We start from the raw sequence: 57,671 nt of genomic DNA, 5'->3' as shown, positions 1-57,671 counted from the left end.
AATTTACCAACGCTGATGTTGAATATCTCATGCTGGGTGTCAGTGTGTCAGCCGGGGCCTATCCAGAGGCGCCAGAACTCCCGAAATCCCATGGTGTAGCCGTTCGCCGCAGTGAAGATAAACGCTGTTGGGAAATTGTGCCTGACTACCGTGGAAAAATGGCTTATGACACGCAAACCCGTCAAAAATGTGAAATCACTGAACTGGGTGAATTGCCAGAAACATTGACTTTCAAGCGACCAGCCACTGATTTTGATATATGGGATGGTGAAAAATGGGTAACTGATATTAAAACCCAAAAAGCCAGTCAAATGGAACAGGCAGAACAACAACGTACCGCGTTGAGTCAGAATGCGAATGAAACGGTTGCATTACTGCAAGACACCGTTGACTTAGACATTGCCACCGAAGCTGAAAAAGCCACTCTGCTGGAATGGAAGAAATACAGAGTGATGTTGAGCCGGGTTGACATTTCACAAGCTCCCAATATTGAATGGCCGGAGCAGCCGAAATAAGAACAGGGCCATATATGAACTGCACCCCGAAAGCGGAATATCCAACTGATAAAGGTGCAGTTCTTATGACAAAATTACAATGATGAATTCACAGAGTAAATAGAATGTTCAAGAGTGGAGAACTTTATTCTTGCCTTTACAGGGGATGATATTAGTACTAAACTGTAAACAAATATTATCATTTACAATAATACAGTAGTAATCTCCCTTTTTCACCATAAACTATACAGCATGTGCCAGATGCTAATAAATGAGGGGATATTTCCCCTCATTCCAGATTATGAGCTTATATGTAAAGAATTCTATTTTTTGGCCACGCCAATTATAATGTAATTCCATTTTTTAGGAACTATTTTTAAAAATAGAGATCGGTCAAAAAAATTTAATATTTTTCTTTGTTTTTCTGTTCTTCCAAAACAGGAAATAAATCCTGTAGTGATATATTCAACACTTGAGAATTGATGTAAAAATTCATTCATATCGTCTATTGTTACATACCTCCATTCATCTCCCCATTGGATGAACTTAGATCTTAATATCTTATGTGCAGGAGATGCCAAGAGATTTTCAGTAAACCAATATTCTCCTCCTTTTCTTAAGGATTTGTATACTTCTGATATGGCAATTTTCTGATTTTCAATATTATTATTACGTCCTATACCTCCGATAACTGATTTAGAAAGCACAATATCTAATTCATTTTCATATGGTATGTCTAGCGCATTGATATCTTTATATGTAATGGAATCACTAAGATTGTGGTTTTTGTGTTTTTGGTAGGCTTTTTTATTTGGGCCGCCAAGATCTGAGCAAATTACTTTCGCTCCATTGAGTGCGGCCCATAATGATAATCCACCATTTCGGCTGCCAATTTCTAAAACCTTAGAATTTTCTAAGTCAATTTTTCCTTTTGAAAGCCAAAAGCACAAGCATTTAGACCAACTGCTAATATCCCATTCAATGATATCGTTTAAAGTAGAGCGTGAAATATTTTTCATTAGATTACACCTAACGTTGATTTATGTCGGAATAATTCCCGATATGAAGGATATTAAGATAGAATTAAAGCTCAGAGAGAAATACATCAGCCCCATAGGAGAAATAAAATAAGAACTCAATAAAAAGGCGGGGAACGTGGTAAGTGCATAAGTTATTTCTACATGATGACAATCTAAAGTTATATAAGTTAAGAAGCAAAATACACAGAATGAAATTGGCAGTAATGCACTGATTATATGGATTTTTTTCATATATTATTATCAATAGGAAGTCGTACAGTAGTAGAAATTATTTTGATTTTATAAAAACAAAAATTTAAGAGCTGGTCAAGTTCCTTTTTAGTACTAGTACTATATGGTGTATCCTTTTGTTACAACATTTAGAACAGTCTAATATCTCAGTAAGGTAATGTAATGTAAACAGGAAAGTTTTAAATGTCCCTTAGTAATTAAGTATTAGTTACGAAAAAACATGATAAAAGTACATGGTATAGTAAACAAAACGTTTATTAATTCATCCTCTCCTAATTTTCTTTTCAGCAGTTAATAGAACAGTGTATTGAAGCTCTTTTATATTATTAGAAGTATTCAGGTTTAAAAAGATACCAGATTATTCTTATTCACATGACGAAAAATAAGAAGTATAGTATTGGTAAAAATTTAGCTGAATGAAGAAATGGAATCTCAGTTTTTCTTGTTTTTTGAAAGTTAAACTACTTTCCACTACTACATGATATCTTGTTGATATATAAATATGAAAATTACGAAAAACCATCTAATCAAGCAGTTACCAGTTACAGCACTCTTTATCTTTTGCCTTTTAGCTCATATAGCTTTGGGTTATCGTTTAAAAATAGGGTATGTACTTGCTATATTCTTCATTTTTCTATTGCTAAACAAGGTCACTATATTTTATAGAGCTCTTCTTATCGTTCTTGGTATAGTAACTCTCATTTATGCCCCTATTGGGCTTACATATGGATCACCAAGCTTCAATTCAATTCTTTCGTTATTCTATACAAACGAGCAAGAAGCCAGTGAATTTATCTCTTCTATTCCAGTTGAACATTATCTTTTTAGCACTCTTATTCTAATATTTTGTTTGTTATCTCTGAAAGTGAGAATTAATTTATATAAAAAAATCAATATCTTTCTGTTTTCCTTTGCATTAATCACGACAATACACCACCCTTTAAAAACCTTTATACAAGGCAAAGAATTTACTATCCTCGATTCTGGACTTCCTGAAATTAGAGTAGTTAAAGATGTTACTACCAACTTTATAAGGGTAAAAAGGGAACATAGAAAAATGCAGGAAATATTAAGTGAACAGGATACATGGGGAACAGTATCAGCAAAGCCAAAATATAGTACTTACATTGTTGTTATTGGGGAAAGTGTACGTAGAGACTTTATGAATGCATATGGGTTCCCAATACACAATACACCTTTTATGAGCATTGCCAATGGGATACTTTTTACAAATTATATCTCAGCAGGTCCATCAACCCAGATATCATTGGCAAACTCTCTAGCAATGGTTAAAAATGGCAAAGATATTTTAAGCAATAATATTGTTACATTAGCAAAAAAAGCTGGTTTTTATACCTACTGGATATCAAATCAAGGTTCTATAGGGTTATTTGATACCCCGGTTGCCAGTATGGGAGCGAGGGCTGATTCTCCATTATTTATTAAAAAAGGTGAATCCAGTTCTGGTCTCAATAGAAATATTCCTGATACAAATATAATACCAATTGTGAAAAAAGCCTTAGAAGATAAGAAAGAGAAAAAGCTAATTGTTATCCATTTGATGGGATCACATTCCCCAGCTTGTATCAGAACAAATTATGAATACAAAGTATTTTTCAAATCGGAGCAGGTTTCTTGTTATATACAGAGTATTAAAAACACTGATGACTTGTTGTCAATAATTACTGATGAAGTACAGAAAAATGAGAAGAATTGGTCCTTGATGTATTTTGCTGATCATGGAGTTTCTTTCTTTGAAAAAGATACTAAGAAGATGAAGCTTGCTCATAATGATAAATATAAGCAAAATTATCAGGTTCCAATGTTCATTACATCTTACGATGATACATCACGGCAAATTATTAACACTCAACGAAATTCAATGAGCTTCTTAACTCTATTTTCTGAATGGACAGGAATTGAGGAGCCTACAATATCTAGAAATTGTAAAATGCTGTCTAATGAAATATGTGAAAATCAAGATGATGTTCTGAACTTTAGTAATAAGACCATGAAATATAGCTCATTACCGGAAGATAAAATTCCCAAATGAACTTTATACTACGAAAAATACAAATGGTCTGTATTGACTTTAGTTGCTGGATAATTAATGTATAACAAAGATAAGGGTAGATCGGCAATGAATATTATGATAAAAAATTTCCATACAGGGAATGGAGATGGTCATACCACATATGTAATGAATATAGTTAAATATGGCGGAGTTGACAAGGGAGCCAGCAGGAATATTGCAAGCAATATCCCATCCGGTTGTCTACCTCCCCCACCTAAACTAAAAGCGTAAGTGTGGAGAATGGGTTGTAATTGTTGGATTAATAGCCATAATTATCCTCTTAATGTTCGCTATAAAACACTGGAAGACACTATGAAAAACTTTATAATTAGCTTACTGAATAATAATGAAAAAAGAAGAGAACATATAACTGAACAGTTCGAAAGGAATAATATAGAATTTGAATTTTTTGATGCTATTGATAAGAGCAGAATCAATATTGCAAATGAATTAGGCATAACTTTTGACAACCCAAATTTATCAATGGGAGAAAAAGGATGTTTTTTAAGTCATATTACCTTGTGGAAGAAAATTATTGACGAGAACATTCCTGTAGCCGGTATTTTTGAGGATGATATATATCTATCCAAGGAGTCAGAATTATATCTAACTGATTATAGTTGGGTAGATAACAACATTGATATTATAAAAATTGAACGAGCAGATGAGAAAGTAAAAACCTCTGTTTTTCCAGTGAAAAAACTTAAAAAAAATGAGAATATTTTTAGATTAAAGAACGAACATTTAGGTGCTGGTGGGTACATTATTACAAATAAAGGAGCTAATTTTCTATTTAATAAAATAGCTAACACTCCATTAAGAGAACCAGTTGATTGTGAAATATTTGATAATTTTATTTTAGACAAAAATTACATTGTCTGTCAGTTAATACCAGCACTATGTATGCAGGATTTTACTTTAAATAAGAGTCATAATAATTTCCCAAGTTCTTTAGAAAATGAAAGAGTCCATAGAGTTATCACGCCTAAAGAAAATTATAACAATAAAGTGTTACGTGAAATACATCGAGTTAAAAATCAGATTATTGACTTTATTTTTAATAAACGAATAGAAAGAAAACTCCCCTTTAATAAGGATTAATGAGCTATGAACCTGTAATTTAAATTGTGTAATTGCCTGTCTTTGATATATTTCTTCGGACAACGGAGACAGGCGAATTATGGACGAAAAGAAAATTAAGGCACTCGCAGCCGAATTGGCTAAGGACCTCAAAACTGAAGCCGATCTTAATCAGTTTTCCCGTATTCTCACTAGTTCGGTGAGTCTGGACGGTCACTTATAATCAGGTGGCAATTACACAGAATAATGTACAGACTCGGGGCTTATCCTAGATAACTAAGTTCATCTAGAACAGCCACAAATTTGATTTATTGGTCGCTCTAGCCACTCAATATCAGGAGCAGTTGATATGTCTACTGATTCAACTTAATAAGCATACATTATCCAGTCAACGAGGCGCTGCTTAATATGCGCCAAGTTCTCCCGTTGGCGGCTTATTTATCGAACTATATACCCGAATACTGGATGCTTCATACACTCCCTTACCGGAAATATATCCAGTGGCATCCACATTCCCGTTTACAACACCACCTGATTTTGGATACACCCCTACATTCTCGGCACTTAAACTAACATCCCCACTCAACGTCTTGCCATTAATTTTCCGACTACTCGGCACGGCACTTTTCGCCAATGCCACCGTTTCCGCTAAACCCACGGTAAAAAGTATCCAGGGATTTCCCCAATAACGGTAAGTTCTACTGACGTTATTACCTTCTTCAGCATGAGCCAATATTTTAAGCTTTCGTCTAACTTCCTGTTCTTCTTTCTTGTTCATCTTGACCTCAACTAACATCTGTTAAATATACATAAAACTGTCAGTTGAGGTCTAGAAATTCACAAATAAGTGAACATATATATAAATTCAATATTACTGCCAATTTAAAACTCAAAGATAAATGCTTGCATTTTTCATACAACCTATTAAAGCTAACTTCCACCAACTATGGTAAAATTTATCTTCTGTCAGTGGGAGATTGTGGTTTTTCAGGCCAGTCAATATCTGGTGCTGATGTAACATCGATACGGCTCAGTGATATTTGGTATTTTTTCCAAGCTATTAACTGCTCTTTTTCCTCATTATTTGCCATATTTAGATCAATAGCATCTTGTAATGGTACAATTTGATTTGTTGCTTCAGCTATTAATTGTTGTTTTCGAGATTTAGCCTGTTGCTGCAATTCTTCTTTTGTGGGTGGAGGAATGTCCGCCCATTCTGGTAAACCATTTTTACCCGCTATACGATATTTACCTTCTGGAGGAATACTGCCGGCAAACTCAATGAAGATAACTTCATCGACTTCCACTGCATCGTTTGGAAATGAACCGGCATTGATATAATCCTGTTTCCATTCGACCGGATAAAATGCATTAGTTGTTGCACTGTAATAATACATAATCAATACCCCACAGCCAGATAATAAAACGATAGTACACTCTGATTACCCGTTAGTGTAAATCCTGTTCTGCTTCTATTAGTAGTGCCCATAGGTTGATATCCTATATTATCTGATAACACAATCCCGAAAACAGCATTTGGAAATGAGATTGGAAAATTAAAATTCAGTGATTGACCAGCATACCAAAGGTGGTTCGCCCATTGATAAATCATCCCGGTATCTCCACATTTCCACCAACCATTTGTAGATTTTAAAGCAGTATTTTTGCTGCCATATCGGGAATCAGACTCAGGTTTAGTATATGACTGACCCATAGGAGCATAGTTCCCGGCTGGCTGGTAATTACCACGAGGTTGATAATTTCTGTCAACTTCATCCAGCCACGCTAACACATGTCCATTGAATCTTGCATTATCTGCATCTATCGACAAAAGACCACTGCCCTTGAGTTGAAATCGCCCATTGCACTCACCTGTGGTATATGCGCCGAGTTCTCCCGGGGATGGCTTATTTATCGAACTATATACCCGAACACCGGGTGCTTCATACACACCCTTACCGGAAATATATCCCGTGGCATCCACATTCCCATTTACAACACCCCCCGATTTTGGAAACGCATTCTTAGCCAACGCCACCGTTTCCACTAAACCAAGGTTTTACAGAATCCATAAACTAGCAGTAACTTATGTCGAAGCAGTATGCCGGGGCATTAAATGGAAATAAAAATGGTAAAAATCGGTTGTATCCATGTATTAATAAATGACCAAAATGACGATTATGAGGGATAGTATCGTGAGTGATTTAATTTTGAACAATCATTGATCATAAAATAACCCGTCGCTGTTAATAGTCAAAATAGCTTACATATATACCATTCTGGGTTAGATCCATCTGAATTTGCATGACCACGGCCATGCTGAAATGTTAGTGTACAGCTTTCTGAGTCTGTATTGGCAATATTAATATAACTAACATTCCAATCTACAGTTTTAGTTTCATTTGTACATCCATCTATGAAGTTATTATTATCCTGCAAATTTCCCAGATAGGTTTGACCTGCTTCTAAACGTATGTTTTCGTCTCCACTATCATACATGCAATTAGATGATTGCGTAACCAGAGTAATACTCTTTGTCGCTGACGAGTTTTTAATTTCTAGTGCATATGTTGCTGATAGATTAGAAATTTTATCCTCTGAGATTTTTAATGTTGCTTCCTTTTCGATAACGTTTTCTTTTGTCTCAGCAGCTAAGGCTAATTGTGTTGTCGAACGTTATTGATATCGTAAGTATAATTCATATTTCTATATGTTGAGTTATTTTTGTGAAAAATTAACTTTCTGATATATATCAGAATGTAACCTGATGAAATGTTGATGAATGTGTCTTTTACAGATTGGTTGTTCTGTAAATAATAACAAATAGGTTTTGTCTAACTTTAAAATAATTTAATTAATTAGATAAGAGTATCATGTGTATATTTGTTGTTTTAATATTTTTAGAGGTGATGCTAATTATATTGAACTTGAAAAAATTGAGAGGTTTTAATTGGTTTTATATTTATCAGTAAATGTAAAAAAGGCCAGCAAATACTGGCCAATTTTGAAAGGTTTATTTCTTGTCGTTAAAGTCATTAAAAGATATTGGGCCTTTGTTACCCGCTTGATCTAAGCCATATACACAAAAACGTACTGGGGCGTCTTTCTTCATAAGAGAGATCGGTATTCTTCTATAAATAGAGTAACCGGTGTGATCATCGCATTTTGTAGATTTCACTGGCCCTGATTTTATACGTAAATCAACAATTTCCCACGGACTAAAAATAGGGTTAACAACCCATCTGTCATCTGCTTCAAAAATTAATCTTATCTCTGGTTTTGTTGATGGAGGAGTATTGTCAATTTCACGTAATTTTATTGATGCGTTAGATGTACTCTGCCAGCGTTTATTTGCAGAATGTTGCCCAATAACACACATGGTATAAATCCCTTCATTGGCAGGAACGGTAAGTTTTTCCAGCGGTTGTGTAGTGACTGGAATAGGTTTGCTGTATCCTTTAGGATCTGAACAATCAACATTACTCGCAAGTCTTCCCTTATAGCGAATCTTATCAAACCCCTTTTCCTCAAGACGTAAATTCCAGGTGGCAGGTTTGTTGTCAACTGTACCTTTCGTAATTAGCGGACCGTTAGTGTTAATAGTGATCCCTTTTCCATCATCAAATTTACTTAAATCCAGTTTTCCATCAGGGGTAAATGCACGTGCAATTTTATCAACAGGAATATAGTAACTGGCACCTGTACGAGAGAAACTGTGATCGATAATAAATTCACAAGGCCGATTAAGACCGCAACCCGAGTAACTTCGGTCGACGGTGGTATTTAATACACCAATTATCCTAGATTGATCTTTCAATATAACCGGTGAACCAGAAGTTCCTCCCGCAACACCGGCGCAATTAACAGAAACGGCCGGAGACCAAGCCCATATACCTTCATACACAAGCGAGGCTTTTCCAGTAATGTCGCAAGCTGAATAGCGTAGATAGCGTTTATCACCATCTACACCATTGACCGGAATGTGAGCAAGTTCAATGGGCTGACTTGTTACTGGTTCATAATCTTTTTGTAACGTCACCGGCAGTATTCCGCGATTTGCCAACTCACCATAAGTTGCTTTAAGTCTGAAAACTGCAAGGTCACCGCCTTTCATTGTTGCGTATAAAACCCTATCAACATCAACAGGTTGGTGTTTATTAATTAAGTCAATAAAGTAATTTGGTGTGTATGTCCAACCAGGGCCTACAGGTTGGTCAATCACTACTTCATTAGTATCTAATGAAGAATCAAAACAATGGCCTGCGGAAAGAATAAGTGCTTGTTGATTGGCATCAGGGGTTTCTGAACCGGCAATAAGTGTTGCGGTACACTGGCCGCGACCGCTTAGTTTACCCACATGCTTAAATCGTTCAGCGCCCGGATCGGTAGATTTTAATAGCGGAGCTTCGTTGCTGGTATTGTCTTGCAGATCAGCAATATGCTCGTTGTTATTTTCGGGAAGCGCTTGTGCGGAACAACTTGCTGACACAATCCCTGTAATAAGTGTAGCTAAAAAGATTTTTCTCATATTTTTACCTCATGTTGTTTACATTTTTGATCTTTCCATATAATGGAAACAGATATTCAATGAAGAAAAAATTATCGCTAAGTATTTTAGAGCTTTAATAAATCCTCTATATGAGTATTTAATGTTTACTAATTTATGAATTAATAGACAGTTTTTTTAGCGCATAAAATCATTCTATTGGATGACTGTTATCCATAGCCAATAATAAATAACATAAAAATCAGTTGAACCGTTTTATATACTGCAATAGAGCTGTAACGATCAATATAAGGGTTTTTCTGATATTATGAGTGATACAAATGATGAGTTGATTAAATAGAATTTAAACTCCGGATGGGGGTGCGTTTATTAGTCATTACTTAATTTTCCATCCGGAGCATTTATTGAGGAATAATAAAAGTGTTAGTGGAATAATTCTAGTTCTGCTACGGTTAGTTTTAGTTCAGTTTGAAGAGTTTTCAAATAGTCAATCGCAATGGTGGCTAAAATCGGATAAAAATCATTTTCTAGTTTGGTTGTTTGAACGAGTTCCGGGTAACGGTATGCCCACAGTAGCAGGTGCTGTTCCTGTAATGTACGCGCTGCGGGTTTATGTTCTTGTTCCAAAATATAAACTAAAGCAAGTGGCATGAGGCCGAGTTGATCTTCTGAGGAATGAGTAGATTGACTTGTTCTGACTGGGGGAGTAATAAAAACAGGCACCAAGCATACGCAGAATCGTGGTATCTAATAATATCGGCAGTTTTCATTGTGATTTGGTTATACAGTGATGTAAAAAGCAATTTTACGATAAACAGCACCATAAGCTTATGTGATATGGATAGATAGTTGATTATGATCAACGTTTAATCTGGTGCTGTGTTGTTACTATCTTTGTTAGCAGATTGGTGATGATTTTTACTATAAAACACATAAATTTATCGCCGAAAATAATAATATTCATCATTTTTTTGATGTGAAAAATATATATTTGATTTACATCTTAATTCAATGAGGTTAATAAGGTTATTATGGTAAAAGTGAATATATCATTAGTTATTTAATAATTTAATAATTTAATAACTTAAAGAGTAGACCACGTTAAAAATAAATAAACCGCCGTCGGGTTAATATCGCACCTAATGGTGTGTGGGAAGGAGGTGAAAATCCTCCGCAGCCCCCGCTGCTGTGATGCTGACGACTCTGCTAATGCCACTGGTCGGAACGACTGGGAAGGTTGCGGAGAAGGGTGACGCTAAGCCAGAAGACCGATCTGACAGGCATGAGACATTAACTCCTTCGGTGGGAAGCGGGTTGTCATCCAAGTGGTGTGCGCAAGGCTGGCACGTCTTATCGACGCTCATTTTCCGATCGATATGTCGGGAATTTTTTATGCAATGGTCAGGCAGGAAAGCATTTGTTATCGCGGGTACTGGCAGTGGTTGTGGTAAAACTACCGTTACCCTCGGCATTTTACGCGCGTTGATGCTGCGAGGGTTGGCGGTTCAGCCGTTTAAAGTAGGGCCAGATTATCTGGATAGTGGCTGGCACAGCACCGTATGCGGTGTGGCATCCCGTAATCTTGATGCGTTTATGCTGCCAACAGCGACTCTTAATGGCCTTTATAATCAGCATATGCGCCATGCTGATGTGGCGGTCATTGAAGGTGTGATGGGGCTGTATGATGGTTACGGTATTGACCCCAATTATTGCAGTAGTGCTGCAATGGCTAAGCAGTTGGGATGCCCGGTGATTTTACTGGTAGATGGTAAGGCCGTATCCACTTCTGTAGCTGCAACTGTTTTAGGGTTCTGTCGTTTCGATCCTTCTCTGACGATCGCAGGAGTCATTGTTAATCGCGTCAATTCTGAAAATCATTTCGAACTGATCCGTTATGCCATTGAACATTATTGTGGTGTGCCGGTGCTGGGGCGTTTGCCGGTGATGAAGGATGTATCGTTGCCATCCCGTCATCTTGGCCTTATTCCTGCTCAGGAGCAGGTTGCCGATGATGCTCGTTGGCAGCGGTTGGCTCAACAGGTTGAAACCTATATCAACCTTGATCGTCTGTTAGCGCTTTGTGACTGTCCCTCTTTACCAGAAGGTGAGGCCCCACCATTGCCTGATCCCGCGTTGGCTGATGGTCTGACGCTGGCATTAGCGGATGATGAAGCCTTTAACTTTTATTACCCAGATAATTTGGAAATGCTGGAGCAGGCGGGGGTACAGATTCACCGTTTTAGTCCACTGCATGATCGCCGTTTGCCTGATTGTCAGATGATTTATCTTGGTGGAGGCTATCCTGAAATATATGCCGCTAAACTGGCCGCCAATAGTGCCATGCGGGAGGCTTTACAGGATGCTCATTGTCGGCAGGTTCCGCTTTATGCTGAATGTGGTGGTCTGATGTACCTTGGCGAGTCATTGACTGACGGAGAGGGGAAACGCCACCAGATGACTGGCATTCTGCCGGGAGACAGTCGGATGGGAACACGGCTAATGCGCTTTGGTTACTGTCAGGCTCAAGCCCGTTGTGACACTTTACTGGCCAAAAAAGGCGAGATTTTGCGAGGGCATGAATTCCACTATTCCGATTTTATCAGTTCGGTACCTTCGGTTTTTGACTGTACTAAATGGCGTGACGATATGGTGATACAGCAATGGGCTGGGGGATATCAGGTACAGCAAACTCTGGCCAGTTATCTTCATATCCATTTTGCTCAGCGTCCCGGTCTGCTGGATCGCTGGTTGGCACTTGCCAGGAGGCTGTTATGACACTTGCCGCTTGGTTTGCTGCTTTCCTGCTCGATAGTTGGTTAGGTGATCCACCGCATTGGCCTCATCCAGTACGGTGGATTGGCAAACTGATCTCACTGGTACAACGGGCTATCCGGCACTGTTGTCACAGTGAACGTGCACTGAAAGTCGGTGGCGCTGGGTTGTGGATAGTGGTTGTCGGGCTGACTGGGTTGGTGAGTTGGGGAGGCTTGTGGCTGATGAACTACATTCATCCTTGGGTGGGCTGGTTGGCTGAAGTGTGGATGATTTATACCCTGTTAGCGGGCCGTTGTCTGAGTGACGCTGCGCTGGCGGTACATGATGTATTACAACATGGCTCACTGGATGAAAGTCGCCAACAATTATCGTGGATTGTTGGTCGGGATACGTCTCAATTGGATGTACCACAAATTACGCGTGCGGCGGTGGAGACGGTGGCGGAAAACAGCGTTGACGGTGTTATTGCTCCACTGTTTTTCCTGATGATTGGCGGTGTGCCATTGGCAATGGCTTACAAGGCGGTTAATACCCTAGATTCTATGGTGGGATACAAAACGCCGGAATACCGCGCCATTGGGTATGTTTCTGCTCGCATGGATGATCTGGCGAACTGGTTACCGGCGCGGTTGAGTTGGTTGTTGCTGAGTGTAGCGGCTTGGTTTATTCGGGTTGATTTTCGTCAGGCGCTGCGTATTGGTTGGCGCGATCGTTATCAACATGCTAGCCCCAACTGTGCCTGGCCTGAAGCTACGGTAGCGGGGGCGTTGGGTATCCGTCTTGGTGGTCCGAATTATTACTTTGGTGAACGGGTAGATAAACCCTGGATTGGTGATGAACGCCGTAAAATCGCGCTGACGGATATCCCGCTCAGTATCCACTTGATGATGGTAGCTTCGCAACTGGCCTTACTGTTGTTTGCGTTGTTGCGCTTACTGTTGGTCGGAATGGCTTAGAAAAGGGCAATGATATGAATTATCTCCAGAAACCTCAGCAAATTGAACAGAATAGCTTCGCAATCATTGGCGATATTATTGCCCGTGAGCATCCTGATTATCGTTTTGTTGATGAGATGCAAGAAGCGGTGATTAAACGGGTGATCCACACTACCGCAGATTTTGATTGGCTGGATATTTTGTGGTTCTCGCCAGATGTGCTGACCCACATTACTGAAGCATTGCGTCGGGGATGCATTTTGTATACCGATACCACGATGGCTCAGTCCGGCATTAACAAAACACTGTTACATCAGATGGGTTGTGAGAGCCGTTGTTATATCAGTGACCCACGCGTAGCGGCGATGGCGAAAGCGCAGGGTATCACCCGCTCGATGGCGGCGGTGGATGTCGCACTAGATGAGGAAGGCGACAAAATATTCGTGTTCGGTAATGCGCCAACAGCGTTGTTCCGTTTACTGGAAAGACAAGCTTCACCCTTAGCGGTGATTGGGGTTCCCGTTGGGTTTGTTGGTGCTGCGGAATCGAAAGCTGCGCTGATGCAAAGTGAATTGCCTTGTATCGCCGCGGCAGGCCGTAAAGGAGGTAGCAACGTCGCAGCGGCAATTATCAATGCCATTTTGTATCGATTGCGGGAGGCACAATGAGCGACACTATGCAATTGGATAGCATCTGGCATAACGGTAAACAGTATCGTAAAGGTTATACCACCGGTTCTTGTGCCACTGCCGCCGCTAAGGTGGCCGCATTGATGGTGCTGCGTCAGCAAATTATTGACCATGTTTCTATTGTTACGCCTTCTGGTGTGACACTGCGTCTTAATGTCGAACAACCCTTGATTGAGGGTCAGCAGGCTACCGCGGCTATTCGTAAAGATGGTGGTGATGATGTGGATGCGACCCACGGCATGTTGATTTTTGCCCGTGTCACCCTGTGCGACCATGGAGAGATCAATCTGCGTGGTGGAGAGGGTGTTGGCACTGTCACTCGCAAAGGTGTTGGGCTGCCAATAGGTAGTGCCGCCATTAACCGTACACCGCGCCAAACCATTGAGGCAGCGGTTCGGGAGGCTATTGGTCCTACGCGGGGTGCGGAAGTAGAAATTTTCGCACCAGAAGGTGAAGAGCGGGCAAAGAAAACTTACAACGGGCGATTGGGGATACTGGGTGGCATTTCCATCATTGGTACCACTGGTATCGTTACCCCCATGTCGGAGGAGAGTTGGAAACGTTCATTAGCACTAGAGTTGGAAATGAAACGTGCGGCGGGTGCTGAGAAGGTCATTCTGGTTCCGGGCAATCACGGTGAGCGTTTTGTGCGTGAACAACTGGGGCTTGATGGTCAGTTAGTTGTCACCATGAGTAACTTCGTTGGTTACATGTTGCAGGAAGCGGTGCGGCTTGGGTTCCGCCATATCATGTTAGTGGGACATCCCGGCAAGCTGGTGAAAGTGGCAGCAGGAATTTTTCATACCCACAGTCATATTGCTGATGGTCGCATAGAAACGTTGATCGCGTATCTGGCACTGATGGGTGCACCGCAGGCACTTCTGTTGGAGGTTAATCGCTGCGATACCACAGAAGCCGCAATGGAACTGATCGCAGAACAGGGTTTGCAAGCGGTTTATGATCGCATTGCTGAACGTATTTGCGAACGGATGAGTGAGATGTTGCGTTTTGCCGTTAATCCCCCGCGTTGTGATGCCATTATGTTCTCCTTTGATAATCAAATATTAGGTACTAGCCGTCCATTGAATGACATTTTGGAGGAGATGAGATGATCACCGTAGTCGGTATTGGTCCCGGTGATACTGCGTATCTGGTACCGCAAGCACAGCGTTATATCACTGAGGCGGAGGTATTGGTGGGTGGCAGGCGACATCTGGAGATATTTAGCGGCATAACCCATGAAACCCGCGTATTGGATGCGGATCTTGCCAGCTTGATTGTCTGGCTACAGAACAACAGCACTCGTCATATTGTGGTATTAGCGTCTGGTGATCCGTTGTTGTATGGCATCGGCAAACTATTGTCTGAATATTTTACCGCAGATGATCTGCGCATTATTCCGGGTATCAGTTCAATTCAGTATCTATGTGCCAAAGCCGCATTGGATATGAACGATATCTATCTGACCAGCAGTCACGGGCGTACCCCAGATTTTGATTGGCTTCTGCAACACGACAAAGTAGGGATGGTAACTGATGGGCGCGTAGGCCCGTGGGCAATTGCGCAGGCCATTATTCAGCGTGGCCTGAGTCGTACATTGATTATTGGTGAGAACCTCTCTTTGTCCAATGAGCGTATTCACCGCCTGCGGCCTGAAGCGGTGACAACTGACTATGACATGAATGTGGTGGTGATCCTAAATGAGAGATGATGAATTTTTACGCGGCCAAAAAGTGCCGATGACTAAAGAGCCAGTACGTGCATTAGCACTGGAGCGGCTGGAGTTAATTAATGCCAGGCAGTTGATCGATGTGGGTGCAGGTACAGGCAGTGTGGCGTTGGAGGCAGCGTTGCGATTCCCGGCGCTGACTGTCACTGCCATTGAGCGTAACCCGGCGGCATTGGCTTTGGTTGGAGAGAATCGTCAGCGGCTGGGTTGTCATAATGTGGAAATCATTGCCGGAGAAGCGCCGTTGGCATTGGATGTTATGGCAGATGCGGTATTTATCGGTGGTAGTGGTGGACAATTGACAGCACTGATCGACTGGGCGCTGGATCACATGTACCCCGGTGGCCGTTTGGTACTGACTTTTATTTTGCTGAATAACCTGAATGATGCGCTGGCACATTTGCGAATGTGTCAGGTCAGCGATTTAGAATGTATACAGCTACAGGCATCTACTCTGGCATCACTCGGCAGCGGCCACTATTTCAAGCCGAATAATCCGACTTATCTTATTTCCTGTTACAAGGAGGAGTGCCATGTCTGAGCATTTTGATCCCCGGAAAGTTTGGTTTGTGGGGGCTGGACCGGGTGACAAGGAACTGATCACCCTGAAAGGCTACCGTTTGCTGCAACAGGCGCAGGTGGTGATTTATGCCGGTTCGCTGATTAATACCGAATTGCTGGATTATTGTCCGCCAGAGGCTGAATGCCATGACAGCGCCGGTCTGACACTAGAGCAGATTGTTGCACTGATGGTTGAAGGCGTCCATGCGGGTAAATTGGTGGTTCGGCTGCAAACTGGCGATCTCTCGTTGTACGGCTCCATTCGCGAGCAAGGAGAAGCTTTAACCGATGTCGGTATTGGTTTTGACTCGGTGCCGGGCGTCAGTGCTTTTCTTGGTGCGGCAGCGCAGTTAGGGGTGGAATACACGGTACCGGAAGTGTCGCAAAGCCTGATCATTACCCGGATTGAGGGGCGAACACCGGTGCCACCGCTCGAACAGTTGGAATCCTTAGCAGCCCATCAAACTTCAATGGCGATTTATCTTTCAGTACAGAAGATGGGACATGTGGTTGCGCGTCTTCAGGCTGGTGGTTACCCGGTCACAACGCCAGTTGCGGTGATATACAAAGCGACTTGGGCTGAAAGCCGTACTGTGCGCGGCACATTAGCAGATATCGCCGAAAAAGTACGCGAAGCGGGTATCCGTAAAACGGCTTTGATTCTGGTCGGGGCTTTCCTGGGAGAGGAATATCACAATTCCAGACTCTACGATGCGGGGTTTAGCCATGAATATCGCCGGGCATGAGTCGATTGCGGTGTTCTGTTTGACACCGGGCGGGGTCAGACTGGTACGTCGGTTGAAAACGCATCTTCCTCTGACCTGTTTTACCAGTGAAAAGCTGCTGGAACCGGGGTTTACTCCTTTCAATGGCAGTTTTGGAGATACCTTACGCGAGGCATTTAAAAGCTATTCGGCGCTGGTGGTCGTTGCGGCTCTTGGGATCACGGTACGTATGATTGCGCCGCTGATAAACGACAAAATGCATGATCCCGCCGTGGTGGTGATTGATGAACGAGGTCAGCATGTCATTAGCCTGCTATCCGGTCATGTGGGTGGAGCAAATGCATTGACTTACTCTCTGGCAGAACTGCTTGGGGCCGATCCGGTGATTACAACTGCCACTGATGTTAACGGGATGGCGGCGCTGGATACCCTTGCTACTCAGTTAGATGCCGATATGCAGGATTTTCGCCACGTGGTGAAGGTGATAAACCAAATGCTGGTCAGTGGTCAGAAAGTGGGGTTGTGGTGGGATGAGCCACTACTTAGCGAACGTGAACACTGTGATACCCGTGGTTTTGTCCCGGTAGCTTGTTTGGATATGTTGCCGGAATTGGATGCATTGGTGTGTATCACATTGCGAGATTCACTGCCGGGGCTGTTTCTGCCAGTTTATAAACTGGTGCCGAAACGTGTTGTGGCTGGGATCGGTTGTCGCCGGGATACACCATTGCAAACACTGGTTGAGCTATTGCGGAAGCAGATGGCAGAAAATCATTTTGACCTGATGGCCCTTCGCGCCATCGGTAGTGTTGTCATTAAAAAAGATGAACCGGCGCTGAATCAGCTTGCACAGCGTTGGCGTGTACCGTTTGAGTTGTTCAGTGTTAATGAGCTAAGTCGCCATGAACAGCGTTTTCCCGCTTCCGATTTTGTACGCCAGACGGTGGGAGTTGGCAGTGTTTCACAACCTGTCGCTTGGTTGATGAGTGAAGGAAAACTGGTTGGTCGGACCCTGCGTGAGCAGGGCGTCACTATCACTTTAGGGGTATCACAATCATGTTAACCGTAATCGGTATTGGACCAGGCAATGAATCCATGATGACACAGGAAGCCATTGCAGCGATCCGTGAAGCTGAAATTATTGTCGGCTATAAAACCTACACCCATTTGGTCAAACATCTGACTATGGATAAAGAAGTGATTAAGACCGGTATGTGTAAGGAGATTGAACGCTGCCAGACCGCGATTGATCTGGCTTTATCCGGTCGCAAGGTGGCTTTGATCAGCAGTGGGGATGCGGGGATCTATGGTATGGCTGGCTTAGTGCTGGAGTTGGTTTGCCAGCAACAATACGATCTTGAAATTAAGTTAGTAGCAGGGATTACCGCCAGTATTGCCGCGGCATCGTTGTTAGGTGCACCGTTGATGCATGATTTTTGTCATATCAGTTTAAGTGATCTGCTTACGCCGTGGCCGATGATTGAGAAACGGATTATTGCTGCCGCGCAAGCCGATTTTGTTATTTGTTTCTATAACCCACGCAGCCGTGGCCGTGAAGGGCATCTTGCCAAAGCATTTGAACTTATGCGTCCGTGGAAAGCGGCACAGACGCCAGTGGGGGTGGTGAAGGCTGCCGCACGTAAAAAACAGGATAAATGGATCACCACATTTGGCGAGATGGATTTTTCGCCAGTAGATATGACCAGTCTGGTCATCGTTGGCAATCAAACGACTTATTGCCGTGATGGACTGATGATCACACCACGAGGGTATGAATTATGAATCCTCCGGCAGTCCATGTTTTTGGTGGTACCAGTGACGCCCGACTACTCTGTCGGGCATTAGACTCGGCAGGCGTGCGTTACCGTCTTTCTGTTGCTACTGATGCTGGCAGACAACTCGCGGGAGATATTCGTGGCGAGGTGGTGGTGGGGCGAATGGATATTGAGGCAATGGTACATTACTTTGACCAGCACAAAGTGCGCTGGGTGATTGATGCCTCTCATCCTTATGCGGATGCGCTGAGTCAAAACGTGATTACCGCCTGTCGCTGTTTATCATTGCGGCTCACCCGTTATCAGCGCCCCAGTGAGATTGATTTACTGCATCACCCGTTGTTGCACAAAGTCGATAGTGTGGAGGCGGCTTGCGACGTTACACAGACATTAGGGCAACGAATCTTGCTAACCACCGGCAGCAAGCAACTGGCGCTATATCAGCGCTTACTACCGGGAAAAACCTTGTTAGTACGGGTACTACCGACCGCCGAGGTGTTAATTCAGTGTGAAATGTTAGGATTGGGGGTCGATCACATTATCGCGTTGCGTGGGCCATTCACGGCTGAATTTAATCATGCATTGTATGAACTTTGCCATCCTGATGTGGTAATCACCAAAGAATCCGGTGCAGAAGGGGGATATCAGCAGAAAGTAGCGCCTTGCCTGGCACTTAATATCCCCTGCATTGTGGTATGCCGTCCTGCTTCGTCTTTATCTTACGATGAAGGAGAGCGGGTTAGCTCATTGGATGAGTTTGTCCAACACCTGACCAATTGGCAGGAATAATGAGGGCAATAAAATGAAAAAAGCACTATTAATTATCAGTTTTGGAACTAGCTATCAGCAAACCCGGCAGAAGAATATTGAGGCTTGTGAACAACAACTGGCAGCGGCTTACCGTGATCGTGATCTGTATCGTGCATTCACCTCTGAAATGATCATTCGTAAATTGCAAAAGCGTGATGGTTTACAGGTAGATAACCCACGTCAGGCGCTGGCGCGTTTAGTCAATGAAGGTTATCAGGATGTCGCTATTCAGTCCCTTCATGTTATCAACGGCGACGAATATGAAAAAATCGTCAGTGAAGTACGTACCTTTAGTGAATATGTTCAACGTTTAGTTGTTGGTACGCCGTTACTTAACAGCTTTGCTGATTATCAACAACTGCTTGTTGCCCTGAAAAGTCAGATGCCCCCGTTGGCGGCGGATGAGCGTGTAGTGTTTATGGGGCATGGTGCAACCCATCATGCTTTTTCTGCCTATGCATGTCTTGATCACCTGATGAGTTCACATAATTTCCCGGCATTAGTTGGTGCGGTGGAAAGCTACCCGGAAATCGATAATATCATCATCCGTTTGCGGCGGCAGGCCGTGCGTAAGGTACATTTGATGCCATTAATGCTGGTGGCCGGTGATCATGCGATTAACGATATGGCATCGGATGAGCCGGATTCGTGGCGTTCTCAATTGGAAGCGGTTGGGATCAAAACCCAATCCTGGTTACAGGGGTTAGGTGAAAATCCGTTGATTCGCCAGATGTTCGTTCAACACTTGGCGGATGCGTTACAGGCAGATCAACAGGAGGTGGTGTGATGGATGGAAGACTTTATGCTATGGGGGTTGGCCCTGGCGCCAGTGATTTGATTACTGTTCGGGCTGCCCGGATACTTTCCCGCCTTGATGTGCTTTATGCACCTGCCGGGCGTAAAAGGGGTGACAGTCTGGCACTTTCCATTGTGCGCGAATACCTATCACCACACACTGAAATTCGTACTTGTCACTTCCCGATGAGCAGTAACGACGAAGAAAAACAAGCTGTATGGGATGAAGTGGCGCAACAACTGAAAGATGAAGTGATGGAAGGGCGGCAGGTGGGATTTATCACGCTTGGTGATGCCATGCTGTTCAGTACCTGGGTCTTTTTATTGGCGCGTATTGGTCGGCAAGAGTGGTTGGAAATTATCCCAGGTATCACCTCTTTTGCTGCGATTGCAGCGCGTACTGTATTACCGCTGGCAATGGAACAGCAATCAATGGCGGTAATGTCCTGTACTGCGCCGGAAGCCGAGTTGGAACAGGCACTGCAAAACCATGATTGTGTGGTGCTGATGAAAGTTTATGGCCGTTTTACCGCCGTGAGTTCGTTGTTGGCACGCCTGAATTTATTTGAACATGCCCTGTTGATGGCGGATGCTACATTGCCAAGTGAACAATGCTGGCGCCGTTTGGATCAGGTGGATACCGATCAGAAATTACCTTATTTCTCCACCATTTTAGTGAATAAACAGTGGCGTACTGGGGAGTAAATATAAGAGGTGGCGTTATGGGTTTATCTTTAATGTTGCAGGGTACGGCATCCGATGTAGGGAAAAGTGTATTAGTTGCGGGACTGTGCCGTATCTTTGTTCAGGATGGTTATCGCTGCGCACCGTTTAAATCACAGAATATGGCGCTAAATTCTGGTATCACTATAAACGGTGAAGAGATGGGAAGGGCGCAGATTTTTCAGGCAGAGGCGGCGGGTATCGAGCCTGATGTACGGATGAACCCGGTACTGCTTAAACCCACCAGCGACCGCAAGGCTCAGGTTGTGCTAATGGGAAAAGTCGCTTGTAGCATGAATGCGGTGGAATATCACCAGTACAAGCCTCGTTTGCAGCAGCAAATCAGTGACGTTTTTCATAGTCTGGCCGGTGAATATGACGTGATTGTGCTGGAAGGAGCTGGCAGTCCGGCGGAGATCAATTTGCGTGATCGAGACATTGTCAACATGGGAATGGCGGAAATGGTGGATGCGCCGGTGCTGTTGGTTGCGGATATTGATCGAGGAGGGGTATTCGCTGCCATCTACGGTACGCTGGCGTTGTTGCGCCCGGAAGAAAAAGCGCGGGTAAAAGGGGTAATTATCAACAAATTCCGGGGTGATATTAGCTTGCTCCAGCCGGGTATTGAACAGATTGAAGCCTTAACTGGAGTGCCAGTTCTGGGAGTGATGCCTTGGCTGGATATTGATCTGGAAGATGAAGACGGTGTAGCGTTGCAAACCGGTAAATATGATGGTGCAGCAGAAAAAGCGCTGGATATTGCGGTAATTCGTTTGCCTCATATTGCCAATTTTACTGATTTTAACGCACTGGCGGTGCAACCGGATGTTCGCTTGCGTTATGTGACTCAGCCATCGGCGTTGCAGCCATCGGATCTGATTATCTTGCCCGGTAGCAAAAACACATTGGGAGATTTGCAATGGTTGCGGCAGAACGGGTTAGCAGATGCCTTGTTGACGGCACATCAGGCAGGTGTTCCGGTTATCGGTATCTGCGGTGGTTATCAAATGTTGGGGCAGCGGATCATAGATGGAGTGGAATCGGGTATTGAACAGCTGGATGGTCTTGGATTGCTGGATATGGAAACCCGATTTACCCATGAAAAAGTGACAACCAGAGTAAACGGTCGTTGTTTGTCTGGATTGCCGGGTTTGTTGTCAGACTGCATTGAGCAGCCTATCCGGGGTTATGAAATTCATATGGGCAGCTCGTCACTGGGGGCAGATGCGACACCGTTTGCCTGTATTACTGAGCGTAACGGCCATTCTGGTAATTGGTTTGATGGTGCGGTTAATCAAGAGGGGAGTGTGATGGGAAGTTATATTCATGGCTTGTTTGATAGCGCTAGTTTTACCCGAACTCTGCTTAATGCTTTACGCCAACGTAAAGGGCTGGCGGCTTATCAAGGTGACACATTGGATTACGCTCACTACAAACAAACTCAGTTTGACCGCCTGGCGGAAGCTATGCGCGAGCACTTGGATATAAAACGGATTTATCAGTGTATGAAAATCCATCAACAAGATTTGGCACCGTGATCCTGATTACTGGCGGCGCTCGCAGTGGTAAAAGTTTGCTGGCGGAGAAATTGGCGGCACAAGCGAGTAAGCAAGTGTTTTATATTGCGACTTCCGTGGTGACAGACAGTGAAATGGCTGAGCGAATACGTTTGCACCGCGAAAACCGGCCTTCCCATTGGCGCACATGGGAAGGCTATCACGATCTTGGCGCAGTCATTATGACGCAAACCCAGCCGGGGGAAGCTGTCATTCTTGAGTGTATTACCACGCTGATCACCAATTTATTATTTGATCTGGCAGGCGAAACACCACCGGAACAAATGGATTTTGCGGTATTGGAGATGGGAATTCAGCAGCAAATGAGTGATCTATTAGCGGCTTGTGCCTGCATGACGTCCCCGATATATCTGGTGACTAACGAATTAGGCATGGGCATTGTGCCGGAGAACCGTTTGGCCCGTCATTTCCGCGACATTGCCGGAAGAGTTAACCAGCGGCTGGCGGTGGCGGCTAGTGAGGTATTTTTGATGGTATCGGGGATTGAGGTAAAAATTAAATGAATCTGCGTCTGTTTCTCGCCACTTTGCAATTTATGACTCGTATCCCAGTCCCGTCGCGTTGGACACAGGGATTAGAAATAGATCAATACGTGCGTGGTATAGCGAGTTTCCCATTAGTTGGATTGATTGTCGGTATGCTTGCTGCCACTATTTTTACCCTGCTTGCACCTTGGTGTGGTGTGCCATTGGCGGCATTAAGTTACGTATTAGTGCTGGCGTTATTAACGGGTGCACTTCATCTTGATGGTTTAGCAGATACCTGTGATGGTGTGTTTTCTGCCCGTAAGCGGGAAAGAATGCTAGAAATTATGCGTGACAGCCGTTTGGGAACCAATGGTGGATTAGCGTTGATCTTCCTGATTCTGGCGAAAGTGCTGGTGGTGAGTGAATTAACTCTGCGTGATGCGCCTATGCTGATGGCTTTGGCTGCGGCATCGGTGGCAGGCAGGAGCGCAATTGTACTGTTAATGTATCGCCAACGTTGCGCCCGTGAAGGAACTGGATTGGGAAATCTTTATATTGGTCGGATTAATGGTCATCAGACATTGTTGACGTTGTTAGGTGGGGCAATGTTGATTGCTCTACTGACGCAATGGTCTGGTGTGCTGGCATTGGCAATCACGCTGTTGGTTATTGGGTTGCTGGCGGTGTATCTGCACCGCCGTTTAGGCGGTCAGACCGGTGATACCCTTGGCGCGTCTGTAGAAGTCGGGGAGTTGGTGTTTTTACTGGCGCTACTGTGAGTAACTTCGTGACAAAATGCCCAACTCCCTATTCTAGCGCCAAGCATTAGCTAGCTGAGAGAATAACAGTAATAGGCGCGTAATGCTTACGGGCGGAAATCTGACGACTTTCCCAGCGATCATGAGCCGCCTGAAGATTAATCCAAAAGTCCTCGTCCGTTTCAAATAGACCAGCCAATTGTGTAGCTTCTTCAACAGACAGGCGGCGGGAATGATTTACGATCTGACCGATAACCTTACGAGAAACACCCATAGCATTCGCCAATTGCTGCTGCGTTATTCCCAAAGGTTTTAAAAACTCTTCAGTCAACATCTCGCTTACAGTGGTAGGTTCTGCTGTTCTGGTATCCATAAAGCCTCCTTAGTATTCCCCATCTTTATGCAAGAAACCTCAAAGATGGCAAATAAATTAACGGAAAAATAGTAACTTCAAAATTCTCTTATACTTATAAATGGGAATTTTGAAAGATGAAGGGTATATATGTCTCTGAATCAGCTGTTCTTAAATATATCTCAGGTTGAGTAACAATAATGCGACTATTTTTGGTTCGGCATGGTCAGACGACAGCGAATTTGAGCGGTGTTTTCTGTGGTATGACAGATGTGGTGTTGACTGAAACGGGAATAAATCAGGCCCGGCAAGTTGCTCACTATTTATCGGCAGTAAAATTTTCGCAAGCGACAAGCAGTGCGCTATGGCGGGCGCGTCATACTGCGGAGATTATTCTGGCAGGTAGCTCATTATCAGCTAGCATTGATGTGCAACTTAATGAAATGGATTTTGGTGCGTGGGAGATGCGCCATCACCGCGATTTGCAGCATGAGGATGCTGAAGCTTGGACAGCCTGGTTAACAGACTGGCAACAGGCATCTCCTACCGGCGGTGAAACCTTTTCGGCATTTGCCGCACGTATAGAAAATGTGGTGCAACGACTACTGACACAAGAAAGTCAGGCTAATCTGCTATTAGTTGCCCATCAGGGAGTACTGAGTCTGTTATTGGCACGTTTGCTAACTATGCCACCGTCTGCCATGTGGCACTTTCATTTTGAACAGGGAACATACAGCGTAGTGGAAATCCACCGTGGATTTACCAATCTACGTACATTTAATAACCAGTCTGGTTGGCAACCTGAGATACGGGAATAACACCATGCAAACATTTTCATCGATCCTGAATGCTATTATGCCGCTGGATAATGTTGCTATGGCGCGCACTGCTGCCCGATTGGATGGGCTGGTTAAACCAACGGGCAGTTTTGGACGTTTGGAACATTTGGCAATTCAACTTGCTGGAATGCGAGGATTATCGGGTCACCATATTGATCGTAAGCAAGTTATTGTAATGGTTGCGGATCATGGGGTTTATGACGAAGGCGTGACGATATCTCCCAAACCGGTAACCGCTATTCATGCGCAGAATATGATGAAAGGGATTACGGGTGTTTGCGTGTTGGCAGCAAATGTGGGCGCTGATGTTAAAGTTGTGGATGTGGGCATTGACAGCGATCCTATTCCGGGACTGGTGAATATGAAGATGGGGCGTGGCAGTGGCAATATTGCTCATGGAGCGGCTATGAGCTGCCAGCAAGCCGAAGATTTGCTATTGGCAACTGCCCGCCTGACCCTGGAACAGGTTGCGACTGGTGTGAAGCTGTTTGGTGTGGGTGAATTGGGTATGGCAAATACCACGCCGGCGGCGGCTGTGGTCAGTGTTTTTACCGACAGCGATCCACAACAAATAGTCGGCATTGGGGCTAATTTCCCCAGAGATCGCTTACATCACAAAGTGGCGGTTGTGCAACAGGCGATTGCCGTCAATCGACCTGATGCTAGCGACAGTATTGATGTATTGGCAAAGGTCGGTGGTTATGATTTGGTGGGTATGGCGGGCGTGATGCTTGGCGCGGCCTCTGCTGGACTGCCGGTGATTCTGGATGGTTTTCCTTCTTACGCGGCGGCGTTGGCCGCTTGTCGTATTGCTCCTGATGTGCGTCATTACCTGATTCCTTCACATTTATCGGCAGAGAAAGGATCAATCATTGCATTGCAACACTTGCAACTAGAGCCTTATTTGCATTTGGACATGCGTTTGGGAGAGGGGAGCGGCTCTGTATTAGCTATGCATCTGGTGGATGCGGCTTGTGCTATGTATAACAATATGGGACTACTGGCTGAAAGTAATATTGTGTTGCCGTTTTAGTTGTCAGGATAATTTGATACCCTCGCATCCGTACTCTCCAATACTCAATTACCTCCTATACTCTGTTCACTCGAGTTGTGATGCGAGCTTTAGCTTGAATACCAAAGAATAATTACTTATCCCAATAATACTTTATTGTTAAATAGCCATTTTTATATGAGTCCATTGTTCTTGGGTGATAATTTTAAGAGTTCAAGTAAATATATCTCGTAATATTTGCTTGCCAATGGTTTCATTATACGTAGCTGTCTTTGGTTAAGAAATATCTCAATGTTGATTTAAGTGGAATATTTTAATGGGTTAAATTCTATTTATAACCCAAGAGGATTATCTGAATTTTCCTTCTCATGAGGTTTATCACGTTTTTCGCAAATGAAATCAATATCTAATTATATTTGTTATTAATGTAATATATATTTCTACTTTTGAATATTGACTAACTGATGGTTTTTTTATGGCGAATATAATCTATTTGGAAATTAAGGGTAATAAGCAAGGATTGATATCACAAGGATGTTCAACGGTTGATTCTATTGGTAACACATGTCAGATTGGTCATGAAGATCATATCTTTGTTTATGAATTGACATCGAACATAACCAGAAGTCAGAATGTTAATCATCAACCGGTTGAAATAAGAAAGCCAATCGATAAATCATCTCCTCTTTTGGGCGCAGCGATAACCAATAAAGAATCGCTACAATGTATTTTTTATTTTTACAGAACATCAAGTAAAGGTGGTTTAGAACTTTATTATAAGATAAAACTCACTGGCGCATATATATGTGGATTGAATGGTTTTTATCCAAATTCATCTACGCATAATGAGTGTCAGCCTCAGGAAAGTTTATCTTTAATGTATCAGTCAATCACGTGGGAACATGTTATGTCTGGCACAAGTGCATATAGCATATGGGAAGATAACGTTTATTGAGGTTTTTATGAAAGGGATATCTCATCTCTCTTATGATTTAAATAATTACGCTTCGTCGTTGAAGCGTAAAGCACATTTGGCTGCTACCTTTTTTATAGAGGATAGCCAATTAAGAATGTCATATTTAAAAGAAATTGATGATTTTGTTAATATAAAAACACGTGAATTTAAAAATACATTTGATGTAAATGAAAAAAAGAGATTGGTTTATGAAGTAAAAGATGAATATGAAGTAACGGAAAAAGAATATCAGATTTTAAGACGTAAGGATTATACCAAATATATTATAACCGATATATTCGAAGATCAGGGCGTGGTTAAATATGCAAAAATAGGTGCCGGGGTTGTTGCTGGTGGTGTTCAGACATTTGCAGGTCTTGCAGTTTTTAATTCAGGTAAATTGGTAAGATCTAAAACTGTCAGATCAATGGGTGTTGTTTTGGCAGCGCATGGAGCTAATAACTTCTATGAATCTATTAGTCCGATTCTTTATGAGAATCAAGATATAGGCTGGGTTAGGGAAGGCTACCAATATATTTCTCATGCTTTAGGTTATGGTGATGATGTAGCTGATGTTGCTTATAGTTCGGTTGATTTTGCGTTAAGTTTATATGGAACATATGGGATGCTCAAGCTTAAACCGGTTAAATCCAAGAATAATATATCAGGAGGCTATTCTGTCAAGCCGGGGACAGGGAAATTGTTCAGATATATTAATTCGGATCTTGCCAGAAAATGGCAGTTAACACCAAAGCCTATGTTAACCATTCAGTTATCAAGTAGCGGATATAAAGTCAAACTTTTGCTAGATGACATAAATAAACTTCATAACGATTGAAATTTATTTTTTATTTTAAAGCGAATATAGAAAATTAACAATTTTGAGCCTGTGATTAAATTACAGCGAACGGAAAGGCTGTAATAAATAAAAGATGAGATTAAAATAAATAAGTAAATCGAAAACATTAATGGAATTCCATATGCTTTCCCACTGAAAAACATACCTGAAATTATAAATAAAAAAATCGGAGTGAAAAATAATAATGGCATAGCGACTTCTTCAGCTATAAGTAATAGATAATGACAAAAACAATCTGTTTTACTTTGGTATTTATCATAAACATCAGGGTCATCTTTATATAGCATAATAAAGTTTCTCTTCATCTTAAGTAATTCTTTTAAGGTGAATCCACTATTTAATATTAATTTTCTTAAGTCAGTTAGGTTCATTTATTTAGGTTCGATTTCATTTTATAATTGGTTATTTTTATCATGTTTTATTGATGAACTCAAGGCTTAAATTTACTTTTTATTTTAAAACGAATATAGAATATTGCTAATTTTAATCCTGTCACAGGATTACAACTAACAGAGAGACTGTAATAAATCAAGAAAGAAATAAGAAAAAATAAATAAACAGATGACATTAATAGAATGTTTTGTATTTTTTCATCGAAAAACATACTTGATATCATCAATAAACAAACTGAAGTCAACAATATTAACGGTGCAGCGACTTCTTCGGCTATAAATAGTAGATAATGACAAAAACAATCTGTTTTGATTTGATATTTATCATAAATATATGGGTCATCTTTATGCAGGACAAGAAAACTTCTCTTCATCTTAAGTAATTCTTCTAAGGTGAAACCGCTATTTAATATTAATTTTCTTAAGTCAGTTAAATTCATTTTTTAAACTCGTTTTTATAACTATATAAATGGCTTGCCGTAACACACTTAATTCTTTATAACTGCTTTAAATTTTCTTTTATTTTTAGACGAAGATAGAAAATGACTAACTTTATGCATGTGAAAAAATTATAACGATAGCGGTGATAAAAAGATTTATAGCATATGCATATTATTGTTGAAATGATATAAAGAATCGATACTAATGATAAATAGGATATTGAATTCTCGTCATAGAGGAAAATCTCCATTATTATGCAGCCTACATACATGAGAGAAAAAAATAACACGGGATCGCCGGCATCTTCAGCAAGCACTATTATGACGTTGTAAATATTATCGCTTTTTGTATAATACTTTATTACATATCTTCTTTCATCATCATCAAGATTTTTAAAGGTCCTTTGCATCATAAGAAGCTCTTTAAATGTGAATCCGCTACTGAGGGTTAATTTTCTTAATTTTTCCAAATCCATTTATTTAACCTATAATATTTTGCCGATATAATGACTTATTATAACATAACTATTGTTTTGTTATGCTTAATAAATGCTTTCTTTAGATCTGTTTTTCGAAGGTTTGTTTTGCTTGTGAACTTTTGAATCGTACTAATAATCTTGCCGATAAACTAACACCAATAAAAAATGAATAAATTTTTAGATAAAGAAAGTTCTTTTATAGTATAGGTAAAATCATTTGTGCTTATTATGTGAATCTACCAATATTAATTATAACTCTGGGGACGTGGGTCTCAGCAACCACAAGTTCGTTGGGCGGGTTGTAGATGAATATAGTAGACAGGGTAATCAAGATTTCAGAGGCATCGGATCTGATGCCTCTGTAAGTTACACCAGTCGTATCTGTAATTTTTTGCCAACAGCAGCCGCATATTTCTTTAGCCTAGCATATAAAGGAAAGGGCCCTGTTGATGTTAGAACAAGCCGCGCCTGGCGTGAAATTGTTTGGTGTGGGTGAATTAGAGATGGAGAATGTTACACCAGTGGCGGCTATGGTCAGAGCTTTATTGTGCTGCTGTTGTAAAGGGAAGATAATTTATCTATTTTTAATCAATCGAGCACTAGTTGATTTACTCGGCAATCATATAAAGCCGTTAATTTTTCAATCGTTGCTTTGCGTGGGCGATCTGATTTCTCAAACTGAGAAACAGCAGCTTGTTTTATACCCAGTTTTTCCGCTACCTCTGCTTGTGATAGTCCACGATAAATCCGCCAAGCGGCTTGTAATGAAACTTCATCGTCTACCATGATAGAAACTACTTCATGAGGAATAGTTTCATCGTCATTTGGTCCCGCTGTATAGGGAATAATTTGATAATCTTCGTCATGATCCGCGGCTGCTAACAGTCTTTCATACTCATCCATTGGCAAAATAACGGCTTGTTTTTTGCCATGTTCATCTGTAATAAATTGAATACTAGCCATATTCTTTTGCTCCGTATGTTTACGTAGTTACGTAGCCCTTAGGGGTAAATGGTTAGATGGGAAAACTCACCTATTTGTTAATAGGTTTTTGTCTGGCGCCGCCTAATTTCCTGAATTTCTAAGATTTTAGGTTCTCCATTCAGTAATTCAAACAAAACCCGATAATTGCCAACTCTGAGTCTGTGTTTGTTATCGAATCCTGATAATTTCCTGATATCCAGATCAACAAGAGGAAAATCCATTAGCGAATTCACCTTTTGTTTTATCGCCTTCTGATATCGAGTATCGATCCTCGTTAACTGCTTGATTGCAGCCTTAGACCAAATTACTTTAACCATTTCTTCCCCTATTTTAAAAGAGCATATCCGCTTTGGATACTCAAAATATAAGTGTTTATGCTTATGTTGTCAAAGGAAAGTCTTATATTTTAAGGGGGGATAAGGTTATGCCCAGTAGAGTTCAATTTTGTATGATGAAATCAGATATAAATTTTATGATGATTGAAATTTTTTTATTTTAAATTGGAAGTCAATAATTGTTGAGTTTTGTTGTTATTTTTACCAAAATTCTTATTTTGAATATGTTAATTAGTTTTTATTTATTTTTATATTGGTGATTTTATTAATTAAGTAAAAGGGGTTTCTCCCTTAAGCATAAAATTATTGTTTATATACCTGTTATCTTTCAAGTTGCCTCTTTGTTGGCAGCACTCGCTTACCCCGGTCACATAGTTAGCTATGCTCCCGGGAATTCGTTCCCTTGCCGCCGCATAGCTACCATTACATCAACGACTAAGAGCAATGCCGGAAGCTTGCTGTTCCAGCATATTTTTCGCTAAATCGACAATAATTGCTGCGGCTTCGATCGGCGGTGTTCCGCCTCGGTGAATATTAGAGATACAAGTGCGATCAGCTTCAACGGTTTTCTCTACTGTCGGTTTATAAACTGCATAACAGGAGAGGCTTTCCGATTGCCCTAATCCGGGACGTTCTCCAATCAGTAAGACAACGACTTTGGCTTTTAGTAGTTCGCCAATCTGATCTTCGATTTTGACGCGACCATAGCGTACAAAAAACGGGATGCCGATACACATGCCTGCCTGTTCCAACCCTTTTAACAGTGGTGGTACAAGATCTTCGTAATTGGTGGTAATGGCATCAGTAGAAAGGCCATCGGAGATTACAACCTGTACATCGGGGCTAGTTTTGCACTGTGTCAGCAAGGTTTCTACCGCATTAGCACTGAGTTTTCTTCCCAAGTCCGGGCGAGTTAAATAGAGGTTTTTGTCGCTAACTTGAGATTGTACTTCCAGCAATCCGTGTTTTTCTATCCATTCAACTGGGACTTCTTTTAACACGGTATCCTTGGAACGGGAGTGATCAGCTAGAAAACGCAATAATGCCTGAGTGCGTGGCCGGGGGCCACTGCGGCCAGTACAGACTCTTGATACCGTGCTGCGGCGTAATTCCTGTAGGACTTCCATTCGGTTTGGCTTTTGGACACCAATCCACTGTTTAGCTTCCAAAGAGCCTAAGTCTAGCGTACAGCTTTCAGATTCATCTGTGATCTCAGGAGATGCATGAGGTTTTTGGTCAGAGACCATATTGTTTGCATTCTTTTTAATTTGTTCTTGGTTCATGGTTATTTATCTCAGCAAAGAATCAGAAAAAGAACGATGCATCACCCGCACGTGATGTTAAACGGCCATTTGCCATCAATCCCATCTGCTCCAGCCAACGTTCAAATTCTGGAGATGGGCGCAGATTGAGTAAATGACGAATAGTAGCGGTATCGTGGAAAGCAGATGTTTGGTAATTGAGCATGATGTCATCACCGAGTGGCATTCCCATGATGAAGTTACATCCTGCGGTTGCCAATAGGATCATCAGGTTTTCATTCTGGTTTTGATCGGAATCTGCGTGATTGGTATAGCAGCAATCACATCCCATTGAAACGCCGCTAAGTTTACCCATAAAGTGATCTTCCAGTCCGGCGCGGATGATCTGGCGGTCATTGTAGAGATATTCTGGTCCGATGAAACCGACAACGGTATTCACCAGAAATGGGTCATAGTGGCGTGCCAAACCGTAGTTTCGTGCCTCCATTGTGACTTGATCAGCGCCAAAGTGAGCGCCGGCAGAGAGGGCGGAGCCTTGTCCGGTTTCAAGATACAGGCAGTTATCGCCGGCAAGACGGCAATATTCCGCGCCAATGGCACGTGCTTCATCCAACATTTCCAGCTCGACCCCAAATTCTTTCAGCCCTTTTTCACTGCCACAAATACTTTGGAAGATTAAACCACCCGGAGCGCCACGCTTAATCGCTTCTATCTGAGTAGTGACATGAGCTAAGACACAGCCTTGCGTTGGGATGGCGAACTTGTCGATTACCTCGTAGAGGGTGTCTAGCACGCGAGTCAGGTTTTCTACGTCATCGGTTACCGGGTTAACGCCGATAACGGCATCACCCACGCCGAAGGATAATCCTTCGTAAATCTGAGCGCGGATACTTTGTACATCGTCGCGGGTATCGTTAGGTTGAAGACGAGCGCTGAATGTTCCCGGCATCCCAATGGTGGTATTGGCTTTTTTGATCACCGGCATTTTTTTCGCGCCATAGATCAGGTCAGCATTGGAACTGATTTTTGCCACCGCCGCGACGACTTCAGAACTTATCCCTTTGCGAAGAAAGGCAATATCATCCACGCTGGTCTCATCGTTCAGTATGTATTCACGCAGTTCGCCAATGCGCCAGTTTTTGATGCGGGCATAGGCGATTTCATTAATGTCGTCCTGAATAATGCGGGTAACACAATCCTCTTCATAGGGAATAACTGGGTTCATTCGGATATCCGCTATCGTCATTTCCGAGAGGACGTGTTTAGCGGCTACGCGTTGCTGAGAACTTTCGGCAGCCACTCCGGCCAATATATCCCCTGAACGCAGTTCGTTGGCCATCGCCAGCACCTGTTTAATATCTTTAAACTGATACGTTTTACCAAAAAGCGGTGTTTTTAGTTTCATATTTCGCTCTCTCAGGAAGGAAAAGCTAATGATTTGATGGTGACGGGAACGACAGTGCCACCAAATAGGGGAGTTCCAATGTCGATATAATCTCCGGTGCGGGTGATAACTTCGTCTATAACCGCCAGTTGCCGGCCTTTTATCAAGGGATGTAGCAGCATACCCAGTGCTTTGCCGAAATCCTGGCGGGCAACGATCAGCAGCGGATGAGAAGAGGGATAGCGTGTGGCAAAATTCTGTAAAGCCGTGATACAGGTCTGTACGGCGGCATAATTTACCGGCAGGGCATCGGGCAGAGCTAATGCATACAGATCTTGTTCGGCATTGAGATCCATTTGTGCCAGCGCGTGTAACCAGTTTTCTACCAGTGATTCAGCGGTTTCTGCTTCAAAATGGACGACGGGAATGTTGCACAGTGGTAGCGACAGTGTATCGAGCCAGATGGTACTACCGGATAGCGATAATGTATGAGCGCCGGCGCCAATCACGGTGGCGCGCACGGTTTGTTTTGGTACTTGCAATGGCAGTTTGGCGAAATCATTGTCACGATGAATAGCATGCGCTAATAGCGGCCCCAGATCGTGAAAACGGAATGGATCATTGTCTGATGTTTCACGATAACATTCACCTACGCCACCGGAGAGAGTGACAGCATAGAGTTCACCACAGTCTGGTAGTGGTTCTGTCATCAGTAATTGTTTTGCCAGCGGTGTGAGATGCCCGATGGCGACTTCCCACAGCAACTGTGACATTCGTTCAGTAACCTGTTGCAATTGCGTGGCTGTCAGATGTTGAACATCTGTGTTTTCACCAAACAGTGAATGAACAATCCGTGTTCCGGGCGGATGTGCTCGTAAAACTTTTCCTTGTGGGTTGGTTTCTAATAAGCGGCCACCGACATTTAAACAAGCAGAGGCAACCAATCGGCCAGCATCGAATAAAGCGTAGTTCGCTGTGCCGCCGCCAATGTCAATGTTGAGCACTTTAGCCATTTTCTGTTGTGACAACGCCTGAGCACCAGAACCAAAACCGGCAATCACTGATTCCAAATGCGGCCCCGCTGTTGCTACAACAAAATCTCCCAGTTTCTGTGCCAGTGTCATGATCGCAGGGCGTGCATTGCATGTTTTAGCGGTTTCACCGGTAATGATCACGGCACCGGAATCGATATTCTCTGGATCGATCCCTGCTGCTCGATATTGTTCCTGAATCAAACCAAGTAACTCGTCTTCGCGCAATTGCCCGGCAAAGTCTACGGGAGTAAATAACACCGGGCTTTGCCAGATGATCTCGCGGCGAACAAATTCATAGCGCGGTACTTGTGATACTGTTGCAAGGTTCACCAGCGACAGACGCGAAAAGATCACCTGTGTAGTGGTGGTGCCGATGTCAATACCGACACTAAATAATTCCTTGGCTTCCATAACTACGCCCTCTGTCTGTAATAAGGCGTATGTTGGCATTTTTTTTTATGAATCAGTATTAAATGCCAGCAATTTGGTCAAAAAGACAACTAAAATCACAAAAACATTAGGCATTATAATGAAAACGATGTAGGTGCAAACTACCGGGCCAAGTTATCAGGAGAAACAAGCAGATAAAGCCATAATGTGCTGGACATACTGTCATTAACAAAAGTGAAGAATTATTGATCTCACACCATATCGTGTCGCTGGCTATCAGTAATATATCTTCCAACAGACTTTCGTTACGGAGTAAGAAAAATGATAAATAGCGGAAAAGTTTGGTTGGTAGGTGCTGGTCCGGGTGATGCGGCGCTGATTACTGTCAGAGGATTGCATTGTATCCGTCAGGCTGATGCGCTGGTGTATGATCGGCTAGTCAGCTCAGATCTGTTATCGGAAGCACCTGACGGTTGTAAGATGATTAATGTCGGTAAAACGCCGAATTATCATCCAGTGCCGCAACGGCAAATTAACCAGATACTGGTGGAGTGCGCGCAACAAGGATTAAATGTCGTCCGGTTGAAAGGGGGCGATCCTTATGTGTTTGGTCGTGGTGGTGAAGAGGCCGAAGCGCTGGCACTGGCGAAGATCCCTTTTGAAGTTGTACCGGGCATCAGTTCATCAATTGGCGGTCTGGCTTGTGCGGGGATTCCAGTTACCCATCGTGATTATGCTTCGGGTTTTCACGTCATTACTGGTCACTTGCGTCAAGGAAATGAACCGCAAGATTGGGCGACGCTGGCAAAGCTAGAAGGTACGCTGGTGATTTTGATGGGGATGACTCAACTGGCAAGCATTTGTGAACAACTTATTGCAGGCGGTAAAGCGCCGACAACCCCGGCGGCGGTTGTGATGTATGCCAGCCATCAGCAACAGCAGGTTGCCAGCGCGACGTTAATGACACTGGCGCAGCAGGTAGCGGCCCAAGGATTGACTGCTCCGGCATTGATTGTTATTGGTGATGTGGTGCGTCTACGGGAAAAATTGGCTTTTAGCCGGGATCGTTTGTTACTGGCTTCCGTCCCATCACTGATGGCACTCTGATTTTCTATTTAATTTCTGGATAGGGTATTCGATGAGCGAACATGGCGGTAATGTGCTGGAAATGGCGCTGAAAATCGGTGTTACAGCGGAAGAAATTACGGATTTCAGCGCTAATATTAACCCGTTGGGCATGCCGGAATCCTTGAAAACGGCCATTATCGACCAGTTGCAGCGCGCAGAGCGTTATCCTGATACAAAATATCGCCGATTACATGCAGCGTTGGCACAGGTTCATCATTGCACTACCGAAAACCTGATAGCAGGTAATGGTGCTACCGAATTAATTTACGCTGTGGTGAATTATCTTAAGCCGCGCCGGGCCATGCTATTAATACCGGGATTTGCTGAATACCGGAGAGCCTTGCAGCGGGTTGATTGCCAGATTAATGATTATGTGATGAGTGAAGCAGATGGTTATCAACCTGATAAGCGTTTGCTGGTGGAATTGGAGAGCTGTCGCCCTGATTGTCTGTTTCTTGCTACACCCAATAATCCAACCAGTTTGATGCCAGATACTGCGTTATTGCAGGCGGTATTTGAACGTTGCCGTCAACATAATATTGCGCTGATTGTCGATGAGGCGTTTATCGATTTTCTCCCGGATGTCACCGGATTTATTCCTCAGATAGCTGATTTTCCCCGTCTCTATATTCTGCGTTCATTAACCAAGTTTTTTGCCATCCCGGGGCTACGCCTTGGTTATCTGGTTAGTAGTGATGTGGGGGGTATCCGAGAAATGAAGCATTGGCGGGAGCCATGGACAATTAATGCTTTTGCGGCATTGGCCGGTGAAATCATTCTCAATGATAAAGCTTACATTCAGGCAACACACTGTTGGCTGGCACAGCAGCAACGTTGGCTCTATCAAGCACTGGCCGCGTTACCGGAATTGTGCGTTTGGCCTCCCGCGGCTAATTACATTTTCCTGCGCTGTCTGCACCCGGAAATCGATCTTCAGCAAGCGTTGCTGAAACATCGAATACTTATCCGTCATTGCGCTAATTATCCGGGCTTGAGTGCTGCTCATTACCGGGTCGCTATAAAGAGTGAGCATGATAACCATCGTCTGGTATCGGCGTTACGTCAGGTATTGGGTTATGGCTGAAGCACGCTGTCCGGCATCGTGTGGTGAGCTGATCCAAGGATGGATTCTTGGTGGTGAGAAGTTGATCTCCTGTCCAGTGAATTGGTTCAGTGAGGTTTCTATTACAGATGGTGTACCGGAAAAACGTGAGCGCCCTCGTATGCGCCAAGTGATGAAAGCTGTACTGGCGTATTTTGACTTGCCGATGGAAATGGCACGAGGTTTACGTATCTCTTTGACTTCTACGATTCCAGTGGCAAAAGGGTTAGCAAGTAGTACCGCTGATATTGCCGCTACGGCTCTGGCGACAGCTCGTTATCTGGGTAAAACCCTTGATGAAACGACACTTGCTGGCTTTTGTGTCCAATTGGAGCCTACCGATAGTACGCTGTTCAGACAGCTTACTTTGTTCGATCATCAAACGGGCGCCACTCAAATTTCATGTCACTGGCAGCCACCTGTAGATATTCTGTTATTGGAAAGCCCGGAAACGTTGATCACTGCTGATTATCACCGTTTAGATCGCCATCCAACATTACTGGAGAATGCCGCGGTGCTAGAGTATGCTTGGAAACTATTCTGTAAGGCCGTTGCTACACGTGATTGCTGGCGATTGGGGGAAGCCACAACACTCAGCGCACAAGCTAGTCAAAAGCTGTTGGTAAAACCGGCATTTGATAGTTTGCTGGCACTGGTAGAACTGAGTGGTATTTACGGGCTGAATGTTGCTCATAGTGGCAGTGTTGTCGGGTTATTGTGTGATCGCCATCATCATGATGTTGAGTACTTGTGCTGGTGGTTAAAGCACCGGGACATCACCCGTTTTTATCCACGTCAGCATTTGTTGAGTATGATACCGGGTGGTGTGCGTTAACTGTAGAGGGAGGGAACATGTTGGATTATTTGCCGATATTTTGTCAAATCCGGGATAAAACTTGTCTGCTGGTTGGGGGAGGGCAGGTGGCCGAACGTAAGGCGCGTCTGTTATTAGAGGCTGGCGCCCATCTACTGGTTAACGCACGGGAATTCACCTCACAATTCCATATCTGGGATGCTGCTGGCCAGGTAACACTGATTTACGGTGAGTTTGAGCCTCGTTGGCTTGATCTTTGCTGGTTGGTTATTGCCGCAACCAATGATGCAGCCGTTAATCGTTATGTTAGTGATTGTGCGACGGAGCGCCGTATCTTTTGTAATGTGGTGGATGAACCACAGCAAGCCAGTTTTATCACACCGTCAGTCATTGATCGCTCGCCACTGGTGATTGCTATCTCCTCCGGTGGTAATGCACCGGTGCTGGTCAGGTTATTGCGTGAAAAACTGGAACGGCTGTTACCGATACATCTTGGGCGTTTGGCTGCTTACGGTGGGGCACTCCGTCAGCGGGTAAAACAGCATTTTGATAATTTGGCAGCCCGTCGTTACTTTTGGGAGCGGTTTTTTACTAGTGAACCATTAATGCAATCGTTGATCAGTCAAGATCGTCAACAAGTTGATCGTGTGGTAGAAACATTGCTCTCTGAATCATCTCCAGCCAATACAAACAAAACAGACAGTTGTTCTTTACTGATACATACTGGAGGCACAAATGAGTGAGGAGCGGTACAAACAGAGAAAACAGCGGCAAAAAGAGCGATTTATGGCACAGGTTGCAGCCGCTCAGGAAAATAGAGGGATTGTGATCGTCTATACCGGCAATGGCGAAGGAAGAACAACCGCTGCAATGGGGACGGTTACGCGAGCGTTGGGTCATGGATTAAAAGCTGGGGTTGTCCAGTTTATTGAGGGAGAATGGTCAGCCGGTGAGCGTGCTTTGTTGCAGCTGTATGGAGTTGAATTTCAGCTAATATCGGTGGACTTGTCTGGAGAGGCGAAAAATCGTACCAAGGATATTGCTGCTACTGGGGTTTGGCAACATGCGTTGCGTATGATGCATGATCCTACGTTATCATTAGTGGTGCTTGGTGAACTGACTTATATGATAAGTAATGGTTATTTATCACCTGATGAAGTTATCAAGGCATTAAACCAACGGCCAATCAATCAGACGGTGATCATTACCGGACGAGATTGCCATCTTGCATTAATTGAACTGGCCGATACTGTTAGTGAAATGCGATCCGTAAAATATGTTTTCACCGAGGTAGAAAGCTCAGGCAGGCTTTTATAAAACGGATAAGCCACTAAATTATGCCGATGTCTTATCCGCTCGTTCAGTAAATAAATCGGTAACTTACATGAGTATTTCAAGTCCTTTTTTCTCAATAATCATCAGAAGTTTCAATGCAGCACCTGTAGGATGTGTTTCATCTCTTTCCCATTTTTGGACACTATTTGCGGACATATTAATAGCGGTGGCTAAGGCTCCTTGGCTGATATTATAACATTCGCGAATTTTTTTTATGCGTTCTCCAGTCATCACATCGGATGAAGAGTGGTTTATGTTTTTATCTTCTTTAACCAATGCATTAATTTCTCGCATAGTTATATTTGATACTGTGCCAGATTTGTGAAAACGCTCTGCCATTTTCTGCATTTTGATAAGTCGGTTATCATTCATTACATGTTACCTCGATTAATAAACCAGACGATAAGTTATCTTTAAGATTCTTATCACTGATATTAAGAAAGTCTTTGGCTAATAGCTTATAAACTTTTAACAGTTTATCGGGAATTTCTTTTCCCGATTTTGCTACGTCTTTTTTTAGCCAGCCGTCAATAAAGATTATTTTATCATTATATCTGAATGCAACGATAGAACGTGCGCTACCACTTTTCCCTGTCCTTGCAAGGGCGATCCTTTTTTTGAATAGATTGCCACCAAGATTGGCATCGACTAGTCCGTTTATTACTTCTTTAGCGGATTGGCAAAGATCAGCACTAGTTAGTGAATTATCGTCCATGAAGGCTGCGAAATCATCGGTAGTAAAAATTCTCATTTCTGTGAGCCTGATTGGGTTTTATAATAATATTTACTATAGTAAATATTATTATATTATGCAACTCTTATTAACTCTTTTATTTCTTATCTAAAAGAAAATTGAGTTTTAGTGTTCTCAGGATATTTAAACGAGATTTGGATTGTTGTATGTTGCAAGGATAACGGTTATTAAACTATTATGAAAATCATTTTATTATCGTTATGTGTAATTTATTATTAAATTTATCATTAATTTAGGTTGATTATATAAAAATAAATTAATATTCAGGTAATTAATTTACTGGTTGTAATAAACTTTATCGAACATATATTCTATAAAGCTTGGTAATACATTAAATCAAATTCCATGTAATCCAATAATTTTAATTTATTTACAAGTTGGCATTTATATCTAATATTGTCGGCGGAATCAGCCCATTGCAATTGGTGCTGATTCCGTATCCAGAGGCTTGGCTTCTATCGCTTTAGGTGCAGATTCTATTGCTAATAAACCGAATGTTGTTTCTGTAGGAAAAACGGGCCACGAGCGTAAGATTATACATGTTGCCGCTGGGGATATTTCAAATCACAGTACTGAGGCAGTTAATGGTCAGCAATTATATGCTGAATCGACAAGAGTTGATATATTATTGGATGCAAAGAATAAAGAATTGGCAGAGAAGATTGAATCTCTGGAAAATGATATAGCCAATCTTACTCTATTGGTTCAGAATAGTGTGGATGATGTTGCATTATTGAAGAAACGACTTCTTGATGCATTGAATTATTAATACCAGTTATACCCAATAGATTTCAAATTGCAGCGCGGTGGCAAGTGAATGCATCCCCAGGAGCATAGATAACTATGTGACTAGGGTAAGTGAAAGCAGCTAACAAAGCAGCAACTTGAAAGATGAAGGATATAGTTGTTATTTCATATATTCTTGGCTATTGGGCTGAGAATATATGATAAATGATTTAGTGGCAGAGTTATTATTTGGCAATGAATTATGAGTTATATAGCTATGAATAACAGAATAATTGTCATACTCGGTTTTTCATACTAACTGCATTTACTTGGTGAAATTATATAAATAATTGTATTGAGAGTGATGAAAATATATGAAAATAACATGGTGTCGGTTAGTTTATATTAACTGGGTTGATAGTTAATTATATTTAATGAAGCTCTGTGATACATTAAATAGACCTCGTAATTTTAATTTATTTACAAATTGAATTTTTTGTATAATATCTTAACGATAAGTGGTTTTAATTTTGTCTCGCGTAAATAGTGGGGAGGTGTAATGATTTTATAAAATTTCGTTAAGTTTTTTTAGTATTTAATAATAACAAATGTGAAAGGAAATTATTATATATAATTTAGTTATTGGTGATGACAAATACTAAATTATATTGCTGGGGTTATTAATCCAGTAATAAGTCATAGCAAATTAATTTCTGAATTGAGAGGTATATATGTCTACAGAGAATATAAATATAACTGATCAAACAGTTGGTAAAGATTCAGTTATCCTTGGGAATGCAGAAGCACCAGCAATACATGCTATAGCAATTGGTGCTTCACCACTAGTTTCTAAGTCAATTAGTGAGGCCGCTATTGCTATTGGGCAAAATCAACTGGCGGGTAGGAAGGAGGATGAAAATAAAGTTGATAAAGTCATATGGCCAATTGCGATTGGTGCTGATTCTGTATCCAGCGGTTCAGCTTCTATCGCTCTAGGGCAAAAGGTTATTGCTAGCGCGGTTCAGGCAGTAGCAATTAGTCAAAACGCCTCTGCCACAGGAAATTCGAGTGTTGCATTGGGATCAGATTCTATATCCAGCGGTTCAGCTGCTGTTGCCTTGGGGGCAAAAGCGATTGCCAGGGGGAATCAGGCAATCGCGATTAGTCAAAACTCCTCAGCAACAGGAAGTGCGAGCGTTGCATTAGGAGAAGGCTCTGTATCCAGCGGCTCGTCTTCTATTGCTGTGGGGCAAAAGGTTAGTGTGAGTGCGTCTCAGGGAATTGTGATTGGTCAAAACTCCTCTGTAACAGGAAGTAGGAGCATTATATTAGGATCAGATTCTAAATCCGCATCTTCGTCTTCTATTGCCGTGGGGCAAAAGGTTAGTGTGAGTGCGTCTCAGGGAATTGCGATTGGTCAAAACGCCTCTGTAACAGCAAGTGGGAGCATTGCATTAGGTGCAAATTCTGTTGCCAGCAAATCGAACGTTGTTTCTGTAGGAAAACCGGGTAATCAACGTAAGATTGTAAATGTTGCTGCCGGGGATATTTCAAGGAACAGCACGGAGGCGGTGAATGGTCAGCAATTATATGCTGAATTGACAAGAATGAGGGCATTGGATATAAAAAATAAGCAACTGGAAATGAACATTAAAACGCTGGAGAGTACTATAGATAACCTTACCCGTTCTATTACTAATCTTACTCTGCTATGCCAGAAAAATGCGGATGAAGTTGCTTTGTTGAAGAAATGAATTCTTAACGCATTGGATTATTAATAACAAATGGATTCGACTAAACTAATATACCCAATGGATTTCAAGATGTATCGCGACGGCAAGGGAGCGAATCCCCGGGAGCATAGAGAACTATGTGACCGGGGTGAGTGAGTGCAGCCAACAAAGAGGCCACTTGAAAGATAACGGGTATATAAATACAAAATAAAGAGAGGTGATTAGTGGCAGTATTTCATCACTGCCAGTAAACCGATCAAATAGTCACCCTGAAAGACTTGGGATGACAAAATACCCAATGAATTATTTAAAGGAATACGAACCTGTTTACTCTCAACCTAATGATACTGCACTTAACTATGTGACTTAAGAGTGAAGGATTGCTGATGATTTTGTTTAAAGAAATTTATCAATGATTGTATTCAGCATTGTTACCATGGGATGATTTTTTAAGGGAGTTAGAGGATATTTTAGCAATATAAAAGCCAGCTCAGAAACTGGCTTTTCACGTATCGGTTAAAAAGAAGACTTACAGAAAGCGAGGCGTTGACAGGTAGATAACAACGCTATGAACACTTGATATGAAAGATGTAACAGATTTCATGATGAACTCTCTTTATAGGTAAAATGTGATTTGTTTCACGAAAATCTAAATTGTGGCTGCGATTTTAATCAGAAAAACTTCAGAGTCAAGCAGTTTTAAAAAATATTTTAATGTTTAAAATATTTTTGTGTCGCTTTAAGTAGCAGCAAACATGTATCTTTGGGAGATGGAATGCAGAAAACGGTGAATCACATGCAGCAAGGTAAAGGAACATCAATATGAAGTTAAGGATGTTTCTGTTTAGTTGTTTGTATTGATGGGAAAATTGTGGGTCAGGTTGGTATTGAAACATACCAAAACCTGTGGCGTCGCCATGTTGCGACTTTTGGTATGGCGGTACATGCTGATTATCAGGGACAGGGTATTGGTGGTGAATTAATAAAAGCTATGCTCGATATGTGTGATAGTTGGTTTACTTTAGACGCCATTTAATATGGTAAATGTAAAGCTAAAATCAGATTTATTTGTATGTTAACTAATGACAAAAATGACGGTTTAATGGTTTGTCAGAATGAGTAGGTATTTCATTGCCAACAGAAATATTTCCCTGACTCCTGATTATTTAATGGGGCCAAGGGACATTATCATGAAAATTATAGTAGCATAGGAAAAATAGAAAATGGAGAAGAATTATTTTTTATACGTTTTTTATACGTTGGGTTATTTATTACTGCTAATCATACAAAAATAGCTGACATTATAAGTTGGAATGAAAATTTATTTTTTTGAGCTAGATTTTTATTGATGTGAATTGCGATAAATCACCCTTACAATAATTTAATATGTTAATTATAAAATGATGTTATTTAATTTAAGGAGGATGGTGAGTTCCAAGAATAATTTTAAAGCTTTTTCTATTAGAAATGGGCTAATGTGGTGTGTCAATTATACCGCGGTTTTATTGATGCTGGAATTAAAATACTGAAATATCCGGTCTGGAATGTTAAATATAAAAATTATCAGTAAGTAATTCAAGGAAGGAAATAATTTAAGTATTGAATATAATCGGATTGGATATATTTCCGATTGAAATTTGTTATGTCGCTTCTTGCTGCTAATTATACAAAAATAATTATCCTTCTAAGTTAGAAGAACGTTTTATTATTATTTTTATGAATTAGACTATGGCTGTTCTAAATTATTAAGAATTGCCTTTAAACAATGATTTAATATATTTAATGTAAATCATTCTATTTAAGCTAAGGGGTGTGTATGAGTGCCAAGAATAATTTTAAGGCTTTTTCTATTAGTAATGATGCTAATGTAGTGAGTCAAGATAAATATGAGAAAGACCAGAGCTTGCAGACTGGGTTTCCACCAGATAATATTCCTATTAATCTGTTAAACAAAGTATTACGTCAATCATCAACAATATCATCTGTAATAGCTAATTTTATCGCAACACAATCTGGCGATAATGTTCTGGATGATGGTGATATAGCGAAAATTACCGAGCAATTAAATAAAGCTTTAAAACAAAAAATCGCAACAGAAGTTCCCAATGCTTCATTAACACAAAAAGGTGTTGTTCAGCTTACGGATGTGGTAGGTAATAGTGGTACATTAGCTGTTACGCAAAAGTTGGTTCAGGAAATAGTAAATTCATTGCTTGAAAATATTAATGCCAAAATACCCAATACTCGAAAAATTAATGGGAAAGCACTGTCTGAGGATATCACCATTACTTCCCAGGATATTTTGGGTGGGCAGGCGATTAGTTTAGGTGATAAGGCGGACTTGAGTAGCTATAAAACACCAGGAATTTATCACCAAGAATATGATGCTCATGCCAAAAATGGCCTTAATTACCCTGAACCGCTCGCGGGTTCTCTTGTTGTGTTGAAAGCGGCTGGGATCGTTCAACGTTATTTTGTTTATAACAGCAGTCGGGTATATACACGTAGCCAATTTCATGATAATCCATGGACTCCTTGGACTAGAGAATATAACACTCTGAATAAACCTTCGGCAGAGGATATTGGCTCATATACAAAAATAGACTCTGATTCTCGATATATTGCCGGAATCCGCAAGGTAAATGGAAAATCTTTATCCACAGATGTCACAATTACTTCTCAGGATATTTTGGGTGGGCAGGCGATTGGTTTAGGTGATAATGTAAATTTGGATTACTGCAAAACACCAGGGATTTATTATCAGGAGTATAATGCTCATGCCAAAAATGGCGTCAATTATCCTGAACCACTTGCCGGTTCGCTTATTGTGTTGAAAGCGGCTGGGGTTATTCAACGTTATTTTGTTTATAACAGCAGTCGGGTATATACACGTAGTCAATTTCATGACAATCCATGGACACCCTGGGCTAAAGAATATAACTCGTTGAATAAACCTTCTGATAAGGTTGTTGGTGAGGATACGGAAGTAGAATCTGATAATACTTATGTTCCGACTAAAGAGGAATTAATACAGCAAGCAGAACATGAGAAATTTCAGTCACTGGCTAAAGTTAATAATATTGTCGGGCCACTACAAGACGCTGTTGATTTAGGTATTGCTACCGAAGAAGAAAGAATAGACCTGTTGGCATGGAAGCAATATAGGGTGACGTTGAACAAAGTTGATGTTTCATTGGCCCCTGATGTTGAATGGCCGGAACAGCCGAAATAATGAAAATAGGATACTAAAAGAGATTCAATCTATAATCTGAAATAGAAAAATTATAGTAAGAAATGAAAGAGGGGGGGTAATAACTTTCTAATATTAAATTACCTATTGTAACCAATTATACAAAAGTGGTTAATATTCTAAGTCATAAGAGTATTTAATTATTGTTTTTTGAATTAGACGTCTGTTCAAGACGTCTAATTGACACGAATGGGGATAAATCATTCGTATAATAATTTAATATATTATTTATGAAATAACATTATGTAATTTAAGGATGGTATATGAGTGGTAAGAATGATTTTAAAGCTTTTTCTATTGGTGATAATGCAAATGTAGTGAGTCAAGAGAGATATGAAGTAAGTCCGGATTTACAAATTGGTTTTCCTCCCAATGATGTTCCGATTCATTTATTAAATAAGGTATTGCGTCAATCGTCAACCATATCAGCTGTTGTGGCTAATTTTATCGCGACACAATCTGGTGATGATATTTTGGATGATGGTGATATCGCTAAGCTTACCGAACAATTAAATAAGGCATTAGAGCAAAAAGTTAAAACAGACATTCCCAATGCTTCGTTAACACAAAAAGGCGTTGTTCAACTAACAAATCAGGTTGGTAATAGTGATACATTGGCGGTTACGCAAAAGTTGGCCCAAGAAATAGTAAATTCATTGCGTGAAAATATCACTAGTAAAGTTCCTAATAGTCGGAAAGTAAATGGAAAAACATTATCTGGAGATATTGATATTACCTCTCAAGATATCTTTGGCGGGTTGGCAATTAATTTAGGTGATAGGGCGAATTTGGATAGCCACAAAACTCCGGGTATTTATTATCAAGAATACAATGCTTATGCTGAAAATGGCCTTAATTACCCTGAGCCGCTGGCGGGATCGCTTATTGTTCTCAAAGCGGCTGGAATCATTCAACGTTATTTTGTTTATAACAGCAGTCGGATATATACACGCAGCCAATATGCCAATGGGGCATGGACACCTTGGGCTAGAGAATATAATACTCTGAATAAACCTACTGCCGCAGATATTGGCGTGTATACAAAAGCTGAAGTAGATAGCCGAGTTAATGTTAAAGTTAATATGAATACAGCTGGTAAGGATGTTAATGGTTGGTGGAAGTGTGGGGATACAGGGGTGATTTATCAGTGGGGGACTGTGAACTGGACAGGATATGATACACCCGTTAATTTTCCTATTCGGTTTCCTAATGTTTGTGTAAATGTTTTATTAACATTGAGTCATAAATCTGAAATAAAATCATCATATAATATTGTTGCGAACAAATTGTCTGTAACAGGATTTAATTATTGGGCATACTCGACTGAAATCTCTGCGTTTTGGTTTGCAATAGGATATTGATATATCTTTACAGTATAAGAGTTAATGATTTTTATTTTTAAATTGACTCCAGAAACTTAGGGGTTTTAGATTAAAGTTTAAGTTCTTTACTCAACGGAACTCGGACCTTTGAATTTGTTTTTAGTCCGATGGTGATTGTCATAGCTAATGTATTCGTCTAATGTTATTTTTATATGGAATAATATTATTTAATTTAAGGAGATGCATATGAGTGTTAAAAATGATTTTAAAGCTTTTTCTATTCAGAGTGGTGCTAATGTAGTGAGCCAAAATTTATATGAAAGTAGTCCAGAATTGCAGACTGGATTAGCACCAAATAGTACTATTCATGTTCATTTATTAAATAAGACATTGCGTCAATCGTCGACAATAACATCGGTTTTAGCTGATTTTATTGCGGAACAATCTGGTGAGGATGTTTTAGATGATGGTAATGTAGCGAAACTTACTGCACAATTAAAAAAGGCTTTAGAACAAGTTAGTGCTAAACGTCCAGGTGATATCTATTTATCTGCACATCCAGCATCAGATTTAGCTAAAGGAGAATATATTGCGAATGGTGCTGCTTATGCGATTGATTCAACTGTTGGTCGGGCATTGAATAATTTATCCGATGCATATAAGGCAGCATGGGGAATCAAGTTGCATGATAGTAAAATTAACCTCCCTAATCTATTTGTTGATGGACGAGGAGTATTTATGCGTGCTGGTTTACGGCCTGGTGTGATACAGAGAGATGCGATTAGAAATATCTTGGGTGAGCTAGGATGGTGGGCGACTGGACTCTTTTCTCGTGTCAGCGGAGCATTTTATGGTGTTAAGGCAAGTAATAATTCAAGTGCTAATCATAAGAATATACCTGATCAATATTCAATATTCTCACATGCCACTTTTGATGCATCAAAGGTAGTACCAACGGCAAACGAAAACCGCCCATTAAATGTCAGTATGATACCTGTAATTTATTTAGGTGTATAAGATAAGGATAAATTATTATTTTGAGAGTATTGGGCTAGCACCTATTTATTGGCTTGCCTGATGCTAAGTCAGGTAATAATCTCTCGGTGAATATCCTAAGAATATAGCCAGAGTTTAAATAAGTATTTTGGCTATATATGAATAATATGGAAAGTGATAAGGGAAAATCGCTGTTAATAGCCTTGAGGAAATATAGAGTATTACTGAATTTTTCGATTACAATATGTCGGATTTTTTATTATTGATAATTATATAAAAATAGTTGCAAATTTTAGTTATAAAAATATTTAATTATCATTTTTCTGAACTAGACTATGACCAGTGTGAATTATTATGGGTTATTTGCACGATAATTCAATGTGCTTTTTGTTAATAAGTAAAATTATTTAAATTGAGGATTGTATATGAGTGTAAAGAATGATTTTAAAGCTTTTTCTATTCAGAGTGGTGCTAATGTTGTGAGTCAAAGTTTATATGAAATTAGTCCAGAATTGCAGACTGGATTAGCGCCAAATAATCCTATTGATATTCATTTGTTAAATAAGACATTGCGTCAAGCGTCAACCATATCATCTGCTGTAGCTGATTTTATAGCGACAGAATCGGGCAGTGATGTTTTGGATGATGGTAATGTAACCAAAATCACCGCACAATTAAAAAACGTGTTAGAACAAAAAATTGCAAAGTGTTGTAATCTTAATGTAAATACGGCTAACAAGGTTGCGAATGGTTGGTGGAAGTGTGGTGATACTGGGATAATTATTCAGTGGGGGCAGGCAAACGGCTCTCTGAATATAAATGATTACAGAAATTTCACAATTCCATTTCCTAATGCTTGTTTCCAGATTGTGGCAACATATGCTGATTTTTATAATTTTGGATCTGGGGTTGCTGCTGTACCTATTTCTGCAAGTCAATTTATTGTGACGTGCAGGAATTCTGCAAACGCATTAACAAATAGTGCTGTGAGATATTTTGCGATAGGATATTAATTACCATAGTGTGGAAATAGATGTATTCTGCCCCATAGAATGGGAATAAAATCATGTTGCTTTTGATTCATTGTCTGATGATATTATAGAAATGAGCGAATGGTCTTTGCCAATAATATGCTATTAATAATGAGCCATAAGGAAAGTATTGCCAGTAGATAGCACTATTACAAGATGCGGTTGAATAAAGTTGATATTTCATGGGTTTCTGATGTTGGACAGCCTAAATAATGAAAATGGCCTGAATGAACGGGCCATTTATATACTGCTTTTGTTGATGGTGGAGTTTGTATATTGAATTTTTTATTGCAATTGATTATATGAAAATAGTTAATATTCTAAATTATAAAAATATTTAATTGTTATTTTTATAAGCCAAAATTTTGTTCGAAGTGAATTGAAATAAATCATCGTTGTAATAATTTAATATGTTGATTATAAGTCAATATTATATAATTTAAGGAATGTATATGAGTATTAAGAATGATTTTAAAGCTTTTTCTACTAGTAATAATGCTAATGTAGTGAGTCAGAATAGATATGAAGAAAGTCAGGACTTGCTGACTGGGTTCCCTCCAAATGATGTTCCCACTCATTTGTTAAATAAGGTGTTGCGCCAATCGTCAGCCATAGCGTCTGTGGTAGCTAATTTTATCGCGACACAAACTGGTGATGATGTTTTGGATGATGGTGATATAGCTAAGTTAACCACCCAATTAAATAGGGCACTAATAACAGAAGTTCCAGATGCCTCATTAACACAAAAAGGCGTTGTTCAGCTAACAGATGTGCTTGGTAATAGTGATATATTGGCTGTCACACAAAAACTTTTTCAAAAAACGGTCGATTCATTGCGTGAAGAAATTAATATACCTGTGGGTTCTCCTATTCCTTGGCCTACAACTATACCGCCAGCCGGGTGGTTACAATGTAACGGAGCCGAGTTTGATAAAGCTGCTTACCCACAATTAGCGGCAGCATATCCCACAGGAAAATTACCTGATCTACGTGGGGAATTTATTCGTGGCTGGGGTGGGGAACGTGGTGTGGATAATGGTCGTGAGATTTTATCGTTGCAGGGGGACGCCATTAGAAATATCACGGCATTCGTACAAGGACGCACGGATAGCGCCAATGGGAGAATATTTTCAGGTAATAGTGATTTGTCTGGAGCATTTTCAACATCAGGCGAATACGGAGATTACGCCGTAGTGTCTAAACGGTCACTGAGTGGAGCAGGTGCACGTGATCGACTTGCAGCATTATCGTTTGATGCATCTCGCGTTGTGCCGACTGCAAATGAAAATCGCCCCCGCAATATCGCATTTAATTACATAGTAAGAGCGGCATAATGACAGAATAGAAATATTCTTTAAACCCGAAGTAAAGCAAAAACCGGGTTAACTAGCTTATAAAAAACCAACCATAATCGGTTGGTTTTTCTAACTGAATTGTTGGCGTTGAAGCATGAATAACTAAAGTAGGAGAATAGTTAGTCCGATTTATTTTCCTTATCTCATTTCTTAATTTTGGCGGTTCATATGTAAATTTCTCATAAATAGAGAGGAAGAATAAAGGGAAAATAGTTTCAAGATATTAAATATGTATTTATGAATATATTTTCTATTCCAAAATATTGAATTTTCTATTGCTGATAATTATACAAAAATAGTTAGCATTATAAGCAATAAGAACACTGCATTATTATTTTTCTGAACTATACTCTGATTGGCATGAGTTGCAGGTAGGATTATTTTTACAATAATTCGGATACATTTATTATGAAGTGGAATTATTTAATTTAAGGAAAGTATATGAATCCCCAAAATGACTTTAAAGCTTTTGCTATTAGTGATAATGCGAATATAGTAAGTCAAGAAGAATATGAAGAAGATCAAAGTTTACAGACTGGATTTACATCAGAGAATATTTCTACTTATGTATTAAATAAGGTATTACGCCAATCGTCAACAATATCGTCAGTTGTAGCTGATTTTATCGCAACACGATCGGGTAATGATGTTCTTGATGATGGGAATATAGCCAAAATTACAGCTCAATTAAATAAAGCGTTAGAACAAAAAATTGCAGCAGACATTCCCAGTGCTTCATTAACACAAAAAGGTATTGTCCAGCTTACAGATGCGATTGGCAATAGTGACACATTGGCAGTGACACAAAAGCTTGTTCAAGAAATAGTAAATTCATTACGTGAATATACTCTCGAAGAGATAGATAATCGGATTAAAACAGTCAGTGAAGTTCCTGTCGGTTCTCCTATTCCGTGGCCATTGCCTTATCCGCCTAAAGATCATCTCGTTTGTAACGGGGCATTTTTCAATAAATTGCAGTACCCAAAGTTAGCAGAAGCCTATCCTGACGGTAAATTGCCTGATCTAAGGGGAGAATTTATTCGAGGCTGGGACAGTGGTCGAAATGTGGACCCATTTCGTCCAATATTGTCATGGCAGGAGGGGGCTTATTTAGTACAGAATGTTGATCGAGCTAATAATTTTATTATTGCCTTCTCACGCAATGAGCTCTCAAAATTGCAGTGGGATATTCCCCAAAATAAAAATATTTCGGTAAAAGCCGTGCATTATGGAACTCAGACAGACTGGTCAGCAGGTTATAATTTTATAGGGGTGTCAAGACCACGAAATATCGCATTTAATTATATAGTGAGGGCAGCATAATAGATGAAAGAAATACTCTTTAGAACATGAAACCGCTGTGTTGGGATGGAAGAAATATCGGGTATTACTCATTCGTGTAGATATTTTATAAGCGCTTGATGTTGAATAGCCGGAGCAACCGAAGTGAGGGCGGTAATAATTAGATAACTTTATATTTTTTAGGTAAGAAAAAATGGTTTTTCAGTAGCTATAAATGCCAGATTTGAAGTTGGGGTTTTACTAGAGTTAAATTTCACCCACAAAAAACCAACCCTAACAGGTTGGTTTTTATAGAAAAATTTTGTCGGGATGATGGGGTTTTAACCCATGATCCGACATTCCATTACAATAGCATTATTTGGTCCAAACCTCTCTACACGTGGGTTTCGACTGTGAAATACTATCGCTTAGATGTTCGTGTCTAAATGCTGGAAGATCCATCCTGAAATTTAAAACAGAAGAAGTTACAGGAAGAGAAGGAAGGAATAAGAGAAAATAGTTTCCAGATTTTAAATATAAATTTGAAATATATTTTAGATTAAAAAATATTAAGCCACTTATTACTGAAAATTATATAAGAACGGTTAACTTATAATAAATAGGAATGCCGCATTATTGTTTTTATGAACTAGACTTGGATTTGTGTGAATTGTAGAGGGAGTGTTTTTACAATAATTTAATATATTATTACATAAGAAGATTATTTAATTTAAAAGGGATATATGAGTAATAAAAATGATTTTAATGCCTTATCTATTAGTGATAATGCTAAAGTGAAACATTGGAGGTTATACAAGAGCTTGTTCATAAAATAATAGATTCATTACGTGAAGAAATTAATATATCTGTGGGTTTTCCTATTTCGTGGTCATTGCCTTATCTTTCGGTAAAAGCTGTATATTATCCAACTGGGACAGAATGGTCAGCGGATTATAATTTTATAGGGGTATCAAGACCACGAAACATAGTATCTAACTATATTGTAAGGGCAGCATAATGAGCATATCTTTACTTGAAGAGATTCCGGTAGGAATACCTCTTCCCTGGCCGACTGACATACCACCAAATGGGTGGGTGAAATGTAATGGAGCGATCTTTGATAAATTTTTATATCCAAAATTAGCGGTAGCATATCCAACTGGTGTATTACCCGATTTGCGGGGTGAGTTTATTCGTGGCTGGGATGATGGGCGTGGGGTGGACGTTAATCGATATCTACTTTCCAATCAACTGGCAGATATCGCTCCACATAGTCATAGGATTGTCCGGATGTGGTCCAACTCAAATGCTGGAGCTGAGGGTTTAGGTACACCAAGCCGTATTCTCAATAGTGTTTACCAAGGAGTTAACTACGGAATTGATTCTCGCGGATTAGGCATTGCTATCGGAATAGGATCTGGTGGCTTCGGTTATATGGATAATGCGGTTGCTGCTTCAACAGGAATAGAAACACGTCCGCGAAACGTAGCATTTAATTATATTGTGAGGATTGCTTGATGAATAAGGCTGTATTGGATAAAAATAGTATTGCTATTAGTACCGGAAGCATCATTGTGTTTAATTACGATGCGATTACGTTGGAGTATTTAAACAGTACTAATGAGTATCTTACTGTTGGTATTGGTCTTCCTGCTAATTCTTGCATAGATGCACCACCTGATATTAAAGAGGGATACGTTGCTTGCCGTTCACCTGATTTAACCAGTTGGCTGATTGTACCAGATTACCGTGGAAAAACAGCTTACAACAAGCAGACACGTTTGCTGCAGGAAATTACTGAAATCGGGGAACTACCGGAAATTCTGACATTCAAAAAGCCTGATACCGATTACGACAAGTGGGACGGTAAAGAGTGGGTAATTGATAAAGACATTTTGAAGGCAAGTCAGATTGAAGAAGTAAAGCAGCAACAGGTAATACTGTTACGACAGGCGAATGAAACACTCTCGTTACTGCAAGATGCCGTTGACCTGGAAATGGCGACAGATGAAGAGGAAGCAGCGTTACTTGAATGGAAGAAGTATCGGGTAATGTTGAGTCGTGTTGATGTCAACCAAGCTCCCAGCATCGAATGGCCGGAGCAGCCGAAGTAAGTAAATAGAAGCCGGTTAGTCCGGCTTCATTATAATTGATTATATATTTTTATGTTTTTGTGTGAGAAGACGACTTTGCTAATGGTGGTAAATGCCAAATATGCGGTTGGGTTTTGCCCCAGGCAAATCCTGGCCATAAAAAAACCAACCATAATTGGTTGGTTTTTCTAGGGAAATTTGGTCGGTATGAGAGGATTTTGATATCTGGGAATAAATCACATCTTCTATAAATAAAAGCGGTCATTGTTGACCGCTTTTTGTGTCTTAAAAGAGTTAAAAGATGATGACTAATACAATTAAGCGCTCCCCTTCGAATTTGAATTCGCTACTTCATCTTTTATGATCTGGTGAATTTTAGAAACAAAATCATCATTACCATGATAACTTTTAATATAAGCAACAGCCTGCTTGGCAAGACTCTCTCTTTTCATGTCATTTTGCATTAATTCATAAATTGCAGACACAAATAAATCTACTTTATCAAAACCATCTCCTAAAACATTATCCACATGAATTCCAAATTTAGATGTTAAATCATCTGGATTACGGTTACTAACAAGTAAAGTGCCGAATGATAATGCTTCAAGAAAAGAAACGGGTAAAGCCTCATGAATTGAAGTGTTAACTAAAATTTTTGCATCACTTAAAATTGCATTCTTCTGCTCACCTTCAATATGACCAGTAAAATGTAAGTTCTCAATGTTTATATAACCTGCTATTATTTCATGATTTTTATCGTCGTCCCTATATATTTTCCCTAAAACGTAAAAATCATATTCAGGCATTTTTTTTGCGATCTCACAGAATAACCAACCACGTTTTACAGACGCAATTCGTCCTAAGAAGATAATTATATCCTTTTTTTGGTGTGTGGTTACGTCGAATGTTTCGTCAATATCAATAGGGTTTGGAACATACTCAATTTTAACATTCGGATCTAATTTATATAAATCTTTGGCTTTATCATTCAGGCAATACGCTTGTGATATGAATTTCACTCTGCCTTTCTGGTACCAATCATGAACTAGATCATAAATCTTTTGGTCATAATATGATGTTTCAGGAAAGAGTTTTACAGTAAAAATCTCATCCCATTCATACATTGGACGGGGATCTTGAATCCATAATATTAGTTTTTTATCTTTATTGGGTTCATTTTCTATAACATGGCTATAGGTTAGCTCAACACTAAAGTAAATATCGTAGTTTTTGTTTTTTAACCACTGGCGTGCAAACCATTTTCTACGTGGTAGTCGATAAAGAGGAACATTGTCTACAGTATATTTTTCTGCAAAAAAATGGCTTTTACCCTTACCTAATAGTACTTCGAATTCAAACTCCTTGTTTGGTAAGTATTTTGCAATATAATGGCGTGCTAAATAACCATATCCTCCGAACCGAGTATCCGCAGCGCCAAAGAATTCGTCAACAATCAATCCTACTTTAATTTTACTTTTGCTACTCATACTCATTAAAAATTCCTCTATAATTTTTTACTTATCCTGGTAAGATATAGCGCCTTCCAAAATAACTTACAACAATAAGTATACCATTCGATCTCATGTATGCCGCCCAAAATGAAGCCTCTTTCTACCTCTCGCTCCCATTAATGGAATCAACAAATCCTTTCTACTTCAAGTTGATGTAAAGTGAGGGTTGTATTTAAGAAGAAAGAAAATTAAGAGAATGAAGATAAAGAAATCTATTATTCTAGTGGATTTCAAATAGAAATTATTGAGAAGATCAGCAAGAAAAAAGAAGCTTCACACCTCTCTGGCCAACAATAAAACCTATCCCAAAGTTAACGCGTTTTTACCATTTTTCCCTCAGCAAATTTCACCCATAAAAAAACCAACCGCAATTGGTTGGTTTTTCTAGGGAAATTTGGTCGGCATGAGAGGATTTGAACCTCCGACCCCCGACACCCCATGACGACAGCATTATCTAGCTCTAAGCCTTGTATGATGCGGGTTTTGAGGGTTTTTACTGTGAATACAAACAGTACAGAATCTTCAAAATCTGCATTATATGCATCAATAAGTTAAGTTGAGTTTTTCCACTTATCAGACAGCTATTTCTGCGTGCGGAACCTCAACCCAATCGACATGATTTTCAGTATAAATTTTTGTGGATTTAGCATCGGTGTGTGCCATCCTGGCTTGTGGATCTATTCCTTGTGTTTTAAATATGTGAGCAGCCAACGCCCGAATTTCGTGAAATGTTGGTCTTTCATCAAATGGGAGACATGACGCTACGCCGACTTTATCCCTCAAAGATGAAAATGACCTACTTAAATAATCGGGAGCAATTTGAGTGGGGTGATTAACTTCCTGGCTGATTTTATTTGGCAAGCGATCCGGCACTCGATGAACAACATATGGGCTTGCGATATTATCCCGGCTAGCATCAATGATAGCTTTTATCGTTGAGCCAATTGGGATAGCAATATGTGATGCTTCTTTATGCTGGACTTTTTGCCTGTGAATATAAAGCATACCATGAATGCCGTTTTTTGGTTCTGGATACCATACACAGCCGCAGACACCTTCCTTTGGTGATTTGATGTTGTATCTGATACGGGAAACTTCTAGCCGCGCCTGAGTCGTTTGTAGTGCCAGATCCATTGCCGTTCTTAGCCAAGGTTCTGCTGCATTACGTATAAGCATAAAATCATCAAATGAAAGTCTGCGGCGTTTCTTTTTATCAGTACGTTTCATTTTCTTACGCTCAGCTGGGTTGTCGAGCATTAATGATTCATCCATTGCGTAACTGAATACTTTTTTTAAGAAAGAGACCTTCCTATTTTGAACGTTTGCTGACGCATCGTTATGATACTGTTTGATATAATTATTAACGTGTTCCAGTGATATTTCTGACGCTGGTATATCAGTAAAAAACGTCTTCATTCGTTCTATATCATTTCGCCAGTCCGCGAGAGTGCTGTCAGATGGATTTTCATCTTTAATAATACGGGAAAAAAGATTATCAACATGATGACAAAAGGGAAGAGATTCTCCGTATTTTCCACCAGACTCTTTAACTAGTGAACTGACAGATACAGATGATTCTGGCCTCATTATATTGTTATATTCTCTTGCTATGGCAATAGCAACAGCCTTGTCGCTACCTATGTTTTTCTTTTTACCATTTGTTAAAATGAAACGATATTGACCTTTATTTCTATCAAAATATAAGTAATCAGGCAAATGCCTGAATTCCTTCTTCCTTGGTCTGCTTGCCATTTTATGAATCCCTGATTAATTGACTAACGCAAGAAGAAATAGAAGACTCAACCCCCCATCTTTCTGATGAATTAACCCACACTGAACCATCAATAATTTTTCCTTTTAATCTTCCTATTTCTATCCAATGTTTAATGGTTCTATTGTCTGGAACAGAGCCTTTTTCAAATTCTCTGCTTCCCCATGAGCTGGCTTTCATTAATTTTCCTGACATGGACATAATTTAACTCCATATAATAACGTATTATTTTTCTTTCCTTATATCCCGAACATACTGAGAAAGCCACCCCTTCGGACTGGCTTTTTTCTTCTGATGCTCATTCATAATTAATTTGAATTGCTGCGTATATTTATCGAGTATTGCTGTTGCTGCTTTATCGTCGTATTTCTCAAGAGCTGTCAGTTCGCTTAAGCATTCCCTTGCTATTGCCCGTCGTCCATTTTCTAGAACTTGTTCGTTCATAGTTCGATGAGGGTTTCTTTCCAGTCCATATCTTCTAAATCAACAATGGCTACAATTTCATATTGAGATCGTGGTGATTTAGAGTTCCAGTCTCCTTTTAATTGAGATGGCTTTTTGTTCCATGCCAATACAAATCCCTTGTTTTCTGTGACTATAAATTTAGTCCAATGCGGAACTAATAATTCAATGCCAAAGTATTCAACTTCGATTGGTCTTATTAAGCTAATTAATTTCATGTGATTTTATTTCCTTTAATATGTTAGAGCCAATTGATATTAGTTCATCTCTATCAACTGTTGTGAATATACAGCGTGGTTTGATAAATGGACGCCAGATTAATAACAAACTCCCTTTGTTATTTCCGTTCACTGGCTTTCCGTTGTCAGCATTAATAAATTAACCCTATTTTATTTTCAATGAAATTTCTGTTGCAAACTGATTTATTTTATCACTCATATCTTGCAGTGATTTAATGTCATCACGACGAATCTCTAATAAAATTAACTTCTTAATTAATTGCTCCAATCTGGGATAATAGCCGATTGTTTGTAACCGCTCTTGAC

57 protein-coding genes, 5 pseudogenes and 1 riboswitch (1 of these 63 running past the window's edge) are annotated in these 57,671 nt (G+C 40.6%); of the genes and pseudogenes, 40 read left to right on the top strand and 22 right to left on the bottom strand.

Going from position 1 to position 57,671, the window contains the following annotated elements; all coding sequences use genetic code 11:
• A protein-coding gene (locus C5469_RS16145; RefSeq protein ID WP_166308788.1) for a tail fiber assembly protein crosses the window boundary here: on the top strand, nucleotides 1-515 show its 3' portion. The gene continues 112 nt to the left of window position 1, outside the view; 515 of the gene's 627 nt are visible here — the last part of the coding sequence; its start codon lies off the left edge, out of view; the stop codon is at nucleotides 513-515.
• 302 nt (nucleotides 516-817) lie between these two features.
• Here C5469_RS16145 and C5469_RS16140 read toward each other — a convergent pair whose 3' ends face one another.
• The gene (locus C5469_RS16140) at nucleotides 818-1,513 is read right to left on the bottom strand and encodes a methyltransferase domain-containing protein (RefSeq protein ID WP_166308785.1); all 696 of its coding nucleotides are present in this window, start codon (nucleotides 1,511-1,513) and stop codon (nucleotides 818-820) included.
• A 754-nt stretch (nucleotides 1,514-2,267) separates the two neighbouring features.
• On the opposite strand from C5469_RS16140, the gene C5469_RS16135 reads away from it, so the two are divergent.
• From C5469_RS16135 to C5469_RS24080, 3 genes are all read left to right on the top strand, one after another.
• The gene (locus tag C5469_RS16135) at nucleotides 2,268-3,818 is read left to right on the top strand and encodes a phosphoethanolamine transferase (protein ID WP_166308782.1); all 1,551 of its coding nucleotides are present in this window, start codon (nucleotides 2,268-2,270) and stop codon (nucleotides 3,816-3,818) included.
• Between the two features lie 333 nt (nucleotides 3,819-4,151).
• Nucleotides 4,152-4,940 carry a glycosyltransferase family 25 protein gene (locus C5469_RS16130; RefSeq protein WP_166308779.1) on the top strand — a complete coding sequence of 263 codons (789 nt, stop codon included), beginning with the start codon at nucleotides 4,152-4,154 and terminating at the stop codon, nucleotides 4,938-4,940.
• Between the two features lie 79 nt (nucleotides 4,941-5,019).
• Nucleotides 5,020-5,142 (top strand): hypothetical protein, encoded by a 123-nt coding sequence (locus C5469_RS24080; protein WP_278249769.1) that lies wholly within the window; start codon nucleotides 5,020-5,022, stop codon nucleotides 5,140-5,142.
• Nucleotides 5,143-5,322: 180 nt separating this feature from the next.
• Here the strand turns inward: C5469_RS24080 and C5469_RS16125 are convergent, their stop codons facing one another.
• The 5 genes from C5469_RS16125 to C5469_RS16105 all read right to left on the bottom strand — a co-directional run bounded on the left by C5469_RS16125 (nucleotide 5,323) and on the right by C5469_RS16105 (nucleotide 10,077).
• On the bottom strand, nucleotides 5,323-5,697 hold the full coding sequence (locus C5469_RS16125) for a hypothetical protein (protein ID WP_166308776.1): 375 nt from the start codon (nucleotides 5,695-5,697) through the stop codon (nucleotides 5,323-5,325).
• A gap of 178 nt (nucleotides 5,698-5,875) precedes the next feature.
• Nucleotides 5,876-6,316 carry a tail fiber assembly protein gene (locus tag C5469_RS16120; protein ID WP_166308773.1) on the bottom strand — a complete coding sequence of 147 codons (441 nt, stop codon included), beginning with the start codon at nucleotides 6,314-6,316 and terminating at the stop codon, nucleotides 5,876-5,878.
• Between the two features lie 2 nt (nucleotides 6,317-6,318).
• Nucleotides 6,319-6,951 (bottom strand): gp53-like domain-containing protein, encoded by a 633-nt coding sequence (locus tag C5469_RS16115; protein ID WP_166308769.1) that lies wholly within the window; start codon nucleotides 6,949-6,951, stop codon nucleotides 6,319-6,321.
• A gap of 981 nt (nucleotides 6,952-7,932) precedes the next feature.
• On the bottom strand, nucleotides 7,933-9,447 hold the full coding sequence (locus C5469_RS16110; protein WP_166308763.1) for a trypsin-like serine peptidase: 1,515 nt from the start codon (nucleotides 9,445-9,447) through the stop codon (nucleotides 7,933-7,935).
• Nucleotides 9,448-9,849: 402 nt separating this feature from the next.
• Entirely contained in the window at nucleotides 9,850-10,077 is a 228-nt protein-coding gene (locus tag C5469_RS16105; RefSeq protein ID WP_166308760.1) for a molecular chaperone TorD family protein, read from the bottom strand.
• A gap of 456 nt (nucleotides 10,078-10,533) precedes the next feature.
• A riboswitch (cobalamin riboswitch) is annotated at nucleotides 10,534-10,717 on the top strand.
• A 101-nt stretch (nucleotides 10,718-10,818) separates the two neighbouring features.
• On the opposite strand from C5469_RS16105, the gene C5469_RS16100 reads away from it, so the two are divergent.
• The 15 genes from C5469_RS16100 to cobS are packed head-to-tail and all read left to right on the top strand — an operon-like array spanning nucleotide 10,819 to nucleotide 23,766.
• Nucleotides 10,819-12,201 carry a cobyrinic acid a,c-diamide synthase CobB gene (locus C5469_RS16100; RefSeq protein ID WP_166308757.1) on the top strand — a complete coding sequence of 461 codons (1,383 nt, stop codon included), beginning with the start codon at nucleotides 10,819-10,821 and terminating at the stop codon, nucleotides 12,199-12,201.
• The gene (gene cbiB, locus C5469_RS16095; RefSeq protein WP_166308754.1) at nucleotides 12,198-13,157 is read left to right on the top strand and encodes an adenosylcobinamide-phosphate synthase CbiB; all 960 of its coding nucleotides are present in this window, start codon (nucleotides 12,198-12,200) and stop codon (nucleotides 13,155-13,157) included. The genes C5469_RS16100 and cbiB overlap by 4 nt, the downstream gene beginning before the upstream one ends.
• Before the next feature lie 14 nt (nucleotides 13,158-13,171).
• Nucleotides 13,172-13,804, top strand: a complete 633-nt coding sequence (locus C5469_RS16090) for a cobalt-precorrin-8 methylmutase (RefSeq protein WP_166308751.1) — start codon at nucleotides 13,172-13,174, stop codon at nucleotides 13,802-13,804.
• Nucleotides 13,801-14,937, top strand: a complete 1,137-nt coding sequence (gene cbiD / locus C5469_RS16085) for a cobalt-precorrin-5B (C(1))-methyltransferase CbiD (protein ID WP_166308748.1) — start codon at nucleotides 13,801-13,803, stop codon at nucleotides 14,935-14,937. The genes C5469_RS16090 and cbiD overlap by 4 nt, the downstream gene beginning before the upstream one ends.
• Nucleotides 14,934-15,536, top strand: coding sequence for a cobalt-precorrin-7 (C(5))-methyltransferase (locus C5469_RS16080; protein ID WP_166308745.1), 603 nt, complete (start codon nucleotides 14,934-14,936; stop codon nucleotides 15,534-15,536). Before cbiD ends, C5469_RS16080 begins: the two co-directional genes overlap by 4 nt.
• A complete protein-coding gene (locus C5469_RS16075) occupies nucleotides 15,526-16,095 on the top strand; it encodes a decarboxylating cobalt-precorrin-6B (C(15))-methyltransferase (RefSeq protein ID WP_166308742.1) in 570 nt (189 codons plus the stop codon). The genes C5469_RS16080 and C5469_RS16075 overlap by 11 nt, the downstream gene beginning before the upstream one ends.
• Complete coding sequence (locus tag C5469_RS16070) at nucleotides 16,088-16,861, top strand: cobalt-precorrin-4 methyltransferase (RefSeq protein WP_166308739.1); 774 nt, start codon at nucleotides 16,088-16,090, stop codon at nucleotides 16,859-16,861. The genes C5469_RS16075 and C5469_RS16070 overlap by 8 nt, the downstream gene beginning before the upstream one ends.
• A complete protein-coding gene (cbiG, locus tag C5469_RS16065; protein WP_166308736.1) occupies nucleotides 16,842-17,903 on the top strand; it encodes a cobalt-precorrin 5A hydrolase in 1,062 nt (353 codons plus the stop codon). Before C5469_RS16070 ends, cbiG begins: the two co-directional genes overlap by 20 nt.
• A complete protein-coding gene (locus C5469_RS16060; protein WP_166308733.1) occupies nucleotides 17,897-18,622 on the top strand; it encodes a precorrin-3B C(17)-methyltransferase in 726 nt (241 codons plus the stop codon). The genes cbiG and C5469_RS16060 overlap by 7 nt, the downstream gene beginning before the upstream one ends.
• Nucleotides 18,619-19,404, top strand: a complete 786-nt coding sequence (locus C5469_RS16055; RefSeq protein ID WP_166308730.1) for a cobalt-precorrin-6A reductase — start codon at nucleotides 18,619-18,621, stop codon at nucleotides 19,402-19,404. Before C5469_RS16060 ends, C5469_RS16055 begins: the two co-directional genes overlap by 4 nt.
• Before the next feature lie 13 nt (nucleotides 19,405-19,417).
• A complete protein-coding gene (gene cbiK, locus C5469_RS16050; protein WP_166308727.1) occupies nucleotides 19,418-20,212 on the top strand; it encodes a sirohydrochlorin cobaltochelatase in 795 nt (264 codons plus the stop codon).
• Entirely contained in the window at nucleotides 20,212-20,925 is a 714-nt protein-coding gene (locus C5469_RS16045; RefSeq protein ID WP_166308724.1) for a cobalt-factor II C(20)-methyltransferase, read from the top strand. Before cbiK ends, C5469_RS16045 begins: the two co-directional genes overlap by 1 nt.
• Before the next feature lie 17 nt (nucleotides 20,926-20,942).
• A complete protein-coding gene (locus tag C5469_RS16040; RefSeq protein ID WP_166308721.1) occupies nucleotides 20,943-22,481 on the top strand; it encodes a cobyric acid synthase in 1,539 nt (512 codons plus the stop codon).
• Complete coding sequence (gene cobU, locus C5469_RS16035) at nucleotides 22,478-23,023, top strand: bifunctional adenosylcobinamide kinase/adenosylcobinamide-phosphate guanylyltransferase (RefSeq protein ID WP_166308902.1); 546 nt, start codon at nucleotides 22,478-22,480, stop codon at nucleotides 23,021-23,023. Before C5469_RS16040 ends, cobU begins: the two co-directional genes overlap by 4 nt.
• Nucleotides 23,020-23,766: an adenosylcobinamide-GDP ribazoletransferase gene (gene cobS, locus C5469_RS16030; protein ID WP_166308718.1), complete on the top strand. Its 747-nt coding sequence runs from the start codon at nucleotides 23,020-23,022 to the stop codon at nucleotides 23,764-23,766. The genes cobU and cobS overlap by 4 nt, the downstream gene beginning before the upstream one ends.
• A 46-nt stretch (nucleotides 23,767-23,812) precedes the next feature.
• Here cobS and C5469_RS16025 read toward each other — a convergent pair whose 3' ends face one another.
• Nucleotides 23,813-24,118: a HigA family addiction module antitoxin gene (locus tag C5469_RS16025; RefSeq protein ID WP_166308715.1), complete on the bottom strand. Its 306-nt coding sequence runs from the start codon at nucleotides 24,116-24,118 to the stop codon at nucleotides 23,813-23,815.
• A 179-nt stretch (nucleotides 24,119-24,297) separates the two neighbouring features.
• Here C5469_RS16025 and C5469_RS16020 point away from each other — a divergent pair, with 179 nt between their 5' ends.
• From C5469_RS16020 to C5469_RS16005, 4 genes are all read left to right on the top strand, one after another.
• Nucleotides 24,298-24,915 (top strand): adenosylcobalamin/alpha-ribazole phosphatase, encoded by a 618-nt coding sequence (locus C5469_RS16020; RefSeq protein WP_166308712.1) that lies wholly within the window; start codon nucleotides 24,298-24,300, stop codon nucleotides 24,913-24,915.
• A gap of 4 nt (nucleotides 24,916-24,919) precedes the next feature.
• Nucleotides 24,920-25,969, top strand: coding sequence for a nicotinate-nucleotide--dimethylbenzimidazole phosphoribosyltransferase (cobT, locus tag C5469_RS16015; RefSeq protein WP_166308709.1), 1,050 nt, complete (start codon nucleotides 24,920-24,922; stop codon nucleotides 25,967-25,969).
• A 454-nt stretch (nucleotides 25,970-26,423) separates the two neighbouring features.
• The gene (locus C5469_RS16010; RefSeq protein WP_166308706.1) at nucleotides 26,424-26,903 is read left to right on the top strand and encodes an Hcp family type VI secretion system effector; all 480 of its coding nucleotides are present in this window, start codon (nucleotides 26,424-26,426) and stop codon (nucleotides 26,901-26,903) included.
• A gap of 7 nt (nucleotides 26,904-26,910) precedes the next feature.
• On the top strand, nucleotides 26,911-27,741 hold the full coding sequence (locus C5469_RS16005; RefSeq protein WP_166308703.1) for a DUF4225 domain-containing protein: 831 nt from the start codon (nucleotides 26,911-26,913) through the stop codon (nucleotides 27,739-27,741).
• Here C5469_RS16005 and C5469_RS16000 read toward each other — a convergent pair.
• The 7 genes from C5469_RS16000 to eutA form a co-directional block, all read right to left on the bottom strand.
• A complete protein-coding gene (locus tag C5469_RS16000) occupies nucleotides 27,729-28,133 on the bottom strand; it encodes a hypothetical protein (protein WP_166308700.1) in 405 nt (134 codons plus the stop codon). The genes C5469_RS16005 and C5469_RS16000 overlap by 13 nt on opposite strands.
• Before the next feature lie 59 nt (nucleotides 28,134-28,192).
• Nucleotides 28,193-28,594, bottom strand: a complete 402-nt coding sequence (locus tag C5469_RS15995) for a hypothetical protein (RefSeq protein ID WP_166308697.1) — start codon at nucleotides 28,592-28,594, stop codon at nucleotides 28,193-28,195.
• 1,067 nt (nucleotides 28,595-29,661) lie between these two features.
• A complete protein-coding gene (locus C5469_RS15990) occupies nucleotides 29,662-30,036 on the bottom strand; it encodes a helix-turn-helix domain-containing protein (RefSeq protein WP_166308694.1) in 375 nt (124 codons plus the stop codon).
• Between the two features lie 77 nt (nucleotides 30,037-30,113).
• Entirely contained in the window at nucleotides 30,114-30,374 is a 261-nt protein-coding gene (locus tag C5469_RS15985; protein ID WP_166308691.1) for a type II toxin-antitoxin system RelE family toxin, read from the bottom strand.
• A gap of 446 nt (nucleotides 30,375-30,820) precedes the next feature.
• On the bottom strand, nucleotides 30,821-31,639 hold the full coding sequence (eutC, locus tag C5469_RS15980) for an ethanolamine ammonia-lyase subunit EutC (protein ID WP_242689498.1): 819 nt from the start codon (nucleotides 31,637-31,639) through the stop codon (nucleotides 30,821-30,823).
• Between the two features lie 58 nt (nucleotides 31,640-31,697).
• Entirely contained in the window at nucleotides 31,698-33,059 is a 1,362-nt protein-coding gene (locus tag C5469_RS15975) for an ethanolamine ammonia-lyase subunit EutB (RefSeq protein ID WP_166308685.1), read from the bottom strand.
• Between the two features lie 11 nt (nucleotides 33,060-33,070).
• Nucleotides 33,071-34,483 carry an ethanolamine ammonia-lyase reactivating factor EutA gene (eutA, locus tag C5469_RS15970; protein ID WP_166308682.1) on the bottom strand — a complete coding sequence of 471 codons (1,413 nt, stop codon included), beginning with the start codon at nucleotides 34,481-34,483 and terminating at the stop codon, nucleotides 33,071-33,073.
• Nucleotides 34,484-34,786: 303 nt separating this feature from the next.
• Between eutA and cobA the strand changes: the two genes are divergently transcribed.
• The 5 genes and pseudogenes from cobA (at nucleotide 34,787) to cobO (ending at nucleotide 38,823) form a co-directional block, all read left to right on the top strand.
• Nucleotides 34,787-35,569, top strand: coding sequence for a uroporphyrinogen-III C-methyltransferase (gene cobA, locus C5469_RS15965; RefSeq protein ID WP_166308899.1), 783 nt, complete (start codon nucleotides 34,787-34,789; stop codon nucleotides 35,567-35,569).
• Nucleotides 35,570-35,600: 31 nt separating this feature from the next.
• On the top strand, nucleotides 35,601-36,674 hold the full coding sequence (gene cobD / locus C5469_RS15960) for a threonine-phosphate decarboxylase CobD (RefSeq protein ID WP_166308679.1): 1,074 nt from the start codon (nucleotides 35,601-35,603) through the stop codon (nucleotides 36,672-36,674).
• Nucleotides 36,667-37,527, top strand: a complete 861-nt coding sequence (locus C5469_RS15955) for a GHMP family kinase ATP-binding protein (RefSeq protein ID WP_166308676.1) — start codon at nucleotides 36,667-36,669, stop codon at nucleotides 37,525-37,527. The genes cobD and C5469_RS15955 overlap by 8 nt, the downstream gene beginning before the upstream one ends.
• 20 nt (nucleotides 37,528-37,547) lie before the next feature.
• Nucleotides 37,548-38,177: pseudogene (locus C5469_RS15950) on the top strand (NAD(P)-dependent oxidoreductase); the annotation flags it as partial.
• A gap of 64 nt (nucleotides 38,178-38,241) precedes the next feature.
• Nucleotides 38,242-38,823 carry a cob(I)yrinic acid a,c-diamide adenosyltransferase gene (gene cobO, locus C5469_RS15945; protein WP_166308670.1) on the top strand — a complete coding sequence of 194 codons (582 nt, stop codon included), beginning with the start codon at nucleotides 38,242-38,244 and terminating at the stop codon, nucleotides 38,821-38,823.
• A 63-nt stretch (nucleotides 38,824-38,886) separates the two neighbouring features.
• Here the strand turns inward: cobO and C5469_RS15940 are convergent, their stop codons facing one another.
• Together C5469_RS15940 and C5469_RS15935 are read right to left on the bottom strand one after the other, a co-directional pair.
• Nucleotides 38,887-39,213 (bottom strand): helix-turn-helix domain-containing protein, encoded by a 327-nt coding sequence (locus tag C5469_RS15940; protein WP_166308667.1) that lies wholly within the window; start codon nucleotides 39,211-39,213, stop codon nucleotides 38,887-38,889.
• Nucleotides 39,206-39,592 (bottom strand): type II toxin-antitoxin system RelE/ParE family toxin, encoded by a 387-nt coding sequence (locus tag C5469_RS15935; protein ID WP_166308663.1) that lies wholly within the window; start codon nucleotides 39,590-39,592, stop codon nucleotides 39,206-39,208. Before C5469_RS15935 ends, C5469_RS15940 begins: the two co-directional genes overlap by 8 nt.
• Nucleotides 39,593-40,043: 451 nt before the next feature.
• Here C5469_RS15935 and C5469_RS15930 point away from each other — a divergent pair, with 451 nt between their 5' ends.
• The 12 genes and pseudogenes from C5469_RS15930 (at nucleotide 40,044) to C5469_RS15880 (ending at nucleotide 53,403) form a co-directional block, all read left to right on the top strand.
• Entirely contained in the window at nucleotides 40,044-40,364 is a 321-nt protein-coding gene (locus C5469_RS15930) for a hypothetical protein (protein WP_242689493.1), read from the top strand.
• 688 nt (nucleotides 40,365-41,052) lie between these two features.
• Nucleotides 41,053-42,075: a hypothetical protein gene (locus C5469_RS24075; protein WP_278249768.1), complete on the top strand. Its 1,023-nt coding sequence runs from the start codon at nucleotides 41,053-41,055 to the stop codon at nucleotides 42,073-42,075.
• Nucleotides 42,076-42,274: 199 nt separating this feature from the next.
• Nucleotides 42,275-42,396: pseudogene (locus C5469_RS24515) on the top strand (IS30 family transposase); the annotation flags it as partial.
• 508 nt (nucleotides 42,397-42,904) lie between these two features.
• Nucleotides 42,905-43,090, top strand: a pseudogene (locus C5469_RS15920) (GNAT family N-acetyltransferase); the annotation flags it as partial.
• Between the two features lie 780 nt (nucleotides 43,091-43,870).
• The gene (locus C5469_RS15915; RefSeq protein WP_166308660.1) at nucleotides 43,871-45,286 is read left to right on the top strand and encodes a tail fiber assembly protein; all 1,416 of its coding nucleotides are present in this window, start codon (nucleotides 43,871-43,873) and stop codon (nucleotides 45,284-45,286) included.
• A 281-nt stretch (nucleotides 45,287-45,567) separates the two neighbouring features.
• Nucleotides 45,568-46,665 (top strand): gp53-like domain-containing protein, encoded by a 1,098-nt coding sequence (locus C5469_RS15910; protein WP_166308657.1) that lies wholly within the window; start codon nucleotides 45,568-45,570, stop codon nucleotides 46,663-46,665.
• 207 nt (nucleotides 46,666-46,872) lie between these two features.
• Complete coding sequence (locus C5469_RS15905; RefSeq protein WP_166308654.1) at nucleotides 46,873-47,643, top strand: phage tail protein; 771 nt, start codon at nucleotides 46,873-46,875, stop codon at nucleotides 47,641-47,643.
• 404 nt (nucleotides 47,644-48,047) lie between these two features.
• Complete coding sequence (locus C5469_RS15900) at nucleotides 48,048-48,635, top strand: gp53-like domain-containing protein (RefSeq protein WP_166308651.1); 588 nt, start codon at nucleotides 48,048-48,050, stop codon at nucleotides 48,633-48,635.
• A 470-nt stretch (nucleotides 48,636-49,105) separates the two neighbouring features.
• Nucleotides 49,106-49,987 carry a phage tail protein gene (locus C5469_RS15895; RefSeq protein WP_166308648.1) on the top strand — a complete coding sequence of 294 codons (882 nt, stop codon included), beginning with the start codon at nucleotides 49,106-49,108 and terminating at the stop codon, nucleotides 49,985-49,987.
• A gap of 462 nt (nucleotides 49,988-50,449) precedes the next feature.
• Nucleotides 50,450-51,331, top strand: a complete 882-nt coding sequence (locus C5469_RS15890) for a phage tail protein (protein ID WP_166308645.1) — start codon at nucleotides 50,450-50,452, stop codon at nucleotides 51,329-51,331.
• A 999-nt stretch (nucleotides 51,332-52,330) separates the two neighbouring features.
• A pseudogene (locus tag C5469_RS15885) lies at nucleotides 52,331-52,807 on the top strand (phage tail protein); the annotation flags it as partial.
• Entirely contained in the window at nucleotides 52,807-53,403 is a 597-nt protein-coding gene (locus tag C5469_RS15880) for a tail fiber assembly protein (RefSeq protein WP_166308639.1), read from the top strand. The pseudogene C5469_RS15885 and the gene C5469_RS15880, both read left to right, overlap by 1 nt.
• 296 nt (nucleotides 53,404-53,699) lie before the next feature.
• Here C5469_RS15880 and C5469_RS15875 read toward each other — a convergent pair whose 3' ends face one another.
• The 6 genes and pseudogenes from C5469_RS15875 to C5469_RS15850 all read right to left on the bottom strand — a co-directional run.
• The gene (locus C5469_RS15875; protein ID WP_166308636.1) at nucleotides 53,700-54,875 is read right to left on the bottom strand and encodes a glycosyltransferase family 4 protein; all 1,176 of its coding nucleotides are present in this window, start codon (nucleotides 54,873-54,875) and stop codon (nucleotides 53,700-53,702) included.
• Nucleotides 54,876-55,466: 591 nt separating this feature from the next.
• Nucleotides 55,467-56,645: a site-specific integrase gene (locus C5469_RS15870; RefSeq protein WP_166308633.1), complete on the bottom strand. Its 1,179-nt coding sequence runs from the start codon at nucleotides 56,643-56,645 to the stop codon at nucleotides 55,467-55,469.
• Nucleotide 56,646: 1 nt separating this feature from the next.
• Complete coding sequence (locus C5469_RS15865; RefSeq protein ID WP_166308630.1) at nucleotides 56,647-56,865, bottom strand: hypothetical protein; 219 nt, start codon at nucleotides 56,863-56,865, stop codon at nucleotides 56,647-56,649.
• A gap of 24 nt (nucleotides 56,866-56,889) precedes the next feature.
• A complete protein-coding gene (locus C5469_RS15860) occupies nucleotides 56,890-57,108 on the bottom strand; it encodes a hypothetical protein (protein ID WP_166308627.1) in 219 nt (72 codons plus the stop codon).
• The gene (locus C5469_RS15855) at nucleotides 57,105-57,344 is read right to left on the bottom strand and encodes a hypothetical protein (RefSeq protein WP_166308624.1); all 240 of its coding nucleotides are present in this window, start codon (nucleotides 57,342-57,344) and stop codon (nucleotides 57,105-57,107) included. The genes C5469_RS15860 and C5469_RS15855 overlap by 4 nt, the downstream gene beginning before the upstream one ends.
• A pseudogene (locus C5469_RS15850) lies at nucleotides 57,331-57,504 on the bottom strand (DNA N-6-adenine-methyltransferase); the annotation flags it as partial. The pseudogene C5469_RS15850 and the gene C5469_RS15855, both read right to left, overlap by 14 nt.
• Nucleotides 57,505-57,671: the final 167 nt, after the last annotated feature.

The organism is Photorhabdus cinerea (assembly GCF_011189575.1).
GTDB lineage: Bacteria > Pseudomonadota > Gammaproteobacteria > Enterobacterales > Enterobacteriaceae > Photorhabdus > Photorhabdus cinerea.
The sequence above is the reverse complement of the archived record's forward strand: the minus strand, read 5'-3'. Positions and strand labels throughout refer to the sequence as shown.

Coding starts and splice junctions, on each gene's coding strand:
- C5469_RS16140 (WP_166308785.1), bottom strand. CDS start 1,513: ATGAAAAATATTTCACGCTCTACTTTAAACGATATCATTGAATGGGAT.
- C5469_RS16135 (WP_166308782.1), top strand. CDS start 2,268: ATGAAAATTACGAAAAACCATCTAATCAAGCAGTTACCAGTTACAGCA.
- C5469_RS16130 (WP_166308779.1), top strand. CDS start 4,152: ATGAAAAACTTTATAATTAGCTTACTGAATAATAATGAAAAAAGAAGA.
- C5469_RS24080 (WP_278249769.1), top strand. CDS start 5,020: ATGGACGAAAAGAAAATTAAGGCACTCGCAGCCGAATTGGCTAAGGAC.
- C5469_RS16125 (WP_166308776.1), bottom strand. CDS start 5,697: ATGAACAAGAAAGAAGAACAGGAAGTTAGACGAAAGCTTAAAATATTG.
- C5469_RS16120 (WP_166308773.1), bottom strand. CDS start 6,316: ATGTATTATTACAGTGCAACAACTAATGCATTTTATCCGGTCGAATGG.
- C5469_RS16110 (WP_166308763.1), bottom strand. CDS start 9,447: ATGAGAAAAATCTTTTTAGCTACACTTATTACAGGGATTGTGTCAGCA.
- C5469_RS16105 (WP_166308760.1), bottom strand. CDS start 10,077: ATGCCACTTGCTTTAGTTTATATTTTGGAACAAGAACATAAACCCGCA.
- C5469_RS16100 (WP_166308757.1), top strand. CDS start 10,819: ATGCAATGGTCAGGCAGGAAAGCATTTGTTATCGCGGGTACTGGCAGT.
- cbiB (WP_166308754.1), top strand. CDS start 12,198: ATGACACTTGCCGCTTGGTTTGCTGCTTTCCTGCTCGATAGTTGGTTA.
- C5469_RS16090 (WP_166308751.1), top strand. CDS start 13,172: ATGAATTATCTCCAGAAACCTCAGCAAATTGAACAGAATAGCTTCGCA.
- cbiD (WP_166308748.1), top strand. CDS start 13,801: ATGAGCGACACTATGCAATTGGATAGCATCTGGCATAACGGTAAACAG.
- C5469_RS16080 (WP_166308745.1), top strand. CDS start 14,934: ATGATCACCGTAGTCGGTATTGGTCCCGGTGATACTGCGTATCTGGTA.
- C5469_RS16075 (WP_166308742.1), top strand. CDS start 15,526: ATGAGAGATGATGAATTTTTACGCGGCCAAAAAGTGCCGATGACTAAA.
- C5469_RS16070 (WP_166308739.1), top strand. CDS start 16,088: ATGTCTGAGCATTTTGATCCCCGGAAAGTTTGGTTTGTGGGGGCTGGA.
- cbiG (WP_166308736.1), top strand. CDS start 16,842: ATGAATATCGCCGGGCATGAGTCGATTGCGGTGTTCTGTTTGACACCG.
- C5469_RS16060 (WP_166308733.1), top strand. CDS start 17,897: ATGTTAACCGTAATCGGTATTGGACCAGGCAATGAATCCATGATGACA.
- C5469_RS16055 (WP_166308730.1), top strand. CDS start 18,619: ATGAATCCTCCGGCAGTCCATGTTTTTGGTGGTACCAGTGACGCCCGA.
- cbiK (WP_166308727.1), top strand. CDS start 19,418: ATGAAAAAAGCACTATTAATTATCAGTTTTGGAACTAGCTATCAGCAA.
- C5469_RS16045 (WP_166308724.1), top strand. CDS start 20,212: ATGGATGGAAGACTTTATGCTATGGGGGTTGGCCCTGGCGCCAGTGAT.
- C5469_RS16040 (WP_166308721.1), top strand. CDS start 20,943: ATGGGTTTATCTTTAATGTTGCAGGGTACGGCATCCGATGTAGGGAAA.
- cobS (WP_166308718.1), top strand. CDS start 23,020: ATGAATCTGCGTCTGTTTCTCGCCACTTTGCAATTTATGACTCGTATC.
- C5469_RS16025 (WP_166308715.1), bottom strand. CDS start 24,118: ATGGATACCAGAACAGCAGAACCTACCACTGTAAGCGAGATGTTGACT.
- C5469_RS16020 (WP_166308712.1), top strand. CDS start 24,298: ATGCGACTATTTTTGGTTCGGCATGGTCAGACGACAGCGAATTTGAGC.
- cobT (WP_166308709.1), top strand. CDS start 24,920: ATGCAAACATTTTCATCGATCCTGAATGCTATTATGCCGCTGGATAAT.
- C5469_RS16010 (WP_166308706.1), top strand. CDS start 26,424: ATGGCGAATATAATCTATTTGGAAATTAAGGGTAATAAGCAAGGATTG.
- C5469_RS16005 (WP_166308703.1), top strand. CDS start 26,911: ATGAAAGGGATATCTCATCTCTCTTATGATTTAAATAATTACGCTTCG.
- C5469_RS16000 (WP_166308700.1), bottom strand. CDS start 28,133: ATGAACCTAACTGACTTAAGAAAATTAATATTAAATAGTGGATTCACC.
- C5469_RS15995 (WP_166308697.1), bottom strand. CDS start 28,594: ATGAATTTAACTGACTTAAGAAAATTAATATTAAATAGCGGTTTCACC.
- C5469_RS15990 (WP_166308694.1), bottom strand. CDS start 30,036: ATGGCTAGTATTCAATTTATTACAGATGAACATGGCAAAAAACAAGCC.
- C5469_RS15985 (WP_166308691.1), bottom strand. CDS start 30,374: ATGGTTAAAGTAATTTGGTCTAAGGCTGCAATCAAGCAGTTAACGAGG.
- eutC (WP_242689498.1), bottom strand. CDS start 31,639: ATGGTCTCTGACCAAAAACCTCATGCATCTCCTGAGATCACAGATGAA.
- C5469_RS15975 (WP_166308685.1), bottom strand. CDS start 33,059: ATGAAACTAAAAACACCGCTTTTTGGTAAAACGTATCAGTTTAAAGAT.
- eutA (WP_166308682.1), bottom strand. CDS start 34,483: ATGGAAGCCAAGGAATTATTTAGTGTCGGTATTGACATCGGCACCACC.
- cobD (WP_166308679.1), top strand. CDS start 35,601: ATGAGCGAACATGGCGGTAATGTGCTGGAAATGGCGCTGAAAATCGGT.
- C5469_RS15955 (WP_166308676.1), top strand. CDS start 36,667: ATGGCTGAAGCACGCTGTCCGGCATCGTGTGGTGAGCTGATCCAAGGA.
- cobO (WP_166308670.1), top strand. CDS start 38,242: ATGAGTGAGGAGCGGTACAAACAGAGAAAACAGCGGCAAAAAGAGCGA.
- C5469_RS15940 (WP_166308667.1), bottom strand. CDS start 39,213: ATGAATGATAACCGACTTATCAAAATGCAGAAAATGGCAGAGCGTTTT.
- C5469_RS15935 (WP_166308663.1), bottom strand. CDS start 39,592: ATGAGAATTTTTACTACCGATGATTTCGCAGCCTTCATGGACGATAAT.
- C5469_RS24075 (WP_278249768.1), top strand. CDS start 41,053: ATGTCTACAGAGAATATAAATATAACTGATCAAACAGTTGGTAAAGAT.
- C5469_RS15915 (WP_166308660.1), top strand. CDS start 43,871: ATGAGTGCCAAGAATAATTTTAAGGCTTTTTCTATTAGTAATGATGCT.
- C5469_RS15910 (WP_166308657.1), top strand. CDS start 45,568: ATGAGTGGTAAGAATGATTTTAAAGCTTTTTCTATTGGTGATAATGCA.
- C5469_RS15905 (WP_166308654.1), top strand. CDS start 46,873: ATGAGTGTTAAAAATGATTTTAAAGCTTTTTCTATTCAGAGTGGTGCT.
- C5469_RS15900 (WP_166308651.1), top strand. CDS start 48,048: ATGAGTGTAAAGAATGATTTTAAAGCTTTTTCTATTCAGAGTGGTGCT.
- C5469_RS15895 (WP_166308648.1), top strand. CDS start 49,106: ATGAGTATTAAGAATGATTTTAAAGCTTTTTCTACTAGTAATAATGCT.
- C5469_RS15890 (WP_166308645.1), top strand. CDS start 50,450: ATGAATCCCCAAAATGACTTTAAAGCTTTTGCTATTAGTGATAATGCG.
- C5469_RS15880 (WP_166308639.1), top strand. CDS start 52,807: ATGAATAAGGCTGTATTGGATAAAAATAGTATTGCTATTAGTACCGGA.
- C5469_RS15875 (WP_166308636.1), bottom strand. CDS start 54,875: ATGAGTATGAGTAGCAAAAGTAAAATTAAAGTAGGATTGATTGTTGAC.
- C5469_RS15870 (WP_166308633.1), bottom strand. CDS start 56,645: ATGGCAAGCAGACCAAGGAAGAAGGAATTCAGGCATTTGCCTGATTAC.
- C5469_RS15865 (WP_166308630.1), bottom strand. CDS start 56,865: ATGTCCATGTCAGGAAAATTAATGAAAGCCAGCTCATGGGGAAGCAGA.
- C5469_RS15860 (WP_166308627.1), bottom strand. CDS start 57,108: ATGAACGAACAAGTTCTAGAAAATGGACGACGGGCAATAGCAAGGGAA.
- C5469_RS15855 (WP_166308624.1), bottom strand. CDS start 57,344: ATGAAATTAATTAGCTTAATAAGACCAATCGAAGTTGAATACTTTGGC.